52 protein-coding genes (1 of these 52 running past the window's edge) are annotated in these 52,774 nt (G+C 70.1%); 26 read left to right on the top strand and 26 right to left on the bottom strand.

Features of this window, described 5'->3' with window-relative positions:
- Positions 1-193 precede the first annotated feature (193 nt).
- On the bottom strand, positions 194-787 hold the full coding sequence (locus IEZ27_RS15690) for a lysoplasmalogenase (RefSeq protein WP_189647859.1): 594 nt from the start codon (positions 785-787) through the stop codon (positions 194-196).
- 582 nt (positions 788-1,369) lie between these two features.
- Complete coding sequence (locus tag IEZ27_RS15685) at positions 1,370-2,791, bottom strand: alpha/beta hydrolase family protein (RefSeq protein ID WP_189647858.1); 1,422 nt, start codon at positions 2,789-2,791, stop codon at positions 1,370-1,372.
- A gap of 418 nt (positions 2,792-3,209) precedes the next feature.
- Here IEZ27_RS15685 and IEZ27_RS15680 point away from each other — a divergent pair, with 418 nt between their 5' ends.
- The gene (locus IEZ27_RS15680) at positions 3,210-3,896 is read left to right on the top strand and encodes a poly-gamma-glutamate hydrolase family protein (protein ID WP_189647857.1); all 687 of its coding nucleotides are present in this window, start codon (positions 3,210-3,212) and stop codon (positions 3,894-3,896) included.
- Positions 3,897-4,083: 187 nt separating this feature from the next.
- Positions 4,084-5,640, top strand: coding sequence for an OmpA family protein (locus tag IEZ27_RS15675; RefSeq protein ID WP_189647856.1), 1,557 nt, complete (start codon positions 4,084-4,086; stop codon positions 5,638-5,640).
- 388 nt (positions 5,641-6,028) lie between these two features.
- Here the strand turns inward: IEZ27_RS15675 and IEZ27_RS15670 are convergent, their stop codons facing one another.
- A complete protein-coding gene (locus IEZ27_RS15670; protein ID WP_189647855.1) occupies positions 6,029-6,175 on the bottom strand; it encodes a hypothetical protein in 147 nt (48 codons plus the stop codon).
- Positions 6,176-6,902: 727 nt separating this feature from the next.
- Here IEZ27_RS15670 and IEZ27_RS15665 point away from each other — a divergent pair.
- On the top strand, positions 6,903-8,060 hold the full coding sequence (locus IEZ27_RS15665) for a hypothetical protein (protein WP_189647854.1): 1,158 nt from the start codon (positions 6,903-6,905) through the stop codon (positions 8,058-8,060).
- A 336-nt stretch (positions 8,061-8,396) separates the two neighbouring features.
- On the opposite strand, the gene IEZ27_RS15660 is transcribed toward IEZ27_RS15665, so the two are convergent.
- Both IEZ27_RS15660 and IEZ27_RS15655 read right to left on the bottom strand, forming a co-directional pair.
- Positions 8,397-9,326, bottom strand: coding sequence for a TIGR04222 domain-containing membrane protein (locus IEZ27_RS15660; protein WP_189647853.1), 930 nt, complete (start codon positions 9,324-9,326; stop codon positions 8,397-8,399).
- Between the two features lie 353 nt (positions 9,327-9,679).
- Complete coding sequence (locus IEZ27_RS15655; protein WP_189647852.1) at positions 9,680-10,234, bottom strand: CGNR zinc finger domain-containing protein; 555 nt, start codon at positions 10,232-10,234, stop codon at positions 9,680-9,682.
- A gap of 68 nt (positions 10,235-10,302) precedes the next feature.
- Here IEZ27_RS15655 and IEZ27_RS15650 point away from each other — a divergent pair, with 68 nt between their 5' ends.
- The 6 genes from IEZ27_RS15650 (at position 10,303) to IEZ27_RS15620 (ending at position 16,138) form a co-directional block, all read left to right on the top strand.
- Positions 10,303-11,214 (top strand): NAD(P)-dependent oxidoreductase, encoded by a 912-nt coding sequence (locus tag IEZ27_RS15650; protein WP_189647851.1) that lies wholly within the window; start codon positions 10,303-10,305, stop codon positions 11,212-11,214.
- 568 nt (positions 11,215-11,782) lie between these two features.
- On the top strand, positions 11,783-12,382 hold the full coding sequence (locus tag IEZ27_RS15645; protein ID WP_189647850.1) for an AAA family ATPase: 600 nt from the start codon (positions 11,783-11,785) through the stop codon (positions 12,380-12,382).
- Positions 12,383-12,661: 279 nt separating this feature from the next.
- Positions 12,662-13,021, top strand: coding sequence for a hypothetical protein (locus IEZ27_RS15640; protein ID WP_189647849.1), 360 nt, complete (start codon positions 12,662-12,664; stop codon positions 13,019-13,021).
- 7 nt (positions 13,022-13,028) lie between these two features.
- Positions 13,029-13,208, top strand: a complete 180-nt coding sequence (locus IEZ27_RS15635) for a hypothetical protein (protein ID WP_189647848.1) — start codon at positions 13,029-13,031, stop codon at positions 13,206-13,208.
- 541 nt (positions 13,209-13,749) lie between these two features.
- Positions 13,750-15,591: an N-acetylmuramoyl-L-alanine amidase gene (locus tag IEZ27_RS15625; protein WP_189647847.1), complete on the top strand. Its 1,842-nt coding sequence runs from the start codon at positions 13,750-13,752 to the stop codon at positions 15,589-15,591.
- A gap of 121 nt (positions 15,592-15,712) precedes the next feature.
- Positions 15,713-16,138: a nuclear transport factor 2 family protein gene (locus IEZ27_RS15620; RefSeq protein ID WP_189647846.1), complete on the top strand. Its 426-nt coding sequence runs from the start codon at positions 15,713-15,715 to the stop codon at positions 16,136-16,138.
- Positions 16,139-16,185: 47 nt separating this feature from the next.
- Here IEZ27_RS15620 and IEZ27_RS15615 read toward each other — a convergent pair whose 3' ends face one another.
- The gene (locus IEZ27_RS15615) at positions 16,186-17,235 is read right to left on the bottom strand and encodes a DUF2867 domain-containing protein (RefSeq protein WP_189647845.1); all 1,050 of its coding nucleotides are present in this window, start codon (positions 17,233-17,235) and stop codon (positions 16,186-16,188) included.
- Between the two features lie 82 nt (positions 17,236-17,317).
- Between IEZ27_RS15615 and IEZ27_RS15610 the strand changes: the two genes are divergently transcribed.
- Complete coding sequence (locus IEZ27_RS15610; protein ID WP_229824010.1) at positions 17,318-17,905, top strand: TetR/AcrR family transcriptional regulator; 588 nt, start codon at positions 17,318-17,320, stop codon at positions 17,903-17,905.
- Positions 17,906-18,022: 117 nt separating this feature from the next.
- Complete coding sequence (locus tag IEZ27_RS15605; protein WP_189647843.1) at positions 18,023-18,277, top strand: hypothetical protein; 255 nt, start codon at positions 18,023-18,025, stop codon at positions 18,275-18,277.
- Positions 18,278-18,390: 113 nt separating this feature from the next.
- On the opposite strand, the gene IEZ27_RS15600 is transcribed toward IEZ27_RS15605, so the two are convergent.
- Positions 18,391-19,221 (bottom strand): hypothetical protein, encoded by an 831-nt coding sequence (locus tag IEZ27_RS15600; protein ID WP_189647842.1) that lies wholly within the window; start codon positions 19,219-19,221, stop codon positions 18,391-18,393.
- A gap of 563 nt (positions 19,222-19,784) precedes the next feature.
- On the opposite strand from IEZ27_RS15600, the gene IEZ27_RS15595 reads away from it, so the two are divergent.
- A complete protein-coding gene (locus IEZ27_RS15595) occupies positions 19,785-20,753 on the top strand; it encodes a helix-turn-helix transcriptional regulator (RefSeq protein WP_189647841.1) in 969 nt (322 codons plus the stop codon).
- A gap of 302 nt (positions 20,754-21,055) precedes the next feature.
- Here IEZ27_RS15595 and IEZ27_RS15590 read toward each other — a convergent pair whose 3' ends face one another.
- On the bottom strand, positions 21,056-22,525 hold the full coding sequence (locus IEZ27_RS15590; protein ID WP_189647840.1) for an MFS transporter: 1,470 nt from the start codon (positions 22,523-22,525) through the stop codon (positions 21,056-21,058).
- Positions 22,526-22,662: 137 nt separating this feature from the next.
- Here IEZ27_RS15590 and IEZ27_RS15585 point away from each other — a divergent pair, with 137 nt between their 5' ends.
- From IEZ27_RS15585 to IEZ27_RS15565, 5 genes are all read left to right on the top strand, one after another.
- A complete protein-coding gene (locus tag IEZ27_RS15585) occupies positions 22,663-23,016 on the top strand; it encodes an ArsR/SmtB family transcription factor (RefSeq protein ID WP_189647839.1) in 354 nt (117 codons plus the stop codon).
- 92 nt (positions 23,017-23,108) lie between these two features.
- Entirely contained in the window at positions 23,109-23,798 is a 690-nt protein-coding gene (locus IEZ27_RS15580) for a DUF4097 family beta strand repeat-containing protein (RefSeq protein ID WP_189647838.1), read from the top strand.
- Positions 23,799-24,261: 463 nt separating this feature from the next.
- The gene (locus tag IEZ27_RS15575) at positions 24,262-24,738 is read left to right on the top strand and encodes a hypothetical protein (RefSeq protein ID WP_189647837.1); all 477 of its coding nucleotides are present in this window, start codon (positions 24,262-24,264) and stop codon (positions 24,736-24,738) included.
- Positions 24,739-24,796: 58 nt separating this feature from the next.
- The gene (locus IEZ27_RS15570; protein ID WP_189647836.1) at positions 24,797-25,654 is read left to right on the top strand and encodes a metalloregulator ArsR/SmtB family transcription factor; all 858 of its coding nucleotides are present in this window, start codon (positions 24,797-24,799) and stop codon (positions 25,652-25,654) included.
- Positions 25,651-26,253, top strand: a complete 603-nt coding sequence (locus IEZ27_RS15565; protein WP_189647835.1) for a dihydrofolate reductase family protein — start codon at positions 25,651-25,653, stop codon at positions 26,251-26,253. The genes IEZ27_RS15570 and IEZ27_RS15565 overlap by 4 nt, the downstream gene beginning before the upstream one ends.
- 102 nt (positions 26,254-26,355) lie before the next feature.
- Here the strand turns inward: IEZ27_RS15565 and IEZ27_RS15560 are convergent, their stop codons facing one another.
- Entirely contained in the window at positions 26,356-27,570 is a 1,215-nt protein-coding gene (locus IEZ27_RS15560) for an MFS transporter (RefSeq protein ID WP_229824009.1), read from the bottom strand.
- Between the two features lie 81 nt (positions 27,571-27,651).
- Here IEZ27_RS15560 and IEZ27_RS15555 point away from each other — a divergent pair, with 81 nt between their 5' ends.
- The 3 genes from IEZ27_RS15555 to IEZ27_RS15545 all read left to right on the top strand — a co-directional run bounded on the left by IEZ27_RS15555 (position 27,652) and on the right by IEZ27_RS15545 (position 30,044).
- A complete protein-coding gene (locus IEZ27_RS15555) occupies positions 27,652-28,041 on the top strand; it encodes a MerR family transcriptional regulator (RefSeq protein WP_189647834.1) in 390 nt (129 codons plus the stop codon).
- Positions 28,042-28,131: 90 nt separating this feature from the next.
- The gene (locus IEZ27_RS15550; protein ID WP_189647833.1) at positions 28,132-28,713 is read left to right on the top strand and encodes a winged helix-turn-helix domain-containing protein; all 582 of its coding nucleotides are present in this window, start codon (positions 28,132-28,134) and stop codon (positions 28,711-28,713) included.
- On the top strand, positions 28,713-30,044 hold the full coding sequence (locus IEZ27_RS15545; RefSeq protein WP_189647832.1) for an MFS transporter: 1,332 nt from the start codon (positions 28,713-28,715) through the stop codon (positions 30,042-30,044). The genes IEZ27_RS15550 and IEZ27_RS15545 overlap by 1 nt, the downstream gene beginning before the upstream one ends.
- Before the next feature lie 95 nt (positions 30,045-30,139).
- On the opposite strand, the gene IEZ27_RS15540 is transcribed toward IEZ27_RS15545, so the two are convergent.
- The 4 genes from IEZ27_RS15540 to IEZ27_RS15525 all read right to left on the bottom strand — a co-directional run bounded on the left by IEZ27_RS15540 (position 30,140) and on the right by IEZ27_RS15525 (position 33,427).
- Positions 30,140-31,459, bottom strand: a complete 1,320-nt coding sequence (locus IEZ27_RS15540) for an MFS transporter (protein WP_229824008.1) — start codon at positions 31,457-31,459, stop codon at positions 30,140-30,142.
- 157 nt (positions 31,460-31,616) lie between these two features.
- Positions 31,617-32,255 carry a DUF6461 domain-containing protein gene (locus IEZ27_RS15535; protein ID WP_189647831.1) on the bottom strand — a complete coding sequence of 213 codons (639 nt, stop codon included), beginning with the start codon at positions 32,253-32,255 and terminating at the stop codon, positions 31,617-31,619.
- Positions 32,252-32,584 carry a hypothetical protein gene (locus IEZ27_RS15530; protein WP_189647830.1) on the bottom strand — a complete coding sequence of 111 codons (333 nt, stop codon included), beginning with the start codon at positions 32,582-32,584 and terminating at the stop codon, positions 32,252-32,254. The genes IEZ27_RS15535 and IEZ27_RS15530 overlap by 4 nt, the downstream gene beginning before the upstream one ends.
- Before the next feature lie 234 nt (positions 32,585-32,818).
- Positions 32,819-33,427 (bottom strand): helix-turn-helix domain-containing protein, encoded by a 609-nt coding sequence (locus tag IEZ27_RS15525; protein WP_189647829.1) that lies wholly within the window; start codon positions 33,425-33,427, stop codon positions 32,819-32,821.
- Positions 33,428-33,539: 112 nt separating this feature from the next.
- Here IEZ27_RS15525 and IEZ27_RS15520 point away from each other — a divergent pair, with 112 nt between their 5' ends.
- On the top strand, positions 33,540-34,358 hold the full coding sequence (locus tag IEZ27_RS15520; protein WP_189647828.1) for an MBL fold metallo-hydrolase: 819 nt from the start codon (positions 33,540-33,542) through the stop codon (positions 34,356-34,358).
- On the opposite strand, the gene IEZ27_RS15515 is transcribed toward IEZ27_RS15520, so the two are convergent.
- Positions 34,322-34,972: a 3'-5' exonuclease gene (locus tag IEZ27_RS15515; RefSeq protein ID WP_229824007.1), complete on the bottom strand. Its 651-nt coding sequence runs from the start codon at positions 34,970-34,972 to the stop codon at positions 34,322-34,324. The genes IEZ27_RS15520 and IEZ27_RS15515 overlap by 37 nt on opposite strands.
- Before the next feature lie 96 nt (positions 34,973-35,068).
- On the opposite strand from IEZ27_RS15515, the gene IEZ27_RS15510 reads away from it, so the two are divergent.
- The gene (locus tag IEZ27_RS15510) at positions 35,069-36,040 is read left to right on the top strand and encodes a phosphotransferase (RefSeq protein WP_189647827.1); all 972 of its coding nucleotides are present in this window, start codon (positions 35,069-35,071) and stop codon (positions 36,038-36,040) included.
- A 112-nt stretch (positions 36,041-36,152) separates the two neighbouring features.
- On the top strand, positions 36,153-36,599 hold the full coding sequence (locus tag IEZ27_RS15505) for a nitroreductase family deazaflavin-dependent oxidoreductase (protein WP_189647898.1): 447 nt from the start codon (positions 36,153-36,155) through the stop codon (positions 36,597-36,599).
- 48 nt (positions 36,600-36,647) lie between these two features.
- Here IEZ27_RS15505 and IEZ27_RS15500 read toward each other — a convergent pair whose 3' ends face one another.
- Entirely contained in the window at positions 36,648-37,844 is a 1,197-nt protein-coding gene (locus IEZ27_RS15500) for an MFS transporter (protein ID WP_189647826.1), read from the bottom strand.
- A gap of 100 nt (positions 37,845-37,944) precedes the next feature.
- Here IEZ27_RS15500 and IEZ27_RS15495 point away from each other — a divergent pair, with 100 nt between their 5' ends.
- Entirely contained in the window at positions 37,945-39,030 is a 1,086-nt protein-coding gene (locus tag IEZ27_RS15495) for a helix-turn-helix domain-containing protein (protein ID WP_189647825.1), read from the top strand.
- A gap of 32 nt (positions 39,031-39,062) precedes the next feature.
- Here the strand turns inward: IEZ27_RS15495 and IEZ27_RS15490 are convergent, their stop codons facing one another.
- A complete protein-coding gene (locus tag IEZ27_RS15490; RefSeq protein WP_189647824.1) occupies positions 39,063-39,320 on the bottom strand; it encodes a hypothetical protein in 258 nt (85 codons plus the stop codon).
- 199 nt (positions 39,321-39,519) lie between these two features.
- Positions 39,520-40,248 (bottom strand): TetR/AcrR family transcriptional regulator, encoded by a 729-nt coding sequence (locus IEZ27_RS15485; RefSeq protein WP_189647823.1) that lies wholly within the window; start codon positions 40,246-40,248, stop codon positions 39,520-39,522.
- A gap of 86 nt (positions 40,249-40,334) precedes the next feature.
- Between IEZ27_RS15485 and IEZ27_RS15480 the strand changes: the two genes are divergently transcribed.
- Positions 40,335-41,177, top strand: coding sequence for an alpha/beta fold hydrolase (locus tag IEZ27_RS15480; protein WP_189647822.1), 843 nt, complete (start codon positions 40,335-40,337; stop codon positions 41,175-41,177).
- An 87-nt stretch (positions 41,178-41,264) separates the two neighbouring features.
- Positions 41,265-41,432 (top strand): hypothetical protein, encoded by a 168-nt coding sequence (locus tag IEZ27_RS15475; RefSeq protein WP_189647821.1) that lies wholly within the window; start codon positions 41,265-41,267, stop codon positions 41,430-41,432.
- A gap of 31 nt (positions 41,433-41,463) precedes the next feature.
- Here the strand turns inward: IEZ27_RS15475 and IEZ27_RS15470 are convergent, their stop codons facing one another.
- From IEZ27_RS15470 to IEZ27_RS15430, 9 genes are all read right to left on the bottom strand, one after another.
- Entirely contained in the window at positions 41,464-42,138 is a 675-nt protein-coding gene (locus IEZ27_RS15470; RefSeq protein ID WP_189647820.1) for a CBS domain-containing protein, read from the bottom strand.
- A 13-nt stretch (positions 42,139-42,151) separates the two neighbouring features.
- A complete protein-coding gene (locus tag IEZ27_RS15465) occupies positions 42,152-46,369 on the bottom strand; it encodes a caspase, EACC1-associated type (protein WP_189647819.1) in 4,218 nt (1,405 codons plus the stop codon).
- A complete protein-coding gene (locus IEZ27_RS15460) occupies positions 46,362-46,766 on the bottom strand; it encodes an effector-associated constant component EACC1 (RefSeq protein WP_189647818.1) in 405 nt (134 codons plus the stop codon). The genes IEZ27_RS15465 and IEZ27_RS15460 overlap by 8 nt, the downstream gene beginning before the upstream one ends.
- 91 nt (positions 46,767-46,857) lie before the next feature.
- Positions 46,858-47,664, bottom strand: coding sequence for a hypothetical protein (locus tag IEZ27_RS15455; protein ID WP_189647817.1), 807 nt, complete (start codon positions 47,662-47,664; stop codon positions 46,858-46,860).
- Between the two features lie 64 nt (positions 47,665-47,728).
- Positions 47,729-48,931 (bottom strand): alpha/beta hydrolase family protein, encoded by a 1,203-nt coding sequence (locus IEZ27_RS15450; RefSeq protein WP_189647816.1) that lies wholly within the window; start codon positions 48,929-48,931, stop codon positions 47,729-47,731.
- A gap of 541 nt (positions 48,932-49,472) precedes the next feature.
- The gene (locus IEZ27_RS15445; RefSeq protein ID WP_189647815.1) at positions 49,473-49,967 is read right to left on the bottom strand and encodes a hypothetical protein; all 495 of its coding nucleotides are present in this window, start codon (positions 49,965-49,967) and stop codon (positions 49,473-49,475) included.
- 47 nt (positions 49,968-50,014) lie between these two features.
- Positions 50,015-51,232 carry an MFS transporter gene (locus tag IEZ27_RS15440; RefSeq protein WP_189647814.1) on the bottom strand — a complete coding sequence of 406 codons (1,218 nt, stop codon included), beginning with the start codon at positions 51,230-51,232 and terminating at the stop codon, positions 50,015-50,017.
- On the bottom strand, positions 51,223-52,098 hold the full coding sequence (locus IEZ27_RS15435) for an alpha/beta fold hydrolase (RefSeq protein ID WP_189647813.1): 876 nt from the start codon (positions 52,096-52,098) through the stop codon (positions 51,223-51,225). The genes IEZ27_RS15440 and IEZ27_RS15435 overlap by 10 nt, the downstream gene beginning before the upstream one ends.
- Before the next feature lie 163 nt (positions 52,099-52,261).
- Positions 52,262-52,774, bottom strand: partial view of a DUF4386 domain-containing protein gene (locus IEZ27_RS15430; RefSeq protein ID WP_194521951.1) — the 3' portion only. The gene runs 180 nt beyond the window's last position; only the last 513 of its 693 coding nucleotides appear in the window; its start codon lies beyond the right edge, outside the window; it ends in the stop codon at positions 52,262-52,264.

Genomic DNA, 52,774 nt, shown 5'->3' with positions numbered 1-52,774 from the left:
TTGGAGGCGTTCGCCGGGACGGGGACCGAAGTGGCCACGAGCACACAGACGGCACTCGTGACCAGGGCTAACACGGCATTGCGTCTCACGTGGTCGCTCCTGACGCGCTGGGGGGTGGTGTTTGGGGTCACCTGCATTTGAGTTGATGAACCACAAGAGGTCAATAACGTGGTAAATGGGCGGGCGGCCCGGCTCACCGAGGGGCGGCGACGAGTGCGTGCTCCGTGTCACGCAGGAGGCCGGAGGCCAGAAGGTACTGGGCGGTGACGTAGGTGCCCATGATGACCACACCGTGCAGCGGCAGGAGGGGCAGGCCGCCCAGTCTGACGCCGATGAGAGTGTCCGACAGCAGGAAGAGCAACCCGCCCAAGGCGGTACGGCGGTTGCGGGTCGAGGCGGCCGTCGCGCTCGCGAACAGCAGCAACGAGTACGCCGTCACCGGCAGTCGCATCGCACCCAGCCCTGACCACAACACCGCGATGCCTGCCACCCATCCCAGGCCGTACAGCAGCGGGACCACCGGGCGTTGCCGCAGTCGCCGCAGAGCGCCTCGGCGGACGAAACACCATATGTAGCAGACGTGCGCCGCGCCGAAGAGGATCATCCCGGGGACGAACCATCCATCGATGGACAGCAGCACGTCCCCGCCCCAGGAGAACAGCAACGCCGCCACCAGCAGGGCGGGTCCGCCGGCACTGGCCGCCCAGGCCGCCAGCAGCGGCATCAGCAACGCCTTGGTCACCGAGTCGTACGGCTCCAACTCCACGGCCACCAGGACGAGATGCACGGCCGAACACACCCAGAACCCGACGAGGGACCAGCGCGCGAGCCGATCTGCGGGGAAAGCACCATTGCGCACCCTCGGATCGTAGCGACACACATCGGGGCGGAGACCGGCCAGCTGCAACTGCACAAACTCGCCATGAGATGAGCCAACCTCCAAGCGAGCCACGAGGAGGTTCCCATACGCCGTCTCACCACCGCCGTCATCGTCACCGCTCTGGCCGTAGGGTGCGCGCTCGCCGTCGCCGCGTCCGCCGCACAAGGGTGGGTGGGCCTGTGGTCCTCCGACGGAGGAGCATCCGCTCTCGAAAACCCCGCCGCGGGATGCCATTCCGTCAGTTCTGCCGTACGGGCCTACCACAACACCGACGCCATGGTGATCCTGTTCCCCGAGGCCGGCTGCCAAGGGGCACCCTTCTACCTGTCCCCGGGCGACGCCGGCTGGATTCCCTTCACAGCGGTCAGCATCTATGTCCTGTCCTGGCATCACCGCACCACAGGGCGGCGCGGACCGCTCGGACGTGCCGGGGCCGGCGCAACCGGCCACGGACGCCTCCAGCATCCAACCCCCAGCCCCCTGGAGCCGCTAAAGGACGGTCAGGTGGCCGTACCCGGACAGGGCCGCGGTCAGGTCGCCGGGTTCGCCGCGGAGTGCGGCGTCCAGGAAGGCGGCGGTGGCCTCCGCGGTGATGTGCGGCCCGGCAGTCCGGCCGAGGGAGCCGGTGAGCGCGGGCAGGGGCGGCAGGAAGAGTGGGGCGTCGGTGAAGGTGAGGTGCGCCGTGCCGGGGACGGTGAGCCGGTAGCCCGTCGCCGTACTGAGCTGGAGCACCTGCGTGAGGCGCGGAATGTAGTCCGGCTCCTCGCCCGGTTCGACGTCGTGGGTGAGCGCGAGCACGGGCTGGTGGAACGGCCGCGGCGCGGGGTCGCGGGGGAAGCCGTCCAGGTCGATGACGGCTGCGAACCGGGGGTCCTGGCGGGCGGCCTGGAGGGCGGCGGCGCCCCCGAGGGAGTGGCCGGTCGCCGCGGCGCGGCGGGTGTCGAGCCGCCCGGTCAGCGGGCCCGGGATCTCTCCCCGGTCCAGGCGGACGAGCTGGGTGAGTACGAAGCCGAGGTCGGCGGCCCTGACCGCCGTCCACCCGGCCGCGCGCCTGTTGTCCTCCGCCTGGTCGCCGGTGGCCGCGACCCGGGTACGGATCGTCCGGCCGTCGGCGAGGGTGACGAGGGCCGAGTCGTACGGGTGGTCGAGGGCCGCCACGACGTACCCGCGGCTGGCCAGTTCCTCGGCCCAGGCGGTGTTCTGCGTACGTACGCCTCCGAGCCCGGGCGAGAACAGCACCAGGGGGAACCGGTCACCTCCGCCGGCCACCGGGGCATCGGGCACCGAGTGCGTGCGGGCGCGTGGCGGCTCGTCGAGTACGAAGCGCGGAAGTCCCAGGTAGTCGGCCTCGCCACGGGCGACGAGCTGGGCTTCCTGCGCCGTACGGCCGAGGTACCACGCCCGCTGGGCGGCCCGGGGACCGTTCTGCGCGGGATACCAGAGCTGGACGACGACCGTCCGCACGTCATCGGCCCGGGGCGTGGCGATCTCCGGGCGGTCGGGGTCGCTCCACTGCACGACGGTGGTGCCGACGGCGTACGCACCCGAAGGCTCGGGGAACACGGGCAGGGGCAGCGCCCACGCCGCCGCCGCGCCCGCGAGCATCAGCGCCAGGCATGCCGCCGATCCCGGCAGGGCCAGCCACCATCGAGCCCGCCGCGCGGGCCGCCACCTCAGCAGGGAGGGAACGGCGAACACCAGCACGATGCCCCCACCTGCGAGGACGAGGAGGAGTTGCCAGCGGATCCCGAGCACGGCCAGCACGATCCCGGTCACCGCGAGAACCGCGCCACCGGCCAGCGTCGAGGGTCGGCGCGCGCCGGACGGCAGCCAGCGGGCCAGCACCAGCACCACGGCGGCCGCCAAGACCAAGAGCTCTGCGAGGGACAGGCCGAATACGGTCACATTCATGTGATCACCGTGGCGGAACGACCTCAGCCAGACATCGAGCTCAATGCCGAGAGTTGTATGCGATCCCGGTATGACCTTGCGCGGCCCGTCTGCGACCACAGTCGCAGGTAGCCATCGTGGAGGGTGGGGTTGGGAATCCGTCAATGACGCGGGATGGAACGAGATTCGGCGTCAACGGAGTTCCTGCTGGTAAACGAGCCTTTGTCGGGTTCTCTTTCGTGCGCGGCTCGCGCCAGATTCCGTTCGGGATGGCCGTTACGACCGCCGCTCCCCCACACGCGTCCGCGCCGCGCTCCACCTCACCTCGGCAACGACGCCAGCCATCACCCACTCAAAGTAGTCGCACGTATGCGGTAAGTAAGATGGGTGGACACCAGCGTTCAGGGGTCTTCAGGCCGTGACATCAAGGAGCCAGGCCATGCCGGCTGCCATCACCCGCATGCTCGCCCTCGCCCTGAAGCTGAACATGCCCCAGGCCGACACCTACGCCCGCTACGCCGACCTCGCCGCCCATGAGAACGAGAGCACCGACTACCGGCGCGTGACGCGCCTGCCCGACGGGGCGATCGTGTCGCACATCGCCATCCACGGCGGCGGCATCGAGCCCGGCACCTCGCAACTCGCCGACCAGGCCGCCACCGTGGGACAGCACGCCTTCTACGCGTTCGAGGGCCTCAAGCTCTCGGCCAACGGAGTCCTGCACGTCACCTCCAACCACTTCGACGAACCATGGGCACTGGCGTTGCAGGCCAGGATGTCCGCCACCGTCTCCTGGCACGGCGCCCGCGGCGAGCAACCCACCACCTACGTGGGCGGGCGTGACCGAGACCTCGCCGACCGGGTGAAGGCCCGGCTGGCAGCCGCCGGATTCGCGGTCGCCGCGACCGTGCCACCCCGCTACACCGGCACCAGCCACCGCAACATCGCCAACCGCAACGTACGCGGCAGGGGCGTACAGCTGGAAATCACCAGGGGACAGCGCAGACTCTTCTTCGAAGACGGCAAGCTCCACCAGCCCTGGATCGACAACCCCAGCCACCGGACGGCCGCCTTCCACGCCTACGTCGCCGCCGTCAACAACGCCCTGGCCGGCCAGGTCGCGTAACCAGGGATCTTGACGCGCCCGGGACCGAGGACTGCCGGAGGGTCGCCGCCGTCGGCGACGGTGGTCAGCACCGCTTCCAGCAGGGCGCGAACCCCACCAGAGTGGGAACGGCCAGCCCGGCCCCGCGCGCCCGGCCACGAGCACCTTGACTGACCGCTATCGATACGGTCATGGCACAATGCCCGGCATGCGTATCCGGATCATGGCCCTGACCGCCGTCGCCTTAACGGCCGCCGGATGTGGTCAGCTCCCCCCCGCGCCCTCGGCGAGCGAGACCACCGCACCGCCTTCCGCGCCTTCGACCAGCGCTCCTTCGCCCTCCGCGAGTGGGAGCGCGACGTCCGGCGGCGAGGACACCCGCCCCGCGCTGGCCACCGTCCAGGGCACGGTCGAGCCGAACTACAAGGCCGAACTCGTCGGGCTCAACCGCGTCGGCGGCAAGCACCTGATCGTGCAGTTGCGCCTGTCCACCAGCACCGACAAGCCGCTGCACTGGCAGGCGCCGCTCGCCGACCCGATGCGGCCGCTCAAGTGGCGCTGGCCCTCCGGCATCGCGGTGCTCGACGCCCCGGCCCACCGGTGGCTCATGCCGTACAAGCCCGCCGACGGCGAATGCCTGTGCAGCGACACCGACCGCGACGATCTCGAACCGATCATCGACCCCGGCAAGTCGCTGACGGTCTACGCCGTGCTGCCCGCGCCGTCCGGCAACCCGGCGACCACGACGATCGTCACACCGATCGGCCCGCCGATGGTCGACGTCCCGATCAGCGACGACCCGCCCGTGCCGCCACCCGGTCAGCAACTGCCCGACGCTGACGCGTCCCAGGTCGAGACCGTCAGCCACCTCATCGAGACGCCGTCGCAGTCGCTCGACCGTACCGAGGAGACGACCGACGACGGCGCCGACCTCAAGGTCAGCCTCTCCTCCGACGTACTGTTCGCGCTGAACAAGGCGACGCTCACGTCGCGCGCCCGCACGGTGCTGGCCAAGGCGGCCAAGCTCATCGACACCTCCGCGGACACGACGATCGAGGTCGACGGCCACGCCGACTCCTCCGGCACCGACGCCATCAACGAACCACTGTCCCGCCGCCGCGCGGAGGCGGTGCGCCAGGCCCTCACGCAGCTGATCACGCGCGACCAGGTGACGTTCAAGGCCCAGGGGTACGGCTCCCGCCGCCCGCTGTACAGCAACAGCTCCGACGAGGGACGGCGCCGCAACCGCCGGGTGACGATCACGTTCGCCAAGCCCGCACCGGCCGAAGTGCCGGCCACCGGCACCACGGCCTCCCCGCTGCCTGAGGGCAAAGGGACGACGGCGACGGTGCGCGCGAAGGGGGTGCCGTTCGACCTGAAGGTGACGGCCTTCCGCCGGATGCCTGGTGACCTGGGCCTGCTCCGCTACACGATCACCAACCGGGGTGACGGCAAGGCGTGGTACCACGACCTCAACTGGGCCGATGATTGGAACGCCTTCAAGTACCACGCGGCGACGAACATCCAGGTGACCGACCCCGCCGCGCGCCGCCTGTACCGCCCGGCCCGCGTGATCGTGGCCAAGGGGGAGGAGCCGGGCACGTACTGCGCATGCACGAACACCTCCGGGGTGGCATTGTCGGCGATGAACTTCGAGCCCGGGGAGACGAAGGAGTTCTGGTCGCTGTATGCCCTGCCCGCCCAGGCTGACGCGCTGACCGTCAAGGTAGCCACCTGGCGCGCCCTACAGGTGCCCCTGTCCTGAGCCCGCGCCTCGCGCGGGCTCCTTCGTGGGGGCCTGTGCGGGGCGCCGCCGAGCCCGTGACCGCTCGCCTTCCAAGGGCTGCCCAGCGCTGGTGAGCCCCGCCTACTTGGCTGATCGGGAGTGCTACTCCACCGGTTGCCGGGTGTCGGCTGCCGCTTGGGCGAAGGCGCGGATGAGTGGCGTCTCGCTCGCCGTACGCCAGGCGAAGGCCCACCGGCACGGCGGGGCGTCGCGGATCGGGACGAAGGCGAGGCTGGGCCAGGGGTAGAAGGTCGCGGCCTCGGCGGTGACTCCGGGCGGCCCCGCCGCCCCTCGATACGCCGAGCGCCGACATCCGCATCAGCCGCGCCCGCCTGCTCCACCCTCACCCAGGAACTGCGGTCACAGCTCAATGCCCCGGCCGCGCACGGCATCGCGAGAAGATCTTCGCCGCGATTTCGACCCGGGTGAAGGTGCGTCCGCAGTTCGAGGCGGCGCTCGCGCCGGCCTGGCAGTTCAAGGCGCACGCCCCGTACTGCCGGGTCATCTTCACCATGGTCGAGATGAAGCGCCTTGGCCGCGCACGGCCTGGTGCCGGAGATGCTCAGCGGACCGATGCCCGGCCTGCACGATCCGAGCGGCCCAGGCCGGCTGCTGTTCGCCTCCTTCGCCGCGATGGCCGAGGCCGAGCGCGAGAACATCCATGAGGCCACCCTGGAGGGGCCTGGACAAGGCCGCCCGCAAGGGCAAGCACGGTGGCCGACCACCGATCATCACCGACGAGGGCCCAGGATGCCGCGGCCCACCCGTTACCTGCGGGGCGACCCGCCATCGTCCTGTGCTCGATCGAGGTCACCCCCACCCCAGACCGAGGGCGGCCTTCTTCGCCAGTTGATGAGCGTCCGTGTGCAGATCCCGCGCGTCGGTTCGGTCGCCAAGGTGGTGCGGATGCGTCCGCCGTTCGTCAGTCCGCCTCGCCGGGCTCGTCGTAGAGCGCGAAGGTTTGATGGGAATGGCGGGAGTTTACGGACGGTCAGTGACGCATGGTCCCAATGATTGTCAAGACGCTGATGATATTGCCGAACCGCCCTGCAATGGCCGCCTTGAGCAATATTGTCACGCTCCAACGCTGAACGATTGGATCAAGAGGTGATCTTCTGTGGTGCGTCACAGGCGGGTTTCGGATACGCCACCGATGTCGCCGCCTGTCCTGCCCGGCCCGGTCCTCCTGCCGCAGGCGGGTCGTCGGCCCGCGCCGCCCTCCAAGAAAAGGGGTCGTGACCATGACCATGCTGACCTACACCGTCATCACCGACCCGGCACCCCTGGAAGCGTCAGCGTCCGGGCGGCCGTCCACAGGAACGGTGTACCTGGTCATCACCAACACCGGGCAGCAAACGGCGTACTGGTCCACGATCACGGTGGAGGTGCCCGTGGGCAACGGCGCCCGTGACCTCACCTCGGACTTCAACAAGATCAAGCACAAGGGCGAGCACAACGGCACCCCGTCGGTGAACTTACAGCCGCAAGGCACCAACGCCTTCCAGGCCACCCCCCTGAACGGAACCGCTTTCGCCCCCGGCGACTACATGGTGCTGACGCTGGAGAACGTCATCGTCGCCGCCGAACGCGGGCTGGCCGTGCTGAAGGTGACCGAGAAGGCCGGCAGAACCAAGACCGGGCGCCCGAGCACCAGCTCCGCGGCAGTGGCGCTGGTGAAGACCGCGCCGAAGGAGATACCGGCGCCGCACAGCTTCCTCGCGGACAGCGCCGTAGTGGACGCCGGATCAAAGGTCACGCTGAGCTGGGAGGGATCCGACGACTTCACATACGAGATCCGGTTCCCGGGCGGCCCGAAGCCCGTGCCCACGGTCAGCCGTACTGGGTCGTATGGCCCGTACTCCTTGGTGCTGGACACCGCCGACGCCCCGAAACGCGATACCACTTACACCCTCGTCGCCAGCTTCGGCACCCAGCGGCACACCTTCACCACGACCGTTCAGGTGCGCAATCCCGTCCTGGAAACCCTCACCGCCATCAATGGCGTCACCACCCCGTGGGTACAGGGGCGGGCCACGGGCGACGGAGCCGTCACCTTCTCCAAGGGCGCGATGCACATACGGCGCGAATTCGCTTCCAATGACCCGGGCGCCCTGTTCGCCGACAAGGCCGACCTCAACGGCGTCAACACCGAATGGGTGCAGGGCAGAAGCACCGACGACGGACGGATCACCTTCCCCAGGTTTGGGCTGCAGGTGTACCAGGGCGGGACGAACACCACCTCTGGCGTTGTGTACGCCGACTCCGTACGCGCGAAAGATGCCCCCTATGGGCATGGCGGCGGGTGGATCAACCTCCACGACGAAGGGATGACCGTTTACCTGTCGAAGGACGGGAGTAACGGACTTGGGAGCGTGACGGCCCGCGACTTCAACCGCTGACCTCACCACCGCTCAAGAAGCAACCCCCTACGCACGAAGGTGGCCGGCGTCATCCTGACTGCGGAAGTTGAAGCCGGGCTCGACGGACGTCTCGCCACGCGCTGCTGTCGTGCCCTGGCACCGGGACATGGCGTGCCCGCCGCGTCCCGGTGCCGGCTTGATCAGCTCCCACCAGTCGATTCCCTGGGCAAGGCGAGGTCCTTGCAGCCCGAGGGCGTCCCAGGGACCGATCGGGGCGGGCCGCGGCTCGCCCCTCGGGACGGCCGTGGCTCGCTTCGTACGAGCGGGTCGTGATCGGACGGATCCGGAGTGGTCGGAGGAGCGCCGTGCCGCTCGTCAACCGCCGCCGCCTCCGCCGTCACCCGAGCCGCCGCCCCCGTCCCAGCCGCCGCCTCCGCCGTCCCAGGTGCCGCTTCCGCTGTCGTCCGGGGTCCAGCCGACGGAGCCGCACTGGGTGCTCGGGCTGCTGGGTTCGCCTCGGTAGAGGTGACCGTCCGGGATCGAACGCTTGCTGAGCTCGGCCGACAGGTCCGGGTCGCCGAGGTGGCTCAGTCCGTACAGCGCGAGCGGAACGGCCACGGCCTCGGTCTCGGCCCCGTACGGATGCGCCCGGCGCGCCTTCTCCAACTGATGGCGGCCCGCGCGGCCGAGCCGGACCGGCCGGTTCCTGACGTACAGAGACCGGATCTGCCTGGCCACCAGCCAGCTGCCCCCGAACCCGAACAGGGCAGCCACGCTCAGCGGCGGCGACTGCGCGACGATCATGTAGATCACGTCAGCCCCGGCGGCGACGACCGCGACCGTGGGGATCAGCCTCAGGACGTCGCGGCAGACACGGAAGCCGGGCACACTCCGAGAATCGACGAGCAAACCCAGTTCGGCGAGCCGTCCCCTGATCCCGGCGACCTCCGCACTCACGGCCAGGCGCCGCTTGACCTGGACGACCGGCGAACTCCTGCGCTCGGCGAGGATCGCGACAAGCCGCTCCTCCACGGGGTATCCCGCCGTCACGGCCGTGGAGACACGATGGATCTTCCCACCCCGGGAGACACGGATCTCCCCCTCCCTGGCCAGCAGCCCGATCGCGCTGTCCGCCACCCGTACGGGACCGCCCGCGAGATAGGCGAGCTCGTAATGACCGAGGTCGACATCACGCAACCCACCGAGCCTCACGCGGGCGCGTACGTGCGCCACCTCGGCAGCGAGAACCGTACCGACGGTGACCGCCCCGAGGAGCACCGCCAACCATACGAGGACCACATCCATGCCCACCTCCCGTGTCGTTGATCAACGCGTGAGGCGGACACGAAGGTTCCGAGGGGCGCCAAATCCGGCGCCCCAGGGCACGAGAGCCGCCTGCGGTGACCTAGGACGTCGCTGGTACCAGCGGCTCATGCCGCTTCAGGTGAACCGATTTGCTCAGACCCGCTGGACGAGGCGTGCTCAGCGCCCCTCAGGCGACGTCAGCTTCTTGGTTTTGGTGAGCGAGTACGGGCGAAGCCCGTTCCGCTTGGTTGGAGTGGCGTTTGTCGTATGAGCTCCAGCTCGGCGCCTTTACAATGTAGATTACATTCGGGCGCGGACGGTCGGGTTTGCCGGGCCTGATCACGGCTGTTGGGTCAGCTCTCGGCGAGTCGTGCCTTCTTGACCTTGTTGCCGCAGGTGTTCATGGAACACCAACGGCGGTTGGCTCCGCGGCTGGTGTCAAGGAAGAGCCCCGCGCATCCGGGGCCTTCGCAGTTCTTGATGCGGCTGCGGTCGGGGCCCCCGAGGATGTGGATGGCATCTGTGGCCAGGACCCCGAGGGCGTCACCGACAGGCGTCGTCTCGGTCAGGTGCCATTCTGCGAGATCGCGTTCGAGCGCGGCCTTCGCCTGCCCAGCGGCCGCGACCGTGTTGAGAGTGCGGACATCCTTCGAATCGGGCTGTTCACCTGCGGCGATCGCCGACCCGATTCGGTAGATCACCTCGCGCAGCTCGACGGCGTCCTTCAGATCGGTCAGCGACACGTCCGTGACGTCAAGCCCTGTCGCCTGCAGCCACATCTTCAGTCGTGCAGGGTCGGTCAGCCGCTCTCGCGGCGCCATGCCGGCTCGATCGCTGACGGTGGCAGTGAACCGGAACGCCAAGACCTCGTTGTCCATTCGGAACACACGACGTACGTCCTCGGTCATTCCAACCTCCGCAGTGAGCGACAACACCTTTCGAACCGTCTTAGCCAGTTCGACATGATGGTATCCCTATGACATCGTGGAACCGCCTTAGACGGTTCACAGAGAGGGTTCTCCGTATGAGCAACATCGCGGTCATCGGTCTGGGAGCAATGGGGCGGCCCATCGCACGCAACCTCTTGAGGGCCGGGTACGACGTCGTGGTGTGGAACCGCTCCGACGGGCCCGCGGACGAGCTTGTCGCGGCGGGTGCCCGGCGAGCCGCCTCGGTCGCCGAGGCCATGCACTCGCCGGTGGTCTTCTCGATCCTGGCCGATGACCGGGCCGTCGCCGAGACGTTCATCGACTCCGGTGTTCTCGCTCAGGCCCCGGGCGGGACCGTTCACGTCAACCTCGCGACGGTGAGCGCCGGCCTGGCTCGCCGGGCCGGCGCGGCGCACGCCGAGCATGGTGTCGGGTACGTCGCGGCACCGGTCTTCGGCCGTGCTCCGGTCGCCGAAGCCGGAGCACTCAACATCCTCGCGGCGGGCGAGCAGGGGCTGATCGACCGCGTGCAGCCGCTCTTCGACGTGATCGGCTCGCGGACCTGGCGACTCGGCGATCGTCCGGAGCAGGCCAACATCGTGAAGATCCTCGGGAACTACCTGATCGCGTGTGCGATCCAGTCGCTGGGCGAGGCTGTCAGCCTCGCGGAAGGCGCCGGTGTCGACTCGGGGCAGTTCGTCGAACTGCTGAGCTCAACACTCTTCCCGGGAGCCGTCTACAACGGCTACGGGTCGATGATTGCCGAACGGCGCTACCAGCCGCCCGGATTCACTACAGTCCTGGGCCGCAAGGACCTCCACCTCGCGCTCGATGCCGCGAACGACCACGACATCCCGCTCCCGATCGGTGAACTCCTGCGGACTGTCTTCGATCAGGCCATCGCCGACGGTCGCGGGGCGGACGACTGGGCGGTCATCGCGGAACAGCAGCCACGATGACCATCGTGGGCCGATGCCCGTGGCCGCGGCCTGGCGATCACGCCACGAGGCAGCTCTTCGCGTTCACTTGGTGCCGTTGACGCTGCTCGCGGGTGGGCTCATCGCCACCCCTGACAGCTGACGAGGCGACACGCGCACCACTGGATGCGAAGTCACCCCCCGAAGGACTTCCGGAGCCGACCACTTGGATGAGCGGCGTTCGAACGTCATCGGCAGGTGCCCATCGGGTGCAGACTGCAGAACGGACGGCTCAACTGGGTGACCGTCCTGCCCGGCAGCCGGAGTACATGTCGTCATCGGCACGCTGAGCCGACCGCCCGTGCCGCCAGTGAGTTCAGCCAGCCTGAAGCGCAATCATGAGGAACAGCCGCAGGCTTGGTTGGTGGGATCTGAGAATGCGGGGAGTTCGCCGGATCATCTTCGGTGGCTCACCGCCCGTGAGGCATGTAAGACAAGCGGACGGTCCGTGAACGTACTTGACCAGTATTCGGGGGTTGTTGGGCGGGCATATGAGGGATGAGATCTCTGCTGGTCACGCGGATCTCCCCCGCGACCGCCCATTAACCAGATGGCAGTCAACGTCCGGCTGGCTACCATCGGCTGGATGGGAGATCGTCTCAAGGGCGTTTACGCACCCCTCCACCTGCTCGCGGGGGCGCCTGGCGCGGGCAAGACGACGTTGCTACCGCACCTCCTCCAGGCGGCGGACGGGTTGGTCGTGACGGACATGGACGAGCTGCTCGAGGACGGCGAGCTGATCGGCGTGCCCATTGCGACACCCGAGGCAGCGCCGATTTGGCCGGCCTACGACCGGATGTGGCGACGCATCGTGACCATGGTGCGCCGGGCCGGTCATCCCGTGCTGCTGATGTGTCCGATCCCCGACGCCGGCGAAATGCCTGCGTTCGTGCGATGGGACGGGCCGGTCCATTGGGCCCTGCTGGACTGCCCTGATGACGAGCGGAAACGCCGACTGCGTGAGCGCAATGCGCCGCAGGAGTGGATCGACGACGCGCTGGCGGACGCGGCGCAGGGCAGAGAGCTGATCACGACCGTGTTCCATTCCGTCGGCGCAAACCATGCCGGGCTGGCGACACAGGTGCTCGCGTGGGTTGCGTCCCGGAGCATCAGCGTGCCGACCAGCCAGAACGCTAACAGTTCAAGATAAATCGGAGACACGGTGTCCTGCCCCAGGAGGGTCACCATTGGGGTGCCTGATCGAGCTCGTCGCCGGCGAGGCCTCCGCGGCCGCCGGGTGTAGAGCGTTACTCCTGGTCAGGCTCACGGGGGCGGCCCGTTCGCTGTTGACACACGGAGAGATCCCCCGGTCCCCCGAACCGCTCGCGCCGCCAGCAGTTGGCGGTGCTGTAGCGGACACTCCTTCGAGGCATCGGATGTGCCGATGGGGCTTGCATTCGGTACCTGGGTACAGGTTTACCGTCGAGGCATGACACGCGACATCGCCCTTGACCAGGGATGGGCTTCCTCCGCCTGCACCCTGCCCACCGCCGAGCAGCCGCTGCGCGTGGCCGAGTTCGACGCCTTGTTCGCCGGCGCAGTGCAGGGCCTGACGCGGCCGGAGGGTACCCGGCTGCGGCTCGATCTCGTCTTCAGCCCGGACAACGCCGCACGGGCCGCTGAGCTGGCGGCGCGGGAGAACGGCTGCTGCTCCTTCTTCACCTTCACGCTCACCATCGCCGACGGCGGCCTCGCGCTGGAGGTGAGGGTGCCGCCCGAGCACGTCGACGTGCTGGACGCATTGCAGGCCCGCGCCGGCACCGCAGCCGGTACTGCGGCCGCTATTTGAGCTCGGTGTGACGACGGTGATGGAGCGCATCAGCCGCGAGGGCCCGCTCGCCCTCCTTCAGACCGGGACCGTGCGGCTGGTGGAGGCCCTGCCGACGGACGCCGTCGCCGCTGCCGCGTTCGCCCGGCCGGCCTTCGAGGGCGGTCGCGCGACCATGCCCATCGCTGGAACGGGGCGGATGCCCTGAGGCCGGGGTCAACCTGCAGACCCTGCGACCCCACGGCGCCGCGGACTGATCGACGAACCCGGCGCAGCCTCGGCGGCCATCGTGCCTACCCGCCGGAGTCGGTCACCCTGCCGACCGTGATCAAGGCCACGCAGCGGCTCGGCTTCGTCCTGGAGGAGGTGGCCGAGTTGCCCAGCATCGGGCGACGCGGCCATCCCCACCCCCGATCCGCGCGCCGGTCGCGGTGGCGCTGACCGCGGCCGCCCGCAGCGCCCCGGCCGGGGCGAGCGCGTGCGGCCCCTCGGCGTGCGGCTGCGGCGGCTGCTGACCCTCAGGCCCCAAGCCACGTTCTCCCCTTCTGTCTCCCTCATGTTCCCGACGGCCGGCGCGCCCAGGAACCGCCATGGTGCGCGCCCGGGTGTGGGCGGTCGGGGCCGGCAGGCGGGATCGTACGGCGGTCGACCGGTGGCTTGTTGCGCTGCTGCAAGAAAGCGGAAAACTATGACATGTTGCCGCCAGCTGGGCGCATCTCCATGCGACGGTGCAGGTGGAGGTGGTGGTGATGGCCACGATGACGAAGGCGTTCGAACAGGCCGCCAGGAGACATGGCGTACCGGAGAGCGTCCTGCTCGCCGTCTCGTACATGGAGTCGCGTTGGGACTGCAACGGCGGCAAGCCCAGTACGGCCGCCGGGTTCGGCCCCATGCACCTCACCGACGGCGCCACCCTGGGCATCTCGCGGCACCACCACATCGACGGGGACGAGGACCCCCGCGGCGACGACTCCCGGCCTGCGCTGCGTCCCGCTGAGCCGGTGGAGCGGCGGGGCGGCCTTCCCGCGTCCCTGCACACCCTGGAACGCGCCGCCGAGCTGACCGGGGAGAGCGTCGAGCGCCTGCGCAAGGATCCGGCCGCCAACATCGACGGCGGCGCGGCGCTGCTCGCCGACTACCAGCGCGCCCTGGGCGCCCCGGCGAGCGCCGACCCCGCCGACTGGTACGGCGCGGTGGCCCGCTATTCGGGCGCCACGGCCGAGGAGGTCGCCGCGAACTTCGCCGACGAGGTGTACGAGGTCATCCACGAGGGCGCCACCCGGATGACCGACACCGGTACCGAGGTGAGGCTGCCGCCCTCTCCCGAGGTGTACCCGTCCCGCGCCTGGCTGGCCAGGCTGAACCTGCCCCGGCTGGCCCGCGCGGACGCCGTGGAGTGCCCCGACTCGCTGTCCTGCGAGTGGATCCCGGCGCCCTACAGCCAACTGCCGAACGGCAAGTACGGCAACCACGACATCGCCGACCGCCCCACCAGTCAGACGATCCAGTACATCGTCATCCACGACACCGAGGAGCTGTACGCCAAGACGCTCGACCTCGTACAGGACCCGGCGGAGATGAGCTGGCACTACACGCTGCGCTCGCACGACGGCCACCTCGCCCAGCACGTGCTCACCAAGGACGTGGCCTGGCACGCCGGCAACTGGTACGTCAACGCCAAGGCGATCGGCCTGGAGCACGAGGGCTTTCTCGCCGCCGGCGGCACCTGGTACACCGAGGCGATGTACCGTACGTCCGCCAAGCTCGTGCGGTACCTGGCCGACAGGTTCGGCGTCCCGCTGGATCGCGCCCACATCCTCGGCCATGACAACGTGCCCGGCCTGCTGCCGGAGAAGGTGCAGAAGATGCACGAGGACCCGGGACCGTACTGGGACTGGGCCCACTTCTTCGACCTGATGGGGGCTCCGCTGGGCCCCGACGGCGATTCCGGCACGGCCACGGTCATGATCCTGCCCGACTACGACCGCAACCGTCCTCACTACATCGGCTGCGACAACGACCACCCCGCGGCCGACTGCCCGGCCCACGGGTCGGCCTCGATCTGGTTGCACACCGAGCCGCGCGAGGAAGCGCCCCTCGTCAAGGACATCGGCAAGCACCCGACGGACCAGTCCACGTTCAGCGTGTACGATCACGCCGCCCGCGCCGTCACCGGGCAGCGCTACGTCGTCGCCGAGCGGCGGGGCGACTGGACCGCCATCTGGTACCTGGGCCAGAAGGCGTGGTTCCACAATCCGGAGTCCGGTCCCGTGGCCGTGCCCAGCCGGGCCCGGATGGCGACGCCCCGGCCCGGTCTGGATTCCGTTCCGGTGTACGGCCGCGCGTACCCGGAGGCGGCGGCGTACCCGCCGGACGTGGAGGTGCAGCCGCTGATCCCGCTGCAGTACACGTTCGCGGCCGGGCAGTCGTACGCGGTCGGCCTGACCACTGTCGGCGAGTTCTACAAGGCGACGACCTTCGACACCACGCAGCATCGGGTGGTCCGCGGCACCCAGGAGTACCACCAGATCCAGTTCGGCCACCGCGTCATGTTCGTCAGGAGCGAGGACGTCGTGGTGACCGGGGCGTGAGTGCCCGGAGTCACCGGTGAGCGAGCCCTCGGGACGCGACCGTCGGCATACGGGCGTGCGTCCCTGTCACGCCCCTTCCCGTATGGTGTACGGTACGTCGTACGACTTAAGGAGGAGCCGCATGTACCAGCCGAGCACCGCGGAACTGAAGAACATCGAGCAGTGGTTCGCCGACTACGACGCACTGGCCGAGCAGGGCGCGATCGAGCAGCTCGCCGACCTGGCCGTCTTCCCGATGAACGTGGCCACCGACGCGCCGGGCGGCCACGCGAGCGTCTGCCAGTGGACGCGAGCCGAGTATGTCGAGGCGATGAAGCAGTCCATGGGCGGCGGCACCGCCGGGCTCGACCTGCGCTCGACGCGTACCCCGCGTTTCCTCACCCCCAACCTGGTGGTCGTGGAGACCGAGGCGTCGATGACGATCGAGGGCGAGAAGCACCACATGCACTACGCCGACCTGCTGGTGCGTACCGAGGACGGGTGGGCGTTCCAGACCATGGTCCAGGGCGGCTGGGGTCACGGGTGGCCGCCCGCCAAGCGCGGCTGACCACGCCGTTCCCGGTCAGGTACGGCTCCGAAGGGCCTGACCGGGAACTACCGGACGCCGTTGCGGGTCACCCTCGCCACGGCGCCGCGCAGCACCCCGGGAACCAGCCGGCGATGGATCGCCGACAGGGGCGGCCACGCGACGTGCCCGACGCGCCGGTCATAGCGCAGGAGGGTGGTCAGTGACACCCGCCCCTCCGCCGCCCGTACGACGAGGTTGCCGGTCAGGAACCAGGATGCGGCCTCCAGCCGGACCCAGTCGCCGCCACGCGCGGTGATCCGCCACCCGGCCACGGTGGCCGGCGATCGGCCGCGGGCGAGCCGGAGCCCCAGGAGGCCCCGCCAGATGAACCGTTCCGCCGCGCTGGGCACGTCGCCGAACATCGCCCGCGCCCACTGCTCCGCCGTCGCCTCGACGTCCGTGGCCAGGCTGAAGTGGTCGGCGTAGTCGATGACGGGCAAGGAGGTCGCCGCGCGTACGGACGGCGGGATGTGGCCCGTCCCGACGGCGGAGTGCACGACGCCCGCGTCGCGGTCCCGCCAGGCGCGCTCCAGGTGCCGGGTGAAGGCTGGAAGGACGAAGAGCCTTCGGAACGGCGTGATGGCGGCCATGTAGAGCCGCCCGAGCAGGCCGTTGGGGCGTACGAGGACCGCCATGCGGAGCTCGTACCCGCCGCCGGAGGCCGGCGCCCATGCCAGGTGCATCACCGCGTGAACGGTGTGGTTCGCCAGCTCCAGCGCGCATTCGTCGTCCAGCGTGTACACCGGAGAGAAGGGCGCCAGACCCGCGTCGGCGCCACGCGGGCCCCGGCGCAGGTCGGCGGGCAGGCGGTCGCACAGGGACGGGACACGCAGCCCGATGCCCGCCGACGCCCTGTCCCAGCCGAACAGGACACCCAGCTTCCAGCGCACCGCGAACAGGAACCGCAGCGGCAGGGGGGCGCCGCCGAAGTCGCGCATCGCGGCGAGCACGGCGGGGAAGTCCTCCCGTCCGGCGTCGGGGGTGCGGATCGCCCAGACGTCCTCCAGCTCGAAACCTCCGGCGATGTCGTGGATGCGCCAGGGGCGGCCGGTGTACGCGGCGTTCGGGAGCCTCATGATCCCTCCATATGTATACGCTACCGTATATACTGAGGTTAACCATGGTTATACGGTGGCGTATATATGGATCCTGAGTGAGGTGGCACACACTGTGGGTGCGATCCGTACGACACGTGACGGGTGGATCGAGGAGGGGTTGCGGGCGCTGGCCGCCGGTGGCCCCGACGCGGTGCGCGTGGAGGCGCTGGCCAAGCGGCTCGGCGTCACCAAGGGCGGGTTCTACGGGTACTTCGCCGACCGGGAGGCGCTTCTTGAGGCGATGCTGGACACCTGGGAGCGGGAGAGCACCGACGAGGTGATCGAGCGCGTCGAACGCGAGGGCGGCGACCCGAGGGCCAAGATCAAGCGTGCGGGCGTGCTCACCTTCTCCGACGACCGCCTGCTGCCCATCGACCTCGCCGTACGCGACTGGGCCAGGCGCGACGAGGCGGTCGCCGTACGCCTGCGGCGGGTGGACAACCGGCGTATGGCGTTGTTGCGCGAGATGATCGGCAGCTTCTGCTCCGACCCCGAGGAGGTCGAGGCACGCAGCCTGCTCGCCTTCTGCGTGGCGATCGGCGAACACTTCCTGGCCGCCGACCACGGTGGCCGTACCCGGGCGCAGGTCCTCGCCCGAGCCGCCGCCCTGCTGCTCGCCGCCCCACGTCCTGAGGAACCGCCCCGCTGAGGAGATTCGGGTGCTGCGAACGAAATGTGCGTCCGACGCCAACGACGCGACGATGTCGATCATGTGATGGTCAAGTGGCAGCCAGTTCGTCCCGTCTCACGACGATCGGAGAACCTGATGACCATATGGAAGCGCAGTCTCGGCATCGCGGGGATCGCCCTCGCCCTCGCCGCCGCGGCCCCGTTGACCACGGCGTCGGCCGCGACATCCGCAACCGCGGCATCACACTGGGAGACCGTCGGGTACTACTGGGGCCCCGACGCGTACGAGAACTGTCACCGGGACGGCCAGCGGAGCGTCCGCGCGTACAGGTGCTTCTGGGACGACCACGCGATCCCCAATCAATACGAACTGCAGTTCCTCATCTTCTGAAGCAGTTCGGCCTCACCCTTGTGACCTCTCATCAGTTGCCATAGGAGTTGGCGATCCACCGTCTCGCGGCTGCGGAGCCGGATCGAAGCCGCGTGATCGTGGTCGAACCTGGTTCATGAACGCCCTGTCAGGCTTTTCAGAGCTGAGCCGGGGTCGTCGGCGTAGAAGCGGATCGTGGTGATGCGCTCGCGACGGCCGAGGGGTCTGGTGACGGTGATCGGCCCGGTCAGGTTGACGATCAGGTTGGTCTGCGCGTCCACTCCCAGCGTGAGGTGGCCGTCCGCCACTTCGATCACACCGCGCGCATTGTAGTTGCGGCTCATCTTGACCGAGGCGATGAGCTCGCGCGGGACACGCAGATCGACGTACGCGCCGTAGCGGATGCGCAGCTCCTGCGCGGTCACGACATGCGGCCGGGTGGCGGACGCCGCTCCGAGGGCCAGCACGAACAGGAGTTGGTAGACATCGGCAACCATGACGACGGCGCGCAGACCGGCCGCGGCGTTCGAGGCCGCCAGCATCCACTCCAGGGCGACAGCCTGCACGGCCACGGCGAACAGCAGCATCAGCAGCAACGGCCGCTGATTCTTCGCATACGCCACGGCGACACCACCCGGCGGCACCCCGTCCTGACGCCGCCTGACCCACAGAGCGAAGCTGGCCAGGTTCCTGTGCTCCGCTCTCATGAGCATGCGTACCTGAAGCGGCACCAGAGCATCGACGACCGTCCTCAGCGCGCCCCCTGGCGCGGCACCGACCTCACGAGCGGCCCTCAACAGCCGGTACGCGTGCATGTATCCCATGACGGACAGCGGCGCGAGCACCGCCGCGGCCACCGCTCCCGCCGGTGTGGGCGTCAATTGTCCCGCGACCATCAACAAGGCGACGATCAGGTCCAGGGCCGCCACCGCCAGCAGGCCGTTACGAGGGAGGCTGAGCCGCATCCTCATGTCCTTCCGTCATCGGACGTGAGCTATGAAGATCATAGAATGTGGATCTTCGCTCGCCATGCAGGGCCCCCTCGGAGCTCCATCGACTCCATTGTTGTGAGTTCGACGCGTCAACACAGAATCCGGTTCTACGGGCACTGAGCGGCTAGGCGACCAACTGTCAAGCTCCGAGTGACGACCCGGTGCCGACTGCGGCAACCCCGGCATTTTTCGCCGTATATATCCCATCCCCCTACAATCTGGAGTCCTTACTACTAAGGAGCATCGTTGGACCAGAGCGGTCACCATCATCCAACTTCTGCGCCCGCCTTCCACGCGGAGCACGCGCACTCTGACCACTCGTAGGCGCCGAGCAGAACAACCCAACCGTAGGGGGATCTGCTTCTCCTATGGCGAATCGCAGTGGCGAAGGGCGGTTGCTCATCCCCGCGCCGGGTGTCCGCTCGCCCGTCTCCTCCAGCGCCCTCCGCAGCGTGGAGCCGTACGACGGTGTTCGCAACACGCCATGGCGTATGACAGACCGGCCTCGTCGAAGACGAGCAGGAAGGAGCGGCCGCGTGCCGTACGAGGATGACGACCAGGTCAGCAGGGCGATCTACGCGCGCATGCTGGAGCGCGCCGAGTCGTTCACCGACGTGGCGGTGGCGATGGGAGTCACCACCGCGCAGATCGCCCGCGTCCAGGAGCACCTCATCCGGCTGCGCCTGCTCGACCCCGACGCCAAAGTTCCGGTGGACGCCGCAGCGACGCTCAGGCTGAGCCTTGAGGAGAGCCACCGCCTCCTGGACCGCCTGGTGGAGCAGCACGTCACGGCCGCCGCGGTCGCCCGGAGCTACCTGAGCCTGCCTGTCCGCGCCGAGCGCGACATGGACGTCGAGTTCTTCACCCTGGACGAGATGGCGACGCGCCTGGCCAGGCGTATCACGGAGCTGAGCGAACAGGCCGGGCACGAGATCCTCAGCATGCATCCGGTCACCGACTGGACACCTGCGGCGCTGGCGGAGGGCCTGGAGAGATCTGAGCGCGCGCTCGCCAGAGGGGTACGGGTACGCGCCCTGCACGCGCAGAGCTCCTTCTCCCAGCCGGTACTACGTGGGTTCGTGGATCGCTGGACGCGCCAGGGCCGCGAGGTACGGGCCGCGCCCGTCGTGCCGACCCGGATGCTCGTCTACGACCGGCACACCGCCGTCGTCCAGGCCGACCCCGCCGACCTGGGCGCCGGCGCGCTGGTGATCCGCGGTGGAGGCGTGGTGAGGTCCCTGGCGGCGCTGTACGACAACTGCTGGATGACGGCGTCGGAGCCGAAGGACGTCCCCGGCTCCTCGGACGCGGGGGCGCTCACCGAGCAGCAGCGTGCCGTCCTGCGTATGCTGGCCGTCGGCGCCAAGGACTCGGCGATCGCCCGCACGCTGGGAGTGTCCACCCGGACGGTCACGCGGGTCGTGGGTGAGGTGAGCGTGCTGCTCGGCGCCACCAGCCGTTTTCAGGCAGGTGTCCGCGCGACCCGGCTGGGCTGGCTCGATTAGCGGAGCGGAGCGGTGTCGTCCGGCCGAAGACACCGGCCTGCTCTCGCCCGAACACCCCTCCCCCGCGCCGCTGACGCGGACACGTCCCACCGTCTGCGTCGCCTGAACCTGGGCCTCGATCACGCTCACGACAAGGCTGCCGATCAGGTTCGGACGGTGAAGGTGGTCAGCGGAAGTCGGCGGCGTGGGAGCGCGACCATCGCCGCGCGGGGAGACCCGAGCGGCGTGCGGGCCTTTGCCGGTGGTCGCCGCCGCAAGCACCTGGGGTTTCGGGCCGGGTGCTTGCGGGCGCCGGGGTGTGGTCAGCCGGTCGCGGGAGACTCGTCCGGCAGTACGGGCACCGGGGGCGCGGGGGCGCGGCGGGGCAGGGTGAGGGTGATGAGAAGGCCCGCGATCATCGCCGCCGCGGTGAGCAGGACGACCAGGAACTCGCCGTCCGCCGTGGCGGCGCGGAGGGCCTGCCCGGTCCTGCCCTCGGTGCCCACGTCGGCGATGACGGTGAAGACGGCCAGGCCTATGGCGTTGCCGATGTTGAGCGCGGTGGAGGCGATGCCGTTGGCGACGCCCTGCTCATGGGCGGGGGTGCCGGTGGCGGCGGCGATCCACATGGCGGTCCAGACGATGCCCTGGCCGAGACCCGAGACGACGAGGCCGGGGATCAGCAGCCCGTACCCGGCGTCGGCGTCGAAGCCGAGGGCCAGGACGGCGGTCCCCACGACGCCGACGGCGAAGCCGATCAGCAGGGTGGGACGGTTGCCGATCCGGGTGGCCAGGCGTTCGCCGCTCTGGGTGCCGGCGGCGATGGCCAGCGAGGGGATGAGGAAGGCCAAGCCGGTCTGCAGGGCGCTGTAGCCGTGGACGCTCTGCAGCAGCACGGTGAGGAAGTACGGCAGGACGCCGAACGTGGCCATGTAGACGAAGGTGACCAGCATGCCGACGGTCAGGCTGCGGTTGCGGAAGAGCCGGAACGGCATGAGCGGGTCCGCGCTGCGCGCCTCGACCAGCGCGAAGATCACCAGCAGTACGGCGGCCAACGCGAACGCGCCCACGACCAGGGGGCTGCCCCAGCCCAGTTCGGGCCCTTCGACCAGGGCGAAGACCAGCAGGGTGGATCCGCCGGTGACGGTGAGCGCCCCGGGCATGTCGAACCTGCGCCGTTCCCGCCTGGCCGGGTCGCGCGGGATGACGGCCAGGGCGGCCAGCGCGACCAGCCCGGCCAGGGGGACGTTCACGAAGAAGACGGCGGGCCAGCCGAAGTTCTCGGTGAGGACGCCGCCGAGCAGCGCGCCGATCGTCAGCCCGCTGGCCCCCGCGCCACCCCAGACGGCCAGCGCCCGGTTTCGCTGCGGCCCCTCGGCGAACAGGCTGTTGAGCAGCGCCAGCGTCGAGGGCAGCAGCAACGCGCCGCCGATGCCCTGGACCGCGCGGGCGACGATGATGACGACGGGACCGCCGGCCAGGCCACCGGCCAGCGAGGACAGCGCGTAGAGAGCCAGGGCGAGCACGAAGACACGGCGGCGGCCGAACAGGTCGGCCGCCCGGCCGCCGAACAGCAGGAAGCCGCCGGCGAAGACGACGTACGCGCTGACCACGAGTTGCTGGGTCTGGCCGGGGAAGCCCAGGTCGGCGCCGATCTGCGGGAGCGCGACGAAGACGATGTTGAGGTCGAGCGCGTAGATGAGCTGGGCCAGGGCGAGCAACGCCAGGGTCCAGCCGAGTCGCGGCTTGACGCCGTCCGCGAGGGCTGCGGGCAGCGTGGATGGTGTGGACATGGAACGCCCTTCGGAGGGAGCCGGGAAGCGGGCACGCGGAAGCCCGCCGCACGGCAGCGTTAGTACGAGTATTTACGTACAGTCGTACTATGCCAGACCGGAGAGGGATTGTTCGACAGTCGCGGTACAGTTGAACCATGGCCTTCCGTCATCCCGACCGCGACCAGATCCGGATCGAAGACGTGCTGTCGGCGCTGGGGAACGGCGTGCGCCTGTCCGTCGTACGCATCCTCGACGCCGGGGGCGAGCACAACTGCACCAGCGTCCTGAACACGCTGGGGATCACCGCGAAGTCGACCATGACCCACCACTGGCGGGTGCTGCGCGACAGCGGCGTCATCTGGCAGCAGCCCTCGGGGCGGGAGAACCTGCTCGTCCTGCGGCGCGACGATCTGGAGGCCCGCTACCCCGGCCTGCTCGACGCCATCCTGTCCGGCGCCCGCGCCGACGACGCCGTCCAACGCCCCGACCGCACCGGCTCCGCCGCCTGACCATCGAGGTGTCCAAGGTGGGGGTTCTCCCGGGGAACCGTCGGGGTCATCCCTGATGCCGGTCGGACGGAATGTCGGACAAGCTTGACGGCATGAAGATCACTGCGCTCGCGGGCGGCCTGCTGGCCTCCGCGGCACTCCTGACCGGGTGCGGCCTGGACGCCATCGCCAAACCGAAGAACGAGGAGACCAGTACGTACCAGGTCAAGGAGAAGGTGCAGCAGCTTCACCTCAGAAGCGGCAGCGGCGACGTGACCGTCACCGAGTCGGACGTGACGTACGTCAGCGTGACCGAGAGGCTCTACTGGAGCAACGAGAAGCCCCAGGCCGAGCACAAGGTGGAGGGCGACAAGCTGTCCGTCTACTACGACTGCCAGAAGTCGTGGGGCACCTGCGGGGTCGAGTACAAGGTGGAGATCCCCAAGGGGCTACAGGTCAACGTGGACACCGGTTCGGGCGACCTGACACTGAGGTCGCTCACCGGCCCTCTGGACCTCAAGGCCGGCTCCGGCGATATCAAGGGCGACGGCCTGGGCGGCAAGAAGCTCCTCGTGGAGGGAGGATCCGGCCCCGTGACCCTGAAGTACGCGGTCGCGCCGGAAGGCGTCAAGCTGTCGGTCGGCTCAGGCGACGTCGCGCTCACCGTCCCCGACGAGACCTATGACGTGAACGCCAGGACGACCTCCGGTGACGCCAACATCTCGGTCAAGAAGGACGGCTCCTCACCCCGCAAGCTGTCGCTGACCACGGGTTCCGGAAACATCACCGTCTCGGCCGGGTAACCACTCTCCCCGCTCACGTCCGAACTCGCCGAGCTGGCCGGTGACGGGTGCCCTGTCGGCGCTCGGCGGCAAGGACGCACCCGCCAAGGGGGCGGCGAAGCGCTCGCGGCGAGGCAGGCCGACCCGCCGGTCCCCCGCATGAAAGGCGTACCGGCGGACCGGCCTCTGCGGCGCCACCAGCAAAGTTCCTGACTTCGCCACAGCAGATCCCGGATCGTGGACCTCCATGCGGCCTTCCCACTCGCACCCGGCCACCTGATGGGCACCGGATCAAGGCGCCGCCGGACTGCTCCCACGGCCCGGAAGACCTGGGTGGACGGAGGTCTCCGCACCGCCGACGGGACCGGGGTCACCACGACCGCCCCTCGAGCAACGGCCGCCGCCGGCCCAGGGCCGGCCGTACTTCGCGCCGAGGTTCGGCGACGAGGCGGGCGGCGACTTCTCCGCGACACTCCAGCAGGACGTGACGCTCCCCGCCACCGCGACCTACTACCGCAACCTGGGACAGTTCCCTGGAGGTGGGCACGTCCCGGGTGTGGGACGCCGGCTGCGTGTACGCGGTCTGCGAGCTCACAGCCGCACTGCCGGACGCACGCTCGAGGCCAAGCCGCTCCCGCTGCTCGCCGCCCGTTACGCGCCGGCGGATCTGGACGCCTTCAGTCGTGCCCGTAGCGGCACGGTGACCAGGGTGCCCGTCCGGGTGGAGCGTAACCCCGGTGCGTCGCAGGCTCAGGTGACCTCGCTCAGGCTGGAGATGTCCTTCGACGACGGCGCGAGCCGGCTGCCCGTGCCCGCCGTCCCGGCCGGATCCGGCTGGACCGCCGCCGTGCCCAACCCGCGTACGGCCGGATTCGTCTCCTTGAGGGCGACGGCCGGCCCCAGCCCTTCTCCCGAATCAGGGTCGCCGGCGCCGCGCGCCAAGTTGCCCACGCCCAGCTGAGCGGCGAGCCGAAGATATGCCTTGACACGAATATTCGTTGCAGTGAATACTTCTCTCCATGGAGGCACTCCTCACCGCACTGGCCGACCCGGCCCGCTGGCGGCTCGTGACCCTGCTGGCCGAGCAGCCTCGGCCGGTCGGCGTTCTGGCCCAGCTCGCCGAGGCGCGTCAGCCGCAGACGACCAAGCACCTGCAGACCCTTGAACGTGCCGGTGTCGTCGTCTCGCGGCGCACCGGCCAGCGTCGCGTCTACGCGCTCCAGCCCGGTCCCCTACGGGATCTGGCGGGCGTACTCAGTCGGCTCGCCGACACCGCGGACCGGCGCGGCGGCCCACGCGAGGCGTACGACCATTACGTGGCCGGCGTCGACACCGAGCGGCACGCCGCGCAGGAGCCGGGGTGGGCCGACGGCCGCTCGTTCCGGTTCCACCGCTCCCTGACGGGACGCCCCGAGCTGGTCTGGCACCACCTGACCGACACGTCATCGCTCGCCCGCTGGTGGGCGCCCGACGGCCTGCGCGTGTCCGAGTTCGTGTTCGAGGCGCGACCGGGTGGGCGGATCGTCCTGGAATACCGCGACGCCGAAGACCTCGACGACTCCGACGTGGTCGTCGGGCGCGCACAGGGGGTCGTCGACGACGTACGCACCGGCGAGCACCTGGCCTACCGGCTCTCTCCCCTGCTGCCCGACGGCGGCCTCGCCTTCACCGGTCACCTCGACTTCGATCTCCGGCCCACCCGTACCGGTGCCGACCTGGAGGTCCATTACCGGATCACCGACAGCACCACCGACTCGGCGGATTTCGTCGCCGGCATCGAGATCGGCTTCGGCCAGAGCCTCGACCGACTCGCGGCGACCCTCGCCGCCGACACCCACGACACCGAGCACGACACCGACACAAGGAGCACGAAATGACCGGGCAGACCACCGGACGCAAAGTAACCGCCAACCTGGTCATCAGTCTCGACGGGCGTTACCACGGCGCCGGCGGGCCGGCCGATTTCGCCGCGTTCGCCACTTACGCAACCACCGACGTGGCACGCGACCAGATGACCCGGATGCGGGAGAACGCGACCACGGCCGTGCTCGGCCGGGTCCTCGCCGAAGGGTTCATGTCGTTCTGGCCGTCGGTCGCCGCCGACGACAACGCCGATCCGCGCGACCGCGACTATGCCAAGTGGCTGGTCGAGACCGAGAAGGTGGTCCTGTCGACCACCCTGAGCGAGGCGCCGTGGGAACGGACCCGCGTGGTGAACGGCCCCGTCGCCGATCTCGTCGCCGACCTCAAGGCCGACGGCGAGGGCGACATCCTCGTCAACACCAGCCCCAGCGTCACCAAGGCCCTGCTCGCGGCCGACCTGCTCGACCGGATGTACCTCGTCGTCATCCCGGAGATCGCCGGAGGCGGGCTGCGGCTCTTCGACGACGGCCTCCCGCCGTCGAAGTGGCAGCTCACCTACCAGGAGACCGGCGAGCAGGGCGCGATGGCCCTGGTCTACGACCGGGTCCGCTGAACCCGCACGGTTTCGAGGAGCTGAGCCACAGATCGACAGGACGATCGAGGAACCGCGCCCCTCTCCTCGCCGTGACTTTGCGAGGTGGATGCACGGGGGATTTCAGACGACGATCGGGGCTTCGTGCCCGGCCGCCTTCTCCGACGTCCGCGTCCGTGTCCCTGTCCGCGTCCGTGTCCGGGGGAGGACGAGGTAGGTGAGGGCCAGTCCGATCAGGCTCAGTGCCGCGCCGGCCAGGCCGGTCCACCGCAGAGCGCCGGCGGCGACGATCGCGCCGCCGATGACCGAGCCGGCCGCGGCCCCGAGGTTGAACGCGCCGACGTTGGCGGAGACCGCCAGGTTCGGGGCGGCACCCGCGTGGCGCAGGATGAGTCCCTGCAGCGGGGCGATGGTCGCGGTGGCGAGCAGGCCGAGCACCAGGACAGCGGCCACGGCGGTGGGCTGCCACACCACGGCGAACGGGACGAGCAGAAGCGTCCCGGCCAGCCCGCCGAAGACCCCGCGTACGGTGGCGCTCATCGACTTGTCGGTCAGCCGTCCGGCGGCGATGTTGCCGATGAAGCTGCCCGCGCCGTAGGCGAGCAGCAGGCCGGAGACTGCCGCGGCGGAGAAGCCGGAGACGCCGATCAGCAGCGGGGCGATGTAGGTGAACACCGTGGCGACGCCGGAGAAGCCCACCGCGGTGGTGGCGATGGCGAGCATGACCGGCCGGCGTGTCACCACGCGTATCTCCTCACGCAGCCGGGTGGACGGGGCGTCCTCCCGGGGCAGGACGGCGGCCAGGAGCAGGGTGGCCAGCAGGGACAGAACGGTCAGCACGGCGAACGGGGCCCGCCATCCGGCGGCCTCCCCGAGCAGTGCTCCCAGGGGCACTCCGAGGAGGGTGGCCACGGTGAAACCGGAGGCCACGGTGGCGATGGCCGAGCCCGTCCGCTCGGCCGGGACCACGCGGGTGGCCGTCACCAGGGCCAGGGCCAGGAAGGCGGCGTGGCTGAGCGAGGACACCACGCGGCCCGCCAGGAGCAGGCCGAACGACGGCGCCGCCGCGCTGATCGCGCTGCCCGCAGCGAACAGCAGCATCAGGCCGATGGCGAGTCCCTTGCGGGGCAGGCGCGAGGTCAGCAGCGCCATGAGCGGCCCTCCGGCCACCACTCCGAGGGCGTATGCGGTCACCGATTGACCGGCGGTTCCCACGGAGACGTCAAGATCGGCTCCGACCTGGGGCAGCAATCCGGCGATCAGGTATTCCGAGGTGCCCACGACGAAGACGCTCGAGCACAGTGCCGCGAGCGTCGCCAAACCTTTGTTCATCTTCATGGCGTAGACGCTAAAGTCTCATATCGATATGAGAGTCAAGTCGAGCCGGGGTGATGCCCGTCTCGTCGTCAGGAGGTCGTTGTGCGCATCGGTGAGCTGTCCCGGCGGACCGGCGTGGCCGTGCACCTGCTGCGCTACTACGGACAGCAGGGTCTGCTCCATCCGCAGCGGCGCGCCAGCGGCTACCGGGAGTACGTCGAAGAGGACGTCGCCGTCGTCCGCCGCATCCGCAGCCTGCTGGCGGCCGGGCTGAACACCTCGACCATCACCACGGTCCTGCCGTGCCTGCGCGACACCGGCGACCGCCTCGTCCCGACCTGCCCGGACCTGCTGGCCGACCTTCACCAGGAGCGCGACCGCATCGCCCAGGCCATCGGCGACCTTCAGGCCTCCATGGACGCGCTCAACGACGTCATCGCCGCAGCCCCGGCCGACGTCACCCGCCGCGCCCTGGGCTCACTCGGCAGGTGAACGCTCGCCCGGGACGGCCGGCACTGATTGCCAACATTTCTTCGCGAATGAGTCTTTGCGAATGAATGTTTGCGGTCTAGCCTTCGAGGCATGACCGAACCCCGCGAGAACGTGATCGTCCTCGACGCCAAAGGACTGCGGGCGCTGGCCCACCCCGTACGCGTGCAACTCGTGGACCTGCTGCGCAAGCACGGCCCGTCCACCGCCACCCGCCTGGCCGAGCACCTCGGTGTGAACTCCGGCACGGCCAGCTACCACCTGCGCAGGCTCGGCGCCGCCGGGTTCGTGGAGGAGGACACCGAGCGCGGCAACGCCCGCGAGCGCTGGTGGCGCTCGGTCCACCACATCACCCGGCTCACCGACGACCAGCTGGCCGAGCAGGAGCCCGAAGCGGTGCTGGCGTACATGCAGTCCATCGCCGCCCTGTACAACCTCCGTACCCAGCGGACGCTGAACGAGCTGCAGACCATGCCGGGACAGTGGCGGCGCGTGCTCGACCTCAGCTCCATCGCGCTGCGCCTGACCCCGCAGGAGGGGCAGCGGCTGCGCGAGGAGCTGGAGGAGGTCGTCTCCCGCTACCGCCCCGACCTGCCCGGCGCGGCGGCGCCCGAGGGCGCCGCGCGGGTCTCGCTGATCACGCAGCTCCTGCCCGAGCTGCCTGAGGACTCGTGATGGGAACCCGCGGGTCCTTACGCCCGATGGCCGGCCTGCTCGCGGCCATGACGGTGTCGTTGACCGGTACGCGGGTGTCGGCCCTCGCGCTGCCCTGGTTCGTCCTGACGACGACCGGGAGCGCGGCGCAGACGGGGTTGGTGGCGTTCGCGGAGATGGCCCCGTACGTGCTGGTCAAGGCGCTGACCGGGCCGCTGGTCGATCGGGTCGGGCCGCGCCGGATCTCCTGGGCCGGCGACGTGCTGAGCGCCGCGGCGGCCGGGGCGGTCGTCCTTCTGCACGCGCTGGACCTGTTGCCCCTGGGCACGTTGATCGCCCTGGTCGCGGTGGTCGGCGCGGCCCGCGGTCCAGGGGACCTGGCCAAGGAGATCATGGTTCCCGAGGCGGCCGAGCGCGGGCGGGTGCCGCTGGAGCGAGCCACCGGGCTGATGGGCGTGACCGAGCGGCTGGCCCAGACGCTGGGGCCCGCGGCGGGGGGCGCGGTGGTGGCGCTGCTCGGGCCGCTGGCCAGCCTGGGCATCAGTGTCACCTGCTTCGCGCTCGGCTCCGTGATCGTGGCGTGGGCGCTGCCGCGCGGCATGGGGCACCGCGCGTCGGCACAGGAAGGGCAGGATGGGCAGGAGGGGCAGGAAGGGTACTGGCGGCGGTTCGGCCAGGGCTTCGCGTTCCTGCGCGGCGAACCGCTGCTGCTCTCCGTGATCGTGATGGTCGGCGTCACCAACCTGCTCGACGCGGCCTTCAGCCAGGTGCTCGCCCCCGTGTGGGCCAAGGAGTCCGGCTACGGGCCCGCCATGGTCGGCTTGAACAGCAGCGTGATGGGGTTGACGGCCGTCGGAGGCAGCCTGGTCGCGGCCGCCGTGGCGCACCGGATGCGGCGCAGGCCGGTGTTCTTCGTGGCGTTCCTGCTCGCCGGGCCGTCGCGCTTCTTCGTCCTGGCGTTGGACGTGCCGGTGTGGGCCATCGTGGCGGTGTTCGCGATGGGCGGGTTCGCCGGCGGGTTCCTGAACCCGATCCTCGGAGCGATCTCCTACGAGCGGGTGCCGCGACGCCTGCTGGGCCGGGTCAACGCGTTGTCGGACTCACTCGCCTGGGCCGGGATCCCGCTCGGCGGATTGGTGGGCGGGGTGGCGGTCGCTGCGGCGGGGCTGGCGCCGGTGCTGCTCGCGGGCGGGGCGGCCTACGCGCTCACCACGAGCCTGACGGGACTGCGGCCCGAATGGCGGGAGATGGACCGGCTGCGCGGCCAGGGCCCACCCGGCGTCCCACGGGCACAGCTGGAAGACGCCGGGAACACACCGCGCGCAGCTTCACTTGAGGAGCCCGCGTCATGACGACGGACGGACTGCGGAGCATCCTGGTGGTCCGCAGCGATCCGTGGGTTCGGCCCAGTCTCTTGGCTTCCGGGTGCGCACAGGTCGCCGGCCTGTCAGGCGGGGGCGTGCGGGGCCCTGTCATCGGTTGAACTGCCGTCTCCTGAAGTGCCGTCTCCGGCCGTGGAGGCTTCTCCGGTGAAGTGGCGCAACTGCGGGCTGAGCGCGGCCAAGGCGGCGGTCAGGCCGAGCAGCCCGCCCAGCACGACGAGCGCCGCCGCGCCGCCCAGTGCCGCGGCCAACGCACCGCCGAGCACCGGCCCGAGGGGCTTGAGCGCCATCCCGCCCATGCTCAGGACCGCGCCCATCCGGCCGAGCATCGTTTCCGGCACCCTTCGTGCGATCACCACGTTCATCACTACGTTCAGAGAGGGCGTCGACAGGGTGATGAACACCAGCGGGATCATCGGCCACCACGCTCCCCAAGGCAGCGCCGTGGCCGCCAGCGCGGCACCGAAGACCGTCACGACGGCCAGCAGGAGTCTGCCGGGAGGCAGGAGCTTGCTGATGCGGCCCGACAACAGCGCACCGGTCAGTCCGCCGATACCGAGACCGGCCAGGACCGTCCCGGTGACGCGCGCGTCGCCGCCGCGTTCGCCGACGAGCACGATCAGCGGGATGAGGAACGCCCCGCCCAGCAGGTTGAGGATCATCACCGCTGCGGTGACCTCCCTCAGGCCATGCTGACGCCACAGCCACGTGACGGCCTCGGCCGCTTCCCGGCGCATGCTGCGCCGGACCGGCCGCTGCTCCTCGCCGTCGTCCCTGGCGGAGGGTCGCGGCTCGTCCGCCGGGCGGCGCGGCACCTTCGCAAAGGCGTAGAAGAGCGTGGCGGCAAGGAAGGTGACGGTGTCGACGACGAACGGCACCGCCCGCCCCAGGCCGTACAGCAGGCCACCGAGCGGAGGGCCGAGCAGCCCGGCCGCGTGGGTACGAGCCTCCTCCTGCGCATAGGCACTGTGCAGTTGGCCCGAGGGGACGATGCCGCGGATCGCCGTGTCTTTGACGGGACCGATGAACGCGGCGCACAGCCCGTCCAGCGCTGCCAGTGTGACGAACTGCCAGACCTGCACATGACCGGTGAGGATGAGCGCCGTCAGCAGTGCGGAGGCAATCGCCTGGAGGCCCTGGGCAGTGATGAGCGTACGGCGGCGGTCCCAGCGGTCCACCCAGACGCCGGCCGGCATCTGGACCGCGACGAAGGCGACGGTGCGGGCGCCGGCGACGATGCCCGCCAACCCGGGCGAGCCGGTGAGCGCCAGCACCAGCAGCGGCATGGCGAGCCTGGTGAGCTCCGACCCCAGCTCGGAGACCGCACTGCCGACCCACAGCAGTTGAAACCGCACGTTCTTGCGCAGCGGGACGATGTCGGTCACGAAGTGTCTTCCTCGGATACGGGGGCGGTCACCTGGCCTGAGGCACCACTCTCAGTTCCGGACAGGTCGGGCGGGACCCGGAGAAGATACCTACCGGAGATGACGCTGTCCATCGAATAGAACGGACGTCGTCCAAGGTCCGCCTGATCGCGGGGAGTCAGCGTAGGGCGTCGGGCATGCGGACCGTCATGTACGGATGTGGTTGTTCCAGCCACTCGCTGGTCAGCCTTGCCCCTGTGGTCTGGTCGATGACCGCGAGCATGGCGGCCTGCCAGTCGTAGTCCTCGCCGCGTTCCTCGAAGTCGACGAAGAAGTCCGTCATCGCCTGCAGTTCGGGCCATTGGCCGATGCCGGCGTGGTCCTCCGGTCTGCCGGGGCCGAACGCGTCGATCGCCAGGATCAGCTCGCCCGATGACGCGAAACTCAGCCGGTTGTGGGCGTTGACGTTCCACCAGGCGCTGTAGACCCGGGCCCCCTCGCTGAGCCGCCGGAGTACGGCGGGGGTTGATCCGAGGAAGTCGCCCTCCACCAGCATGGCGGCGGCTCCGCACCAATCGGCGGACACGGGATTGTCGGTGTCGTAGGGAAGCAGGACGGCCTTGGGCGGCGCCGGCTCATGGAGCCGGTGCGGCGCGTCTCCGCTGAGCCTGGCGGCGAGCTGGTGCAACGGGAGCGCTTGTCCGCTGTCGGGGACCACGACGGTCCAGCACATGGCCACGTCGAGCCATGGCTGGCTGGAACGGAGTTGCCTGTAGTGCTTGCGCGGGCCGGCTGTCGGGGGTTGTCCGATGTTCACGCATTGCTCCCTTGCTCGTCGAATTCGCCTCCCGGAACGGATCTTGGAGAGGGCCCGAGGCCGTCACCTGTCGCCGCCGCGTCCAGAGCACGGAAGGAGACCCGGGTCGCGGCCAGGTCGGGATCGCGGACGTACGTCTTCGCCTCGGACTCCGGAACCAGCCGCCGGTGCTGTATCTCGAACTCCGGCGCCCATTCCTCGAGCCGGACCTCCGCACGCCAGTAGGAGCGGATGAGGACCAGGCCAAGCTCGCGCCCGCGCACGCATTCGCTGCGCGAGTATCCAAGCAGGCGGCTGCCGATGACCGCGACGCACGCTTCTTCGAGCAATCCTGGCCGTTCGAATGCGTCAGCATCCGCTCCCCGTCACGGGCAGGGACGATGGCTGTCATGTGGCTCTCCCATTGAGGTTTGCGGGCAGAAGAACCGGCCGCGGCCGGCGGCTGGATGACTCCGGCATCTCGGATCGCAGCGAACATCTCCGCCTCCGTCATCCCTCCGCGGACAGGGCCGGTTCCCACGCTCAGACCCACAGCGTTGTCCTGGCCCGCAAGCTGCGGCCGATCAGCTTCTGCGCGAGATGACCATGATGTATTCGCAGGGAGCATTCGTTCGGTTGGCGAAGCCGTGGTCCGCGTCGGCCTGGAAGAACAGGGAGTCGCCCGTGTTCAGGGTCTCGGTGATGCCGCCGATCGCGACGGTGAGGGTGCCTTCGAGCACCACGAGTTGTTTCTCCGTACCGGGCGGATACGCGGGCAGCAGCCCGGTGGAGACCTGCGCGGGGAGGTAGTGGACGATCATCTCGGCTCCTCCCGCGCCCGGAGCCGCTGACACGATGTGCCGCTCGAAGCCGGTTTCCGGGTCACGGAAGACGGGGCGATCGTTCTTGCGCATGGCAATGGCCACGCCGGACGCGGCAGCAGCAGGCGCGCCGATCAGGTCCGAGAGCGACGCGTCGAGCGCATGGGCGATCCTGGACGCGACGCCGATCGTCGGGCTCTTCTCACCTCGTTCGACCTTGGACAACATCGCCCGGCTGACCGACGACTGCGTGGACAGCTGCTCCAGCGTCAGGCCCGCCTCCTCGCGGCGTCGCCGTACGTTACCGCCGAACGCGCCGGCCAGGTCGTCACCATGCTCTGGTTCGGCCGCGTTTCCGTCTTTCTCGACCACCGTGCTCCTCGATCGATGGGTATGTCGCTGCCCACAGTGTAGGGTTTCTTCTAAAGTAGATATAGTCTTCTTTAGGAGACGCGCGATGTGCGCTCGACACTACGGAGGTTCCATGCGTTTGATCTCGAGCGACCTGCACCATGCCACGTTCGAATTCGGCGATCTGCAGGTGGTCTCGTTGCGAGACGGGTACATCGACATGCCGCCGACACGACTCCGCGACGAGGACGGGCACACGCTCGACGAGTTGCCGGCCGCCGTCCCGCTGGCCGGCGACAACCTGCGGTTGTCGGTCAACGCGTTCTTCGTCACCGACGGCACGCGGTCGGTTCTCATCGACACCGGCGCGTCCGATGTCTGGCACGACCCCACCATGGGATTGATCTACGACGCCCTCGACGAAGCGGGAATCGACCGCGCGCGGATCACTGATGTGGCCATCACCCACAGGCACGAAGACCACGTGAGCGGCCTGATCACGCCGGACGGTTCAGAGGCGTTCACCGGACTCGAGCGCGTGTGGATCGGCGCGGGCGACACCTCGGTGTTCACCGGGCGGCTGGAGCCGATCCGCGACCGGGTCGTACCCGTGTCAGAAAAGGTCGCGATCAACGACTGGACCACCGCGATCCCGACACCGGGCCACACACCCGGTCACACCGTCTACGAGATCAGGAGCGACACCGGCCACCTTCTCGTCTGGGGCGACACCGTTCACGTTCCCACGCTGCAATTCGACCAGCCGAAGGTGTCCTGGGAGCTCGACGGCGACCAGTCCCAGGCCCGCGCCGCGCGAGCGGTCCTCCTCGAACAACTGACCCGACCACACCACTTCGTGGCCGGCGCCCACCTCGACTCCCCCGGCATCGCCCGCATAGCCCCCTCCGGCGACGGTTACGCGCTGGAATACCTCGCACCCCCGATCGGCTGATCGACCCCGCCGGGGCCGGACGCACTCGTGAACCCGCCTGGCGGCGCCGGCCATGCCCCGCGGCCCAACAGATCGAGAACGAGTGCCGCGATGTTCCACGCGTCGTCCTCGCCGCGGTGATGGCGTCCCTCGAGCGGCAGTCCGGCGATCCGCAGAGCGTGATCCATGCCGGGTTTCCTGTGCAGCCCGTACGCCGCGGCGAACACGGCCTTCGCGTTGGTGTGGGTACGTTCCGTCGGATGGCCGAACGGATGAGCCACCCCGTCGGCCCGACTCTGCCGAGCGAACTGCCGACGGTCGTACTCGCCCCAGCTCGCCCACGGGCGCTCCCCCGCCCCGAACTCCCCGACCAGGATCCGGCACGCCTCGGCGAAGGTGACACCCCGTTCCACCTCGGCTTGCGTCAGGCCGGTCAGCTCGGTACAGAACTCACTCACCGCCGACCGGACAGGACGGACCAGGACACGATGCCGCGACACGCGGCACCGCGCCGACACGTCCACGACGGTGAGACCGATCTCGATGATCTCGCTCACGGAGCCGGGCGGCGGCTGCCCTTCCCAGCAGGTGGCCTCCACGTCGATGACGTTCAGCAGGGCGGATTCGTGGCGCATGAGGCCGAGGGTAGGGATGCGCACCCGGTTCCGGCACCTCAATTTCCCCATGCCCACCTCTCGATCGGCGAGTGGGACCACTGGTTGGCTGGGGACATGCGAACGGCACGACAGGCATGGACCGAGGCTCCCCTCGCGCTCAGACACGAGGTCGAGCGGCGCCTGGGGTCCCCGGTGCGAGAGGTCGAGGACCGGCAGGGCGGCTTCTCATCGGGGATCGCGGGCGTCGCCACTCTCGCCAACGGCGAGAAGGTCTTCGTCAAGGCGATCCCGGCCGGCCCGGACGCCGTCGACGACCACCGGTCCGAGATCGGCGTCTCCGCACAGCTTCCCGCCGCCGTACCCGCACCGAAGCTGCGCTTCGGCCTGGAACAGGACGGCTGGTTGCTGCGCTGCTTCGACCTCGCGCCAGGCGCGCTGCCGCACGAGCCATGGCTCGACCACGAACTGGCAGCCGCGCTGACGATGCTGGAGGCGTGCGCCAAGGCGCTGACGCCGTCGCCGGTCACCGGCGTCCCCACCCTCGCCGCACGCATGGCGGGCCGCTGCGAGACATGGCGGGCACTCCAGCGCGACGGCACGTATGACACGCTGTCCACCGCCGCACTCGGCAGGTGGGAACGCGAGCACCTGCGCCCGCTCGCCGACCTCGAACTCCACTGGGACGAACTCGTCGCCGGAGACACGCTGCTGCACTTCGACCCCAGGTTCGACAACATCCTCATCGACGACCACGGCACCGCCCGCCTGGTCGACTGGTCACGCGCATGCACCGGCCCCGCATGGGTGGACGTCGTATGCCTGCTGATGGAGTCGGACCTCGGGGCACGCGACCCGCAAAAGATCTTCCTTGCCGGTCCCGCCGGACGCGACGCCGATCCCCTGCAGGTGGACGCCTTCCTCGTGGCACTCGGCAGCTACTGGACCCACACCGCCACGCTCCCCGGCCCCGACCACGCACCCCACCTGCGCGAACGGCGCGAACATTCCAGACGCGCCACGATGAGCTGGCTGAGATCGCGATGGACACAGAACAGCGCGCCGCCGACCACCGGCCCCCTCCGGTAGGCGAAGGCGGCCCCCACCACCGCTGTTCCTCGGGCGCAACGGTCTTCAGCACTTACGATTGGAACGGCTGGACTGTGCGGCACAGTCCGCGAACGACGACGGGATGGCCACCATGCCGCTCGAAGACGAGTACGGGCCGAGTCCGGCTCAGTGGATACGCGACCAGGTCGAGCTGTACGAGAGTTCGGACGGCACGCAGGGAACGACGCTCTGGGACACAGGCCTGCCCGTCGTCATTCTCACGACGCGCGGCGCGCGCAGCGGCAGGCTTCGCAAGATCCCGCTGATGCGCGTGGAACACGAGGGACGGTATGCGGCCGTCGCCTCGAAGGGCGGCTTCCCGCGTCATCCGGACTGGTACTTCAACCTCAGGTCCGACCCGCACGTGGAACTCCGGGACGGCGCCGTGTGCCAGGACATGACCGCGCGTGAGGTTGCCGGGGACGAGAGGGCCGAGTGGTGGGAGCGCGCGGTCGCCGCGTTTCCGACGTACGCGGACTACCAGGAGCAGACCGACCGCGTGATCCCCGTCTTCGTCCTGGACCCGCGTGCGTGGTAGGGCTGGTCGGCGGCTTTTAGTCATATGCCAGCGCCTTTACAATGTAGATCACGTCCTTTGATCCTTCTCGGCGGCAACGGCTGAGGCGGACAGGAGCGTCGCGGCGGAGAGGCTGCCCCAGAGGGCGGCCGGGCCGTGGGAGGCGAGAGCGGTGATCACCGCCGGGGAGACGGCGAGGCCGAAGCCCGTGGAGAGCTGGAAGCGGGCGAGGGCGCGTCCCAGCAGACGGGCCGGGGCGAGGGCGGTGACGAGCGCGGTGGCGCTGCCGGCGTAGATGATCTCGCCGATGGTGCAGACCACGGACACCACGGCGACGGCCGGGGCACCCCAGCCGCCGCCCAGTGAGGTGGCCACGAGGAAGCCGAGGTAGGAGGCGGCGAGCACCACGCCGGCGAGAGCCAGCACGGCCCGCCGGGAGAAACGGGACATCAGGACGGTGACCGGAACCTGGAGGGTGACCACCAGCACCGTGTTGGCCACGAAGATCGCCGCCGGCCACACCGGAGAGGCGTGCATCTGCGTCACCAGCACCAGAGGGAGCGCGATCTCGGGCACGTTGAGGCAGAAGACGTAGATCACGTTGGCGCCCAGCAGCGCGCGCATCCGAGGCGCGGGCTCGGCGTCCCTGTCCGCGGCCGCGGCCGGCTCAGCGTGAACGTGCACCGACCACGCCAGAGCCGCCGCGGCGAGATAGGCGACCCCGGTGACGGCGGCCAGCGCCTGCAACGCGGTGGTGCCCCCCGCCAGGCATGCGGTGGCGAGAAGGGCGCCCACGCCCAGACCCGCGTTACGCAGCGCGCGGCCTCCCGCGAGGGCGGCGTCGCGTTCGCGGCCGCGGGCGACCGTGGCCACGAGGGCGGCGTGGGCGGCCGGCCACGCCTGGTTGCCGATGCCGAGGAAGAGCGCCGCCGTCCCGAACAGCCAGACGTGCCCCGTCGGGGCGGCCAGCAGCAGTGCCACACCCAGCACCCGTACCAGCATCGACGCCGCCACGACCGTACTGCGTGCGCCCCGGTCCAGCCATCGGCCGACCGCGGGCATGCACACCAGACCCATGACGACGCCGACCGTCATGGCGATGCCGGTGGCCGGCGCGGACAGCCCCAGCACCGTCACCCCGTACAGCAGCAGGAAGGGCCGCAACAGACCGGTGCCGAGCGCGTCCACGGCCAGGGCGACGGCATAGCGGGGACCTCCGGAGGCACGGACGAGGGCACGGGGCCGGATCTTGGTGGTGGTTGCCATGGCGTCAACAGTGCGTTCGGCCGCCGGGCTCGACCGTGTCAGTTGACGGACACCGTCAATCGACGCGGTCGTCGGCCATCCGACCAGCGATGATGAGGGGATGACGTTGAGGATCGACATCGGCGGGCTGCCGTCCGGGCGGCTGCGGTTCGCCGCCTCCCCGCTGGCCGAGCTGACCGCGATGTTGCACGTGCTGGCCGAACCCGGGCATCACCCGCAACTCGCCGGCTGGGCCGGGGACGTCTGGGCCGGGCTGCGGCCGGAGCTGGCCGAGCGGTTGCGGGAGGCGGAGTTCCTCTGGCGTTCCTCACGAGCCGACTTTCTGGTCCCCGCGCGTCCTCGGCCGACCCTCGCCGAGGAACTGGACGACGTGGACCGGATCGACGACGAAACCTACGTGACTGCCGCGCTCATCACCACGTGCGGCAGCAACCGGGTCCACTTCGCCGCGCCGTCGCCGCTCGCCGACGCGACGGCACGCGACCGGGCCCTCGACCTGGCCCAGGCCCGCGGCCCCCTTCAGGAGGCCTTCGCGGAACGGCTGCTCGCGGACCCGGCCGCCGTACGGGCGCGGGTGCGCCACACCCTCGAACAGTGCGCCGAGGCCTTCTTCGACGCCGCCTGGGCGGGCGTCGCCGTGCAACTCGCCACCGACCTGCGCCTGAAGAACGACCTGCTGAAGCGCCAGGGCATCGGGGCGGCACTCGCGTCCGTCTCCGGCGCGATCGCCCTGGCGCCGGACGGCAACTGCATCATCGTGGACAAGCTGCAGGACAACGCGACCGCCGCCGACAGTGCCGGAGTCACCTTCCTCCCCAGCGTCTTCGGCCGCCCGCACCTGGTGGTGGTCCACGCGCCCGGATGGCAGCCGGTGGTTCAGTACCCCGTGGCCGAGGCGAGTCCGTCGGAGCCGGTGTCCCTGGAAACGGTGACGCTACGGCTGGAGGCACTCGCCCATCCGGTACGGCTACGGCTGCTGCGCACCCTGGCCCGCGGCCCGCACACCACCGGTGAGCTGGCCCACGCCTGGGAACTCTCGCCCCCGGAGGTCTCCCGCCACCTCGCCGTCCTGCGCCGCGCGGGCCTGCTCACGTCCCGGCGGCACGGTCGTTACGTCCGTTACACCCTCAATCTCCCCGACCTGACGACGCTGGGCGCCGACCTGCTGACTGCCGTACTGCGCTGAGCACCTTCGAGCTGCCAACAGGCCGGACACCCTCACGCTCCGCCCCGTGCCGGGCCGTAGGGCCAAGGGGTGCGGCGGATGCGGGCGGGGCTCGGCTTGTCGTGCTCCTGAGGCTCGTCGGTGATGCCGTAGCGGCGGGCCAGGCCGGGGAGCCGGCGTGTGTACTCGGCCCTGTCGCTGAACTCCCATGGCTCGTCCTCGGGCTCTGCGAGATGGCTCAGGAAGGGGAAGACGCTGGTGATTCCGCGTGCCTGGACGGCTTCGCCCGGGTGGGCCGTGTCGTCCCCCATGACCCGCTCGTACGCCTGGCAGGCCGCGTACGCGAACGACTCGAAGCCGGCCCACCCTCTCCTCTTTGGTGACGGTCTCCTGCGCGGAGCGTTCGACCAGTGCCCAGAAGCCATCGACGTCCATAGGGCCTGATCATGGCACCTTGATCGAGCGCCGCTTCTGCGTGACCGGCCACCAGGAGTCGCGCCCGCCCCGGCGCTATGACGGGGACGGGGTCGCGCACCGGACGGCGAGGCCGTCCAGGAGACAGCCGAGGCCGAACGCGAAGCGCCGCTCGCTCTCGCGTTCGACGTCGATCTCGCCCGTGGCGGCCATCCGGCCGGCCAGCGTCGGGTGGCGTTCGGCGGCCTGGCGCAGGTACTCGGCCGCCCGCTCGTCCCAGCCGGACCCGGTCCCGCTCATGCGGGCCAGCGTGTCGCGCCAGGCGGCCTCCGCGATGACCGCGCCGACCACGTGGTCGTTGACGGCGGCCATGGCGGCGTCGAGGTCGGGGCCGGCGAACCCGGCACGCTCCAGCAGGCGCAGCCCGGTCTCGGCCAGGGCGAGCGCGTTGGGGCCGAGGTTGGGCCTGACGGTCAGCTCGGACAGGGCCCACCGGTGGCGCAGCAGCATGGCTCGGTTGCTGCGGGCCAGCGCGGCCAGGCCGTCACGCCAGTCGGACGTGCCGGCGCCGGCGCGGACCTCGGCCAGCACGCGGTCGAGGGCCAGCTCCAGCAGGTCGTCCTTGGTGTCGACGTACCAGTACAGCGACCCGGCGGTCACCCCGAGCTCGGTGGCGACGCGGCGCATGGACAGGCCGCGATGACCCTCGGCGTCGAGCACGGCGACCGCCACGTCGACGATCCGCCCGCGGGTGAGCCGGCGGTCGCGCGGCGGCCGCTCGGGACGCAGCCACACGGACCCGCCGGAGGACTCTGACGACGGCACGCGATCACCCTACCCGCCTTGACGTCACCTTCCGACTGCCTTATACAACGTTCAAGGCTATTAAACACTGTTTAAGGAGGAGTCGGATGTCCATCCCCACCCCGCTGTTCAGAGCGAACGGCCCGCTGCCGGGCGACGTACACGTGACCGCGCTCGGCCCTGAGTCCGGGCCGCGGGCGGTCTTCGTACACGGCTCCACGAGCTGGGGCGACGACCCGGTGTACGGGTTCGCGGCGCAACGCCCGCTGGCCGGCCGGTTCCGCCTGCTCCTGATGGACCGCCGGGGCTGCGGCGGCAGCCCGGACGCCGGGGACAGGTTCCCCGGCGACTACCTGGCCGACGCCGACGACGTCGCCGAACTCCTCGGCGCGGGCGCGCACCTGGTCGGCCACTCCTACGGCGCCGTCGGAGCCATGATCGCGGCGGCGCGCAGGCCGGAGGCGGTGCGCTCGCTCACCTTGATCGAGCCAGGCTGCTACCAGGCGGCCGCCGACCACCCCGCCGTGGCCGAGGCGCTGCGTGCCAACCGCGCCGCCTACGCCGACCTTCCCGACCTTCCCGGCCTGACGCCGGAGGAGTGGCTGCGGGCCGCCGCCGGCTCGGCCGGCACGCCGGAGCCGGAGACGGGCGATCGGCGGTTGCGCGCGGCCGCCACGGCACTGCGCGAACGTGTCTGCTGGGAGGCGGGCCTCCCGCTGCCGGCGCTGCGGGCGGCGGCCTTCCCCAAGCTGGTCGTCTCGGGCACCTGGGAGGACGCCCCCGGGCCGTACCGGGAACGCGGCGGCGTACCTCTCATGGCCTGCGCACGGGTCACGGCCGAGCGGATCGGAGCCCGGCACGAGCAGGTGCCGGGCAGCGCCCACTACCCGCACGTCGAGGCGCCGGAGCGGCTGAACGCCCTGCTCACCGCCCTCTGGTCCGGCGCCTGAACGGGCCGCGCCGACTCTGACCGGCCCCGAGAGCGTCATGACCGCGTCGGACGGGCGGTGCAGTGCGACGCGCAGTGGTGCGTCGGGATGCTCGACGAGCACGTGCTGGTGCAACTCAGGGTGTACGAGCCGGACCGGTACAAGAGCGGCGTGCCGATCGCGATGCTGTACGACCTGGCGACGGGCACGACGGCGGGGGTCGGCGAGCGTTCCGTGGGCGTTTTGTCCGGGAACGTGGGAGCGGTCACCCGGTGAGCACAGCCTCGAGCCGTTCCCGCTCGGCGGGTCAATCCGGCTTCAGGTGCAGTTTGTCGAGGATGGGCTTCATGGCGGCCAAATCGGGCTGTCCAGTGGTACGGGCGGCGGCCTTCGCGTAGAGATAGGCGAACTGGGAGTTGAAGTAGGCGAACGCCAGGCCGTCCGGCCGGTTGCCGGGGGTGTCGCCGAGAAGGTCGCTGACGACGCCGACCACGTTGCCGATGCCTCGGCGCTGCTCGAAATCGTCGATCACCGGACCGCCGGAGGCCATGCGGTCGATGCGGCACTTGATGGTGAGGGCCTCATGACCGGACATCCGGCCGGAGGGGCCCTCACACCACTGCAAAGCGCTGCCGGGGAAGAGCCGGGGCTCTCCGGTGGAGGTCCGGGGGTAGCCGAAGGCGTGGTACTTGCTGCCGATGCGGCGGTTCCAGGCAAGGCCCTGGGTGGGCACGTTGCTGCCGAGGGGGCCCAGGTCCACGGCGCGGCCGGACGGGTGGGAGCCGGCGCCGTTGTAGACGGTGGCGAAGCCGTAGTCGTAGGCGGGGTCGCTGGTGTCGTCCAGGAAACCTGACGGGACGAACAGGTCTTTCAGCAGGTAGACGCCGCGTGGAGCGATCTTGTCATGGTACTGCGGGATGAAGACCAGGTCCTCGTGCTTCTTGCGGGTGCGCAGGTCGACGAGGCAGCGTGCCGAGGTCATGATCAGGTTTTGCCTACGGGACTGTACGGCGGTCGCCGCGCAGTGCACCGTGTCGCCCTTCGAGACCCGGAAGAGGGCGCCGACGGAGCGCACCTGTCCCGACAGGGTGACCGGCGCGCTCTCCGTCGATGTCGGAGACGGGCGGGGCGGGGAGGCGGCCGACGTGGCGGGCGGTGCCGAGCATCCCGCCACGATCAGCAAGGGCAAGGCCGCGAGAGGGCTGAGACGTGGCTTCATCAGGGCAGACCTCTTCGAATGTCATGTCGAGCCGGCGGTCGTCCACCCGGCCGTCGAGGACCGGCCGGCGGCTGATCCGGCAGACGTCGGCGAACGGGTCGGCCGAGCGGCCGACTTCCCACCGGTGGATGTTTCCCTTGGCGTCCCCGGTGACGACCGTCGTCTCGCCGGGGTCGATGGCCACGGTCTGGGCCTCACCGGGGAGGCCGGTCAGGGACGCGCCGATCTGGCGGTGCGTGGTGACGTCCCACACCCGCGTGGTGCCGTCAGCCCCCGAGGTCACGACCACCTGACCACTCCGGCCGAAGGCCGCCGACAACACCCGGCCGGTGTGGCCGGTCAGCGGTTCGCCCTCCGCCACCAGGCCGGACCCGTCCACCTTCCAGATCCGGGCGGTTCCGTCGGCGCCGGCGGTCACCAGGCGGCTGCCGTCGGCGTCGAAGGCGGTTCTGATCACCGGGAACGAGCGGGCGTCGACCGTGAGGAGCGGGCGGAAGGTGTGCGCGTCGAACACGCGTATCGTTCTTCCCGCGACGACGAACCTGCGTCCGTCGGGGCTGAAGGCCACGTCGTCGAACGACTCGGAGGGCCCGGCGATGCCCGGGGCCGCCTCTCGGTGGGTGGCCGTGCTCCAGAGGCGTACCGAATCGCCGGCGCCCACGGTCACGAGCGTGCGCTGATCAGGGCTCACCGCCACGGCGACGATCGACCCCTTGTGCCCCCAGAAGGGCTGCCCGATCTGCCGGCGTGTGGACACGTCCCAGAGGCGGAGGGTGCCGTCGTCGCCGACGGTCGCCAGGCGCCGACCGTCGGCGGTGAAGGTGAGCCCGGTCGCCTGTTTCGCGTGGCCGGTCAGCCGGCCGGTCTCTTTCCAGGTGGTGGTGTCCCAGAGACGGACGTCGGCACCGGCCGTCGCCAGGAGGCGCCCGTCGGGGCTGAACGCCGTTGCGGTGATCCGCTGGTCGCTGACCGCGAGTGGAGCACCGCGCGGGTAATGGGTGTCGATACGCCACAGGGCGCTGCCGTCGATGGTCGCGGTGACCAACGTCCGGCCGTCCGGACTGGAGTCGAAGCCCAGTGGATCGTGGGCGCTCGCCGGAATTCTGGCCCGTGTACGGAAGAGTCCGTCCTGGATCTCGATGAGACGGTCCGAGGGTACTGCGAGACTTTGGCCGTCCGCGCTGAACTTGACGGCTCCGACCTGCCGGGCCTGACCGATCGGACGAAGGCGGAGTGCGTCCCACGTCCGGAGGTACCCGTCGGCGTACGTGGCCAGAAGGGCTCGGTCACGGAAGGCGAGATCGGTGACGGGGCTTCCCTTCGTGGCGAGAGGCCGCCCGATGGTCTTGTGCGTGGCCACGTCCCAGAGCCTCAAGGTGCCGTTCCGGTCGCCTCCGGCCAGTACGGTCCCGTTGAACGCCAGCGCGTTGACGGGACTGCCGCCCACGAACGCGGCGCCCGTCGGCGCACCCGTACGGTCGTCCCACAGGCGTACGGCTCCGTCCTCACCGGCCGTGGCCAGCACGTGAGGGCCGAAGGCCACGTCGAAGAGCTGGCCCGTACCCACGTCGATCGGGCCGCCCACAGGCTTCCCGGTGGGCACCGACCAGCGGCGGACCACTCCGTCAGCACCGGCGCTGACCACGACCCGGCCGTCCGGGCGGAAGGCCAGCGCGTTCACCGGCCGGTCGTGGGCGTCGATGGTCTCCCCCACCTGCTGATACGTACGGGTGTCCCAGAACTCGACGGCGCCGGTGTCGGTCCCGATGGCCACCAGACGCCCGTCGGGACTGAAGACCGCGGCGTTGGTCCGCACACCAGGGTTGAGCACGATCCTGATCGGGTGGGCCAGCGCGTTGAACAGGCTGTACCGGGCCTCCGGGGTGTGCGCGAGGTGCCAGGCTTCGGCGGCGAGCCAGCGGGCCGACTCCGGCTCGGTCTGGATCAGGTCGGCACTCGTCTGGGCGAACTGCCGGGAGAGGGTGTTGTCCCGCTCGGCGGCCACGGTGTTCGCCGACACGACGGCGATGCCCGCCGCCGCCACAGACAGTACGGTCAGCCCGGCGAGCAGGCCGATGACCGTACGCCGGACTCGGGCCGCCCGCGCGACCGCCCGGTCGCAGGCGTGCAGGAAGGCCAGCGTGGTCGCGCTCAGGGTGGTCTCGTCGGCGAGACGGTCGCGGACCGGGCCGACGGCGGCCAGTCTGGGCGCGGAGTAGAGGTAGCCGGGCTGGCGCCCCGCGGCGTTCCATTGGGCGGCGTCGTCGGCCAGCCGGTGCTGAACGGTGAGGTCGGCACGGTCGGCCTCGATCCAGCCGCGGAGCCGGGGCCAGCTGCGGATGAGCGCGTCGTGGACGATTTCGGCGTTGTCCTCGTCCACGGTCACCAGGCGGGCCTCGACCAGGACGTCGAGCACGTGGCGGCCGGGAAGTTCGCCGATGGGCACCCGGCTGCGGGTGTCCTCGGTGCCCGTGCCGAGCCTTACCAGCCGGAGCAGGATCGTGCGGGCGATGCGCAGGTCCGCCTCCGGCAACGAGTCGAGCACCCTGTCGGCGGCCACGGCCAGGGAGCTGGCGATGCCGCCGGTCGCGCGGTACGCCCGCAGGGTGAGCACGCCGTCGGCGTGGCGGAGCCAGGTGGCGAAGAGGGCGTGCGAGAGGAGCGGCAGGGAGATCCCTGCGGAGGCCACGTCCTCCAGGAGCAGGCCGACCAGGCCGTCCTCCAGGGTGAGTCCGGTGGCCAGGGCAGGTTTGGCGATGACCTCGCGCAGCTGCTCCTCGGTCATCGCGGCGACCGGTTCGGGGTGGCGCAGGGCCGGGACGAGCTCGGTGAAGTCCGTACAGTGACTGAAGAAGTCGGCGCGCAGCCCGAGCACGACATGGGCGCGGTCACAGAGCCGCACCAGATCCGCGACGAAGGCGCGGCGGCGCGGCTCGTCCGCGCAGAGGGTGAAGACCTCCTCGAACTGGTCGACGACCAGCAGCCCGCCGTCCGGAACACCACCCGGAACGCGCGGCTCCGCCCCCGGTTTCATGATCATGTACGGTCGCGCGCCCCACGCGTTGAGCAACCCCGCCCGCAACACCGACGACTTCCCGGCCCCCGACGGCCCGACCACCAGCAGCGGCACGCCGTCCCGCCGCTCCAACCGGTCGATCAGCCGTCCGGTCAGATCGTCGCGGCCGAAGAAGAACGCCTCCTCGTCCACACCGAACGGGCGGACCCCCGGATAGGGGCAGTGCTCGTCCCCGCCGGACGCGACGGCGGAGAGCGCACGCTCCTGACGCGGCCGGGCGGCGTTGACGGCGAAGGGCAGGCGCGCGCCGGAGTCGGCCGCGACGCGGTGCGGCCGAGGACGCCCGTCGAGAGCGCGGGTCAGGCAGCGGTAGACGTCCTCGATGGTGAGCACGGGCGGCGCGGCCGGATCGCCTTCGCGCAGCACCCGGATGAGCGCCCCGCCGAACGCCGTGTGCTCCTCTCCCGGCACCGCCCAGGCCTGATCCTCCCGGCTGGTCGCGGTGAGCAGATAGCTGCCCGGCCACGCCTCGGCCATGCCTCCGTGGCAGCAGTCGAGCACCACGATGGTCAGCCGGGCGCGGCTGCGCGACAGCAGGTCGTAGACCTCCTGGTAGGGCAGCGCCTGGTAGGTGGCCGACCCCTTGGTGAGGTCGACGGTCCGGCTGGTGGCCAGGTGGAGCGTGTGCTGCGGACCGATCAGCCCATGGCCGACGTAGTAGAGGAACAGAACGTCCGGCCGGCCCTGGCTGAACCGGTCGACGGCGTCGGCCAGCGTGCGCGGGTCGTCCGGGTCGATCAGTTCGGTGATCGCCTCCCGAGCGACACCGGCCCGTTCCACCAGCGCGTCCGACAGGTCCGCGACCGTCCGCGCCACCGCGGGTACGTCGCCCAGCTTGGCCGCCTGCTGATGGCGGCCGGTGCCGACCAGCAGCACCCGGGCGTCGGCCGCCGACAGCAGCAGCGGCGGCTCATCCACCGGCCCCGCCGTCAGGGGGGAGCTCGGCGGGAGGCTCTCCGCTGATCGCCCGCTTGATCTGCTCGATCAGCTCGCCCAGACGAGCGCCGTCGAGCGCCTTCACCCGGGTCACACTGACGTCGACCTGACTGGTGGACCTGGTGTTCCTGATCTTGATCTTCACGTCGCCGCGCCGGAAACGCAGCCAGGCGATGATCACACTGGTCACCCCCGCCACCACCTCCGGCGACTCCACGGCGATCTGCACCAGATCGGCCACCGGCCCCAGCGCGCCGTCCGGCGGCGGGCTCTCCACCAGCTCCACCCAGGCCCGCAGCTCGTGATCCTGGGTCAACCACGCGTGCAGGTCACGCAGGTCGGCCGACGCGTCCATCTCGATCGTCGCGACGATGCTCACATGTATGACATCTGCCGCCGCCACCGATTTGTCACACCTGTCATCGCCGGTGCCGTGGACCTACCCCGGCACGCGGTTCTCCCCCGTTCGATCACCAGTCGTCGGTGATGAGGTGTTTGGGCGGGGCCGTGATCTTGACCGGGCTTCCCCATCCTCGGTAGATGGTGTTCATCGTCATGGTCTCGACCCCACCACCGCCGTACGTCGGGGTGAACCTCAGGACGGCGTGGAAGCGTCGCGGCAGGTTGTCCGGGCCCACCCACAGCTTCCAGGTGATCGACCCGCGCCACGAGCCGTCCTCCTGCTCGGTCCCGAAGAACATGCCGGCCTGCCGCTCCCCCAGCTCCGGAACCGTCACGACGCCGTTGAAGACCGTGGTCCGGACTCCCTCGAAGGTTCCACCGTCGGCGCTGTACGCGGTGTTGAAGGCGCCCAGCCTGAGGAAGCCCGGGTTGATCCCGTTGATCAGGTCCTCTCCCCAGATGACACCGGGGAAGTTCTGCCCGTAGGACCACTTCCCCAGCGCTGACGGCGACTTCCACGTGTATCTGCCGTCCTTGGCACGTACGTAGGCCTGGGAGTAGAACGCCCGGCCGATGCTGATCTCCCGGGACCGGCCCGTCCCCCCTGCCTCCTGGGAGATCGTCGTGGTGTCGGCGGCGTACACACCCGAGGCCTTGAAGCGGTACGCACCGGACGCCTTGATGTCCCAGGTGGCCGGAGGCCCGCCGCGCCGCTTGACGGAGAACCGCACGCTGCTCTTCTTCGCGAACTGCCGCTCGATCGCCTCGACGACGGAGTCGAGGGAGTCCGTAGCGGAAGCCGCGTGAACCGGGCCACCGGGAATCGTGACACCCAGCAGGCCGGCCACCACCAGCACGACGCTCATGCGTTTCATCAGAGGATGATCGCAGGGGATGATCTCTGTCACGTCACGGCAGTCCCTCCCCGGCGGCCTCGCCTCAGGGGTTGTGGAAGGCCACTTCCGGGTTGGCGGGGGACGGGCCGTTCAGCAGGGGCTGGTTCTCGCCGCGGAGGTGCTGGTCGAAGAAGGCGCCGACGTACCCCGTGGTGATCTCGCCCGACCGCTTGCCCGACAGGGGCGCGGAGGGGTCGACGATCCCGACCTGCGCGCCCAGGATGGGCAGGTCGATGAAGGTGAAGTGGCCGGAGTCGGCCACGGTCAGCCAGCGCTTCCAGCCGTCCAGGCGCGGCCAGTCCCGCGTCCAGGTGGTGTCGGCGGCGCCGGGTGAGTGCTGGACCTTGGTGCCGAGCATGAGGAACGGCCGCCTGCCGAGGCCGGAGACCGCGACCGGGGCGAAGAACGAGCCGTCCAGGTTCACGCCGGCGCGTACCCGCTGGTCGGCGGCCATGACGCTCGCCGCGGCGTTGCCGCCGAGCGAGTGGCCCGCGGCGCCGATCCGGCGCGGGTCGATCATCTGCCAGTGCCTCCAGGCGGGGGCGGACCGTACGGGGCGGGTCAGCCGGTCGATCACGAAGGACAGATCGGCTGCCCGGTTGACCGCGGCCTTGGCCATCAGTTCCTTCTCCGCCTCGTCGGTGGGGGCGCTCTCCACCGTCTCGCACGCGACGCAGGTCAGGGTACGGCCGCCGGGGAAGGTCGTGCCGAACGACTCGTAGGCGTGATCCACGAGGGCGACGACGTAGCCCTTGGAGGCGAGGTCTTCGGCGAGCGTGGTCAGGGTGGCCCGGTTGAGGGTGAACCCCGGGGAGAGCACCACCAAGGGGTGCCGGCCGCCGACGGGACGTGCGTTCAGGTGCGCGTTCGTGCTGACGCCGGCGAGTTGCTCGGCCTTGAAGACGGTGTCGAGTCTCTGCCCCTTGAGGAGGAGCCGAGCCTCGTCAACGCTCATGTACGGCGCGGCGCTCCCGCCGGTGCGGGCCGGGTAGTACACCGACACCATCAGCTCGCGTGCGGCTGCGGGCATCCACGGGTCGCGGCGGCCGGCGTCGACGAGATGCAGGGTGTCGCGGCCGACTTCGTACTGGCCGGTGGGGCGCGGGATCGCGACGCGTACGTCGGAGGTGTCCACGGTGGAGGCGGCGGCGGGCGACGACATCGCCCCGGCCGCCGCGGCCGCCGCCGGGAGGGCCAGCGTCAGGGCGAGGAGGAGGGGTGCGGGGTTGCGGCGAGTTCTGATCATGCACAGAACTGTAGAAACGAGGCCACCACGCCCCACATGCCCGAAAGACAAGCCCGGACCCTTACTTTTGGCAGGGGTCAGGCCGGTACGCCCTCCGTCCGCCGAGCGGCAGGCTCGCCCGCCGCGAAGTCCCGGCCAAGAACCTCGGGCGCAGATGCCTGTACGGGAGCCGGGCAGCGGCCCCGGCAGTAGCCGTTGGCGACAACGAGGCGTCCGCGGGCGGATGTGTAGTCGCTGCGCTGCCGGGCGACGAGGACTCCCCTGCAACTGGGGCAGCAGATGGGCTGGTCAGCGGTCATCAGGGCCTTCCATAGAGGTGGGATGTCGTGAGGCTGATGCTCTGGGCCCCCGAAGGCACCGGAGCATCAGGCCGGCGGGAGGTGTCGTGGCGACCTGCGCTCGCCCTGTGCAGTATGCCCAGCTCGGGTACGCGACGAGAGCGTCGCCCCCGCAGCGGACTAAGGATCGTCCCTCACGGAGTCCTTTCCACCACCCCGTGAGGAAGAAGCCCCCTCCCGGCCGACGGAACGCGTACGCGCCGTCAGTTCGTACGGTGCGGCGATGGCGGGCGGCCCCGACGCTCGTCCAACTGTTCGGCCAACTGCTCCAGTCCGCCTTTGACGAGCTGCCCGTACTCGTCGTCGCCCAGCGCTCCGATGCCGGCCCGCGCCTGCTGGAGGTGCTCACGGGCGCGGTCGAGATCGCCCAGCCTGCGATAGCAGTCGCACAGGTTCAGGTGCAGGGACGGATACAGGCCGGCCACCGAGAGCGGCACCCCGGCCTGGGCCACCCGCTCATCGGTGATCAGGCCGACGGCGGCGAGCGCGCGCAGATCCCACATCAGCTCCTGAGCCACATCGTCCTGCACGTCAGCCATCGAGTGGGCGAGGACGCAGACATGCAGCGGATCGCCTTGCTCGCCGCCGATGTCGTCCCAGATCTGCGCGAACAACTCGCGGGCGGCTTCACGCTGACCCTGGTGGTGATGCAACTCCACTCCCTGGCCGATCCTGGCCATCGTCGGGTCGGCGGTCATGAGCGGCTCCCTCACTGCCGTAGGCGATCATGGCCAGCCTATTGGCCTCAGGCGCGTTGGCGAGCGGCAGCCGGGTCTCCTGTCGCGGCGCCCGTTTGACGGGCGTGAGCCGGGCGAGGGGGTTTGCGTGCCCGGTGGAGTCCTACGGCGATGGTGGCCGCGGCGGCCAGGACCGGGAGCGCGGCGGCGACCGGCAGCGGCCCGGGGCCCAGGAGTCTCAGTGTCTGGCCGCCGAGTGTCGAGCCGGCGGTGATGCCGAGGTTGAAGGCGATGATGAACAGTGTGGAGGCGGCTGCGACGGCGTGCGGTGCGGTCTTCAGCGCGAACGTCTGCAGCAGGGTGGGCAGTGCCGCGTACGCCAGGCCCCACACCGCGATCACGGCGACGGTGACCGCGCCGCCGGTGGCCGGCAGCACCGCGATGGCGGCCGCGTGCAGGCCGAGCGTGACCAGCAGGTAGCGGCCGGTTCCGCGGTCGGCCAGCAGGCCGGCGGCCCAGACTCCCAGGATTCCGGCGGCGCCGAAGACGAACAGCGCGACCGTGGTGGCCCCGCCGCTCTGATCGGCATCGCCGAGGTAAGGCACCAGGTAGGTGTGGAGGGTGAACTGCCCCAGCATGACCAGGGCCGTGGCCGCCGTGACGATCCGTACCGAAGGCAGGCGCAGCGCTCCCCGCAGCCCGCTGGGGGCGGGGGACGCGGACTGTTCGGGTAGCAGGATCCTCGCGGCGACCAGGAGCAGGGCCGACAGGCCGCTCAGGACCGCGAAGCCGGTGCGCCATCCGGCCGCCTGCCCCAGGAGGGTGCCCAGCGGGACGCCCGCGGTCAGCGCGGCGGAGTTGCCGGCGAACACCACGGCCACCGCCCGGCCCGCCTTGTCACGGGTGACCAGAGAGGCGGCGTACCCGGCCATGGCCGACCACAGCACCCCGTGCCCGGAGGCCGTCACCAGGCGGGCCAGGAGGGCGGTGGGATAGTTCGGGGCGATGGCCAGCAGCGCGTTGCCCACGGCGAACAGGCCCATGATCAGCACCAGCAGCCGGCGGCGGTCCAGTCGCGCGGTCATCGTCGCGAGGGGCATGGTGATCACGATGATGACCAGCGAGTAGCCGCCCACCAGCCAGCCGATCCGGTCCTGCGAGGCCCCGAGGCCGTCGCTCATCTGCGGCAGCAGGCCCATCGGAAGCGTCTCGGTGGTGATGGTGGTCAACGCCACCGTGAACAACACCGCCAGCCCCACGGCGGGACGCCGCGCTGTCAGCTCCACACACGGTCCAGAAAGTCGGCGATGAGCGGGGCGATCTGGGACAGGTGCTCCTCGAGAGCGAAGTGGCCGGTGTCCAACAGGTGGAGTTCGGCGTCGGGCAGGTCGCGCAGGTAGGCCTGAGCGCCTGGCCGGGGGAAGAACGGGTCGTTGACGCCCCAGGTGATGAGGGTGGGCGGGGTGTGCTTGCGCAGCCATGCCTGCCACTCGCCGTAGCGCTCGACGTTGGAGTGGTAGTCGAACGCCAGGGCCACTTGGGCCTCCTTGCGGCCCGGAAGGTCGAGGAAGTGCTGGTCGAGGGTCCAGCCGTCGGGGGCGATCAGCTCGGGGTCGGTGACGCCGGTCTCGTACTGGCCGCGTGTGCCGGGCAGGGTGAGCAGGTCGCGGATGGTGTCCTCGGCGCCGGGGGTGCCGGGGCGCAGGGCGATGAAGTCACGGGCTCCGTCCGAGAGGCCCTCGGTGTAGGCGTTGCCGTTCTGGACCACCAGGCCGGCGATCCACTCGGGGTGCCGTTCGGCGAGCCGGAAGCCGATGGGAGCGCCGAAGTCGAAGACGTACGTCACGAAGCGGGTCAGGCCGAGCCGCTGGATGAAGCCCTCGGTGATGTCGGCGAGCCGATCGAAGGAGTAGGTGAAGTCGGCCGGGGCCTCGGTGTGGCCGAAACCGGGGTAGTCGGGTGCGATCAGCCGGTAGCGGGTGCCCAGCACGTCGATGAGCCGGCGGAACTGGTGCGAGGCCGAGGGGAAGCCGTGCAGGAGCAGCAGCACCGGCGCGTCGGCCCGCTCGGGCAGTGATTCGCGGTAGAAGACCCGGACGCCATCGACGTCGAGGGTGCGATGGGCGGTACGGGCCACCAGGGGGGACGACATCGCTAATGCCTTTCCAAGGGAATGATGCGTTAGTTATAGTGAGGTCGTGCCTAATGCGTCAACTCCTTGAAGTACCATTAGTGTACGAGCGCCCGGCCGGACCGCGACGCAGGCCCTCGACGCATGCGGCGTGGCGTCGCGACAGAGCAGGACGGCCTGCGCGTCAGCCGTGCCGATGGGACGTGACCGACGTGTTCGCGGCGAAGCCTCTGGCGATCAACCACACGGCGAGGACCAGGGTCTGCAGGGCCAGTGGCGCGTTCATGGCCAGGTAGAGCGGCGTGACCACGTCAGTTACGCCAAGCAATACCAAGAAGCTCGCCGATATGGCTGCCCCGATTCCCAGAAATCCCCACCCGGACAACCATCGAGGGACGGATCTCGACCGCCACAGAATGCGGAACAACAGAAGATCTCCGATGCCGAGCGAGATGATCAATGCGACGTGATTGACCAGGTCGCGCGCCGTCCGCAACAACTCGCCCAGGACCTCGAGGTGGGACGCGCCCGAAGCGCCGGCTCGGGTGAATCCGTCGCCCAGCACAAGGAACAAGGGCAGGATGATCACGCCTATGAAGTGGAACGCGGCTGCGATCAGCCTGAATCCGAGGAAACCCAGACTGAGCGCTTCGCTTTCGGCCCTCAAGGCCGGATAAAGGTACAACGCGAACCCGAC

It is taken from the genome of Nonomuraea spiralis, from assembly GCF_014648435.1.
GTDB lineage: Bacteria > Actinomycetota > Actinomycetes > Streptosporangiales > Streptosporangiaceae > Nonomuraea > Nonomuraea spiralis.
This window is presented reverse-complemented; position numbering and strand designations above follow the sequence as displayed.

Bases quoted from the DNA above. Each gene is read 5' to 3' on its own strand.
- IEZ27_RS15685 (WP_189647858.1), bottom strand. From the start codon at position 2,791: ATGAATGTGACCGTATTCGGCCTGTCCCTCGCAGAGCTCTTGGTCTTG.
- IEZ27_RS15680 (WP_189647857.1), top strand. From the start codon at position 3,210: ATGCCGGCTGCCATCACCCGCATGCTCGCCCTCGCCCTGAAGCTGAAC.
- IEZ27_RS15675 (WP_189647856.1), top strand. From the start codon at position 4,084: ATGCGTATCCGGATCATGGCCCTGACCGCCGTCGCCTTAACGGCCGCC.
- IEZ27_RS15670 (WP_189647855.1), bottom strand. From the start codon at position 6,175: ATGGTGAAGATGACCCGGCAGTACGGGGCGTGCGCCTTGAACTGCCAG.
- IEZ27_RS15665 (WP_189647854.1), top strand. From the start codon at position 6,903: ATGACCATGCTGACCTACACCGTCATCACCGACCCGGCACCCCTGGAA.
- IEZ27_RS15660 (WP_189647853.1), bottom strand. From the start codon at position 9,326: ATGGATGTGGTCCTCGTATGGTTGGCGGTGCTCCTCGGGGCGGTCACC.
- IEZ27_RS15655 (WP_189647852.1), bottom strand. From the start codon at position 10,234: ATGACCGAGGACGTACGTCGTGTGTTCCGAATGGACAACGAGGTCTTG.
- IEZ27_RS15650 (WP_189647851.1), top strand. From the start codon at position 10,303: ATGACATCGTGGAACCGCCTTAGACGGTTCACAGAGAGGGTTCTCCGT.
- IEZ27_RS15645 (WP_189647850.1), top strand. From the start codon at position 11,783: ATGGCAGTCAACGTCCGGCTGGCTACCATCGGCTGGATGGGAGATCGT.
- IEZ27_RS15640 (WP_189647849.1), top strand. From the start codon at position 12,662: ATGACACGCGACATCGCCCTTGACCAGGGATGGGCTTCCTCCGCCTGC.
- IEZ27_RS15625 (WP_189647847.1), top strand. From the start codon at position 13,750: ATGGCCACGATGACGAAGGCGTTCGAACAGGCCGCCAGGAGACATGGC.
- IEZ27_RS15620 (WP_189647846.1), top strand. From the start codon at position 15,713: ATGTACCAGCCGAGCACCGCGGAACTGAAGAACATCGAGCAGTGGTTC.
- IEZ27_RS15615 (WP_189647845.1), bottom strand. From the start codon at position 17,235: ATGAGGCTCCCGAACGCCGCGTACACCGGCCGCCCCTGGCGCATCCAC.
- IEZ27_RS15605 (WP_189647843.1), top strand. From the start codon at position 18,023: ATGACCATATGGAAGCGCAGTCTCGGCATCGCGGGGATCGCCCTCGCC.
- IEZ27_RS15600 (WP_189647842.1), bottom strand. From the start codon at position 19,221: ATGCGGCTCAGCCTCCCTCGTAACGGCCTGCTGGCGGTGGCGGCCCTG.
- IEZ27_RS15590 (WP_189647840.1), bottom strand. From the start codon at position 22,525: ATGTCCACACCATCCACGCTGCCCGCAGCCCTCGCGGACGGCGTCAAG.
- IEZ27_RS15585 (WP_189647839.1), top strand. From the start codon at position 22,663: ATGGCCTTCCGTCATCCCGACCGCGACCAGATCCGGATCGAAGACGTG.
- IEZ27_RS15580 (WP_189647838.1), top strand. From the start codon at position 23,109: ATGAAGATCACTGCGCTCGCGGGCGGCCTGCTGGCCTCCGCGGCACTC.
- IEZ27_RS15570 (WP_189647836.1), top strand. From the start codon at position 24,797: ATGGAGGCACTCCTCACCGCACTGGCCGACCCGGCCCGCTGGCGGCTC.
- IEZ27_RS15565 (WP_189647835.1), top strand. From the start codon at position 25,651: ATGACCGGGCAGACCACCGGACGCAAAGTAACCGCCAACCTGGTCATC.
- IEZ27_RS15560 (WP_229824009.1), bottom strand. From the start codon at position 27,570: ATGAAGATGAACAAAGGTTTGGCGACGCTCGCGGCACTGTGCTCGAGC.
- IEZ27_RS15550 (WP_189647833.1), top strand. From the start codon at position 28,132: ATGACCGAACCCCGCGAGAACGTGATCGTCCTCGACGCCAAAGGACTG.
- IEZ27_RS15545 (WP_189647832.1), top strand. From the start codon at position 28,713: ATGGGAACCCGCGGGTCCTTACGCCCGATGGCCGGCCTGCTCGCGGCC.
- IEZ27_RS15520 (WP_189647828.1), top strand. From the start codon at position 33,540: ATGCGTTTGATCTCGAGCGACCTGCACCATGCCACGTTCGAATTCGGC.
- IEZ27_RS15515 (WP_229824007.1), bottom strand. From the start codon at position 34,972: ATGCGCCACGAATCCGCCCTGCTGAACGTCATCGACGTGGAGGCCACC.
- IEZ27_RS15510 (WP_189647827.1), top strand. From the start codon at position 35,069: ATGCGAACGGCACGACAGGCATGGACCGAGGCTCCCCTCGCGCTCAGA.
- IEZ27_RS15505 (WP_189647898.1), top strand. From the start codon at position 36,153: ATGCCGCTCGAAGACGAGTACGGGCCGAGTCCGGCTCAGTGGATACGC.
- IEZ27_RS15500 (WP_189647826.1), bottom strand. From the start codon at position 37,844: ATGGCAACCACCACCAAGATCCGGCCCCGTGCCCTCGTCCGTGCCTCC.
- IEZ27_RS15495 (WP_189647825.1), top strand. From the start codon at position 37,945: ATGACGTTGAGGATCGACATCGGCGGGCTGCCGTCCGGGCGGCTGCGG.
- IEZ27_RS15490 (WP_189647824.1), bottom strand. From the start codon at position 39,320: ATGGGGGACGACACGGCCCACCCGGGCGAAGCCGTCCAGGCACGCGGA.
- IEZ27_RS15480 (WP_189647822.1), top strand. From the start codon at position 40,335: ATGTCCATCCCCACCCCGCTGTTCAGAGCGAACGGCCCGCTGCCGGGC.
- IEZ27_RS15475 (WP_189647821.1), top strand. From the start codon at position 41,265: ATGCTCGACGAGCACGTGCTGGTGCAACTCAGGGTGTACGAGCCGGAC.
- IEZ27_RS15470 (WP_189647820.1), bottom strand. From the start codon at position 42,138: ATGACCTCGGCACGCTGCCTCGTCGACCTGCGCACCCGCAAGAAGCAC.
- IEZ27_RS15455 (WP_189647817.1), bottom strand. From the start codon at position 47,664: ATGAAACGCATGAGCGTCGTGCTGGTGGTGGCCGGCCTGCTGGGTGTC.
- IEZ27_RS15450 (WP_189647816.1), bottom strand. From the start codon at position 48,931: ATGATCAGAACTCGCCGCAACCCCGCACCCCTCCTCCTCGCCCTGACG.
- IEZ27_RS15445 (WP_189647815.1), bottom strand. From the start codon at position 49,967: ATGACCGCCGACCCGACGATGGCCAGGATCGGCCAGGGAGTGGAGTTG.
- IEZ27_RS15435 (WP_189647813.1), bottom strand. From the start codon at position 52,098: ATGTCGTCCCCCCTGGTGGCCCGTACCGCCCATCGCACCCTCGACGTC.